The organism is Microcoleus sp. B4-D4, assembly GCF_036705185.1.
GTDB lineage: Bacteria > Cyanobacteriota > Cyanobacteriia > Cyanobacteriales > Microcoleaceae > Microcoleus.
Genome location: NZ_JAUBTX010000044.1, coordinates 1 through 53,439 on the forward strand (window position 1 = coordinate 1; position 53,439 = coordinate 53,439).

40 protein-coding genes are annotated in these 53,439 nt (G+C 46.2%); 16 read left to right on the forward strand and 24 right to left on the reverse strand.

From position 1 onward, the window contains the following. Positions 1-81 precede the first annotated feature (81 nt). Positions 82-510, reverse strand: a complete 429-nt coding sequence (locus tag QUB13_RS24220) for an NUDIX domain-containing protein (protein WP_194008549.1) — start codon at positions 508-510, stop codon at positions 82-84. Between the two features lie 157 nt (positions 511-667). Here QUB13_RS24220 and QUB13_RS24225 point away from each other — a divergent pair, with 157 nt between their 5' ends. Further along, on the forward strand, positions 668-1,588 hold the full coding sequence (locus QUB13_RS24225; protein ID WP_333385864.1) for an alpha/beta hydrolase: 921 nt from the start codon (positions 668-670) through the stop codon (positions 1,586-1,588). Positions 1,589-1,939: 351 nt separating this feature from the next. On the opposite strand, the gene prfC is transcribed toward QUB13_RS24225, so the two are convergent. Beyond that, on the reverse strand, positions 1,940-3,568 hold the full coding sequence (prfC, locus tag QUB13_RS24230; protein WP_333385867.1) for a peptide chain release factor 3: 1,629 nt from the start codon (positions 3,566-3,568) through the stop codon (positions 1,940-1,942). 103 nt (positions 3,569-3,671) lie between these two features. Between prfC and QUB13_RS24235 the strand changes: the two genes are divergently transcribed. Beyond that, entirely contained in the window at positions 3,672-4,004 is a 333-nt protein-coding gene (locus QUB13_RS24235) for a DUF4870 domain-containing protein (RefSeq protein WP_333087018.1), read from the forward strand. Between the two features lie 67 nt (positions 4,005-4,071). Continuing rightward, complete coding sequence (locus tag QUB13_RS24240) at positions 4,072-4,197, forward strand: hypothetical protein (protein ID WP_333385872.1); 126 nt, start codon at positions 4,072-4,074, stop codon at positions 4,195-4,197. Between the two features lie 311 nt (positions 4,198-4,508). On the opposite strand, the gene QUB13_RS24245 is transcribed toward QUB13_RS24240, so the two are convergent. The 4 genes from QUB13_RS24245 to infC all read right to left on the reverse strand — a co-directional run bounded on the left by QUB13_RS24245 (position 4,509) and on the right by infC (position 9,155). Continuing rightward, the gene (locus QUB13_RS24245) at positions 4,509-4,982 is read right to left on the reverse strand and encodes a Crp/Fnr family transcriptional regulator (RefSeq protein WP_333385876.1); all 474 of its coding nucleotides are present in this window, start codon (positions 4,980-4,982) and stop codon (positions 4,509-4,511) included. 181 nt (positions 4,983-5,163) lie between these two features. Continuing rightward, positions 5,164-8,217, reverse strand: a complete 3,054-nt coding sequence (locus QUB13_RS24250) for a HEAT repeat domain-containing protein (protein WP_333385880.1) — start codon at positions 8,215-8,217, stop codon at positions 5,164-5,166. Positions 8,218-8,339: 122 nt separating this feature from the next. Next, positions 8,340-8,471, reverse strand: coding sequence for a hypothetical protein (locus tag QUB13_RS24255; protein ID WP_333385883.1), 132 nt, complete (start codon positions 8,469-8,471; stop codon positions 8,340-8,342). Positions 8,472-8,618: 147 nt separating this feature from the next. Further along, positions 8,619-9,155, reverse strand: a complete 537-nt coding sequence (gene infC / locus QUB13_RS24260; protein ID WP_194008541.1) for a translation initiation factor IF-3 — start codon at positions 9,153-9,155, stop codon at positions 8,619-8,621. A gap of 418 nt (positions 9,156-9,573) precedes the next feature. On the opposite strand from infC, the gene QUB13_RS24265 reads away from it, so the two are divergent. The 6 genes from QUB13_RS24265 to QUB13_RS24290 all read left to right on the forward strand — a co-directional run bounded on the left by QUB13_RS24265 (position 9,574) and on the right by QUB13_RS24290 (position 15,988). Continuing rightward, complete coding sequence (locus QUB13_RS24265; RefSeq protein WP_333385886.1) at positions 9,574-10,596, forward strand: alpha/beta fold hydrolase; 1,023 nt, start codon at positions 9,574-9,576, stop codon at positions 10,594-10,596. 607 nt (positions 10,597-11,203) lie between these two features. Further along, positions 11,204-11,662: a hypothetical protein gene (locus QUB13_RS24270; RefSeq protein ID WP_333385889.1), complete on the forward strand. Its 459-nt coding sequence runs from the start codon at positions 11,204-11,206 to the stop codon at positions 11,660-11,662. 565 nt (positions 11,663-12,227) lie between these two features. After that, positions 12,228-14,015 (forward strand): N-acetylmuramoyl-L-alanine amidase, encoded by a 1,788-nt coding sequence (locus QUB13_RS24275; RefSeq protein ID WP_333385892.1) that lies wholly within the window; start codon positions 12,228-12,230, stop codon positions 14,013-14,015. A 171-nt stretch (positions 14,016-14,186) separates the two neighbouring features. Continuing rightward, on the forward strand, positions 14,187-14,348 hold the full coding sequence (locus QUB13_RS24280; protein ID WP_333385895.1) for a hypothetical protein: 162 nt from the start codon (positions 14,187-14,189) through the stop codon (positions 14,346-14,348). Positions 14,349-14,358: 10 nt separating this feature from the next. Beyond that, positions 14,359-15,222, forward strand: coding sequence for a glutamate racemase (murI, locus tag QUB13_RS24285; RefSeq protein ID WP_333385897.1), 864 nt, complete (start codon positions 14,359-14,361; stop codon positions 15,220-15,222). A 211-nt stretch (positions 15,223-15,433) separates the two neighbouring features. Next, on the forward strand, positions 15,434-15,988 hold the full coding sequence (locus tag QUB13_RS24290) for an NYN domain-containing protein (protein WP_194008536.1): 555 nt from the start codon (positions 15,434-15,436) through the stop codon (positions 15,986-15,988). A 786-nt stretch (positions 15,989-16,774) separates the two neighbouring features. Here the strand turns inward: QUB13_RS24290 and QUB13_RS24295 are convergent. The 3 genes from QUB13_RS24295 to QUB13_RS24305 all read right to left on the reverse strand — a co-directional run bounded on the left by QUB13_RS24295 (position 16,775) and on the right by QUB13_RS24305 (position 22,485). Then, positions 16,775-17,980, reverse strand: a complete 1,206-nt coding sequence (locus tag QUB13_RS24295) for a glycosyltransferase family 2 protein (RefSeq protein ID WP_333385900.1) — start codon at positions 17,978-17,980, stop codon at positions 16,775-16,777. A gap of 497 nt (positions 17,981-18,477) precedes the next feature. Further along, a complete protein-coding gene (locus QUB13_RS24300; protein WP_333385903.1) occupies positions 18,478-20,109 on the reverse strand; it encodes a polysaccharide biosynthesis protein in 1,632 nt (543 codons plus the stop codon). A 1,107-nt stretch (positions 20,110-21,216) separates the two neighbouring features. Continuing rightward, a complete protein-coding gene (locus QUB13_RS24305; protein ID WP_333385906.1) occupies positions 21,217-22,485 on the reverse strand; it encodes a type IV pilus twitching motility protein PilT in 1,269 nt (422 codons plus the stop codon). Positions 22,486-22,902: 417 nt separating this feature from the next. Here QUB13_RS24305 and QUB13_RS24310 point away from each other — a divergent pair, with 417 nt between their 5' ends. The 3 genes from QUB13_RS24310 to QUB13_RS24320 all read left to right on the forward strand — a co-directional run bounded on the left by QUB13_RS24310 (position 22,903) and on the right by QUB13_RS24320 (position 27,010). Continuing rightward, positions 22,903-24,057 (forward strand): DUF58 domain-containing protein, encoded by a 1,155-nt coding sequence (locus QUB13_RS24310; RefSeq protein WP_333385908.1) that lies wholly within the window; start codon positions 22,903-22,905, stop codon positions 24,055-24,057. 86 nt (positions 24,058-24,143) lie between these two features. After that, entirely contained in the window at positions 24,144-24,359 is a 216-nt protein-coding gene (locus QUB13_RS24315) for a hypothetical protein (protein WP_333385912.1), read from the forward strand. 38 nt (positions 24,360-24,397) lie between these two features. Beyond that, the gene (locus QUB13_RS24320; protein ID WP_333385916.1) at positions 24,398-27,010 is read left to right on the forward strand and encodes a chloride channel protein; all 2,613 of its coding nucleotides are present in this window, start codon (positions 24,398-24,400) and stop codon (positions 27,008-27,010) included. A gap of 328 nt (positions 27,011-27,338) precedes the next feature. Here the strand turns inward: QUB13_RS24320 and minE are convergent, their stop codons facing one another. The 7 genes from minE to QUB13_RS24355 form a co-directional block, all read right to left on the reverse strand. Further along, the gene (gene minE / locus QUB13_RS24325) at positions 27,339-27,710 is read right to left on the reverse strand and encodes a cell division topological specificity factor MinE (RefSeq protein ID WP_194008435.1); all 372 of its coding nucleotides are present in this window, start codon (positions 27,708-27,710) and stop codon (positions 27,339-27,341) included. Positions 27,711-27,957: 247 nt separating this feature from the next. Further along, a complete protein-coding gene (gene minD / locus QUB13_RS24330) occupies positions 27,958-28,764 on the reverse strand; it encodes a septum site-determining protein MinD (protein ID WP_194066505.1) in 807 nt (268 codons plus the stop codon). Positions 28,765-29,089: 325 nt separating this feature from the next. After that, positions 29,090-29,890, reverse strand: a complete 801-nt coding sequence (minC, locus tag QUB13_RS24335; RefSeq protein WP_333385920.1) for a septum site-determining protein MinC — start codon at positions 29,888-29,890, stop codon at positions 29,090-29,092. Positions 29,891-30,277: 387 nt separating this feature from the next. Next, complete coding sequence (locus QUB13_RS24340; RefSeq protein ID WP_333385923.1) at positions 30,278-30,958, reverse strand: response regulator transcription factor; 681 nt, start codon at positions 30,956-30,958, stop codon at positions 30,278-30,280. Next, complete coding sequence (locus QUB13_RS24345) at positions 30,955-32,409, reverse strand: sensor histidine kinase (protein ID WP_333385926.1); 1,455 nt, start codon at positions 32,407-32,409, stop codon at positions 30,955-30,957. The genes QUB13_RS24340 and QUB13_RS24345 overlap by 4 nt, the downstream gene beginning before the upstream one ends. A 67-nt stretch (positions 32,410-32,476) precedes the next feature. Continuing rightward, positions 32,477-33,091 (reverse strand): cupin, encoded by a 615-nt coding sequence (locus tag QUB13_RS24350; RefSeq protein ID WP_333385929.1) that lies wholly within the window; start codon positions 33,089-33,091, stop codon positions 32,477-32,479. A gap of 271 nt (positions 33,092-33,362) precedes the next feature. Beyond that, positions 33,363-33,494 carry a hypothetical protein gene (locus QUB13_RS24355; protein WP_333385932.1) on the reverse strand — a complete coding sequence of 44 codons (132 nt, stop codon included), beginning with the start codon at positions 33,492-33,494 and terminating at the stop codon, positions 33,363-33,365. 34 nt (positions 33,495-33,528) lie between these two features. Here QUB13_RS24355 and QUB13_RS24360 point away from each other — a divergent pair, with 34 nt between their 5' ends. The 3 genes from QUB13_RS24360 to QUB13_RS24370 all read left to right on the forward strand — a co-directional run bounded on the left by QUB13_RS24360 (position 33,529) and on the right by QUB13_RS24370 (position 37,361). Next, positions 33,529-34,197, forward strand: a complete 669-nt coding sequence (locus QUB13_RS24360) for a YHS domain-containing (seleno)protein (protein ID WP_333385936.1) — start codon at positions 33,529-33,531, stop codon at positions 34,195-34,197. 392 nt (positions 34,198-34,589) lie between these two features. Continuing rightward, positions 34,590-35,291: a DUF4079 domain-containing protein gene (locus QUB13_RS24365; RefSeq protein WP_333385939.1), complete on the forward strand. Its 702-nt coding sequence runs from the start codon at positions 34,590-34,592 to the stop codon at positions 35,289-35,291. A 339-nt stretch (positions 35,292-35,630) separates the two neighbouring features. Continuing rightward, a complete protein-coding gene (locus tag QUB13_RS24370; protein WP_333114381.1) occupies positions 35,631-37,361 on the forward strand; it encodes an NAD(P)H-quinone oxidoreductase subunit 4 in 1,731 nt (576 codons plus the stop codon). Between the two features lie 574 nt (positions 37,362-37,935). Here the strand turns inward: QUB13_RS24370 and QUB13_RS24375 are convergent. The 4 genes from QUB13_RS24375 to QUB13_RS24390 all read right to left on the reverse strand — a co-directional run bounded on the left by QUB13_RS24375 (position 37,936) and on the right by QUB13_RS24390 (position 47,674). Beyond that, complete coding sequence (locus QUB13_RS24375; protein WP_333385942.1) at positions 37,936-39,600, reverse strand: helix-turn-helix transcriptional regulator; 1,665 nt, start codon at positions 39,598-39,600, stop codon at positions 37,936-37,938. Positions 39,601-39,948: 348 nt separating this feature from the next. Beyond that, a complete protein-coding gene (locus QUB13_RS24380; protein ID WP_333385945.1) occupies positions 39,949-41,922 on the reverse strand; it encodes an ABC transporter ATP-binding protein/permease in 1,974 nt (657 codons plus the stop codon). A gap of 316 nt (positions 41,923-42,238) precedes the next feature. Next, on the reverse strand, positions 42,239-43,096 hold the full coding sequence (locus QUB13_RS24385; protein WP_333385948.1) for a DUF1361 domain-containing protein: 858 nt from the start codon (positions 43,094-43,096) through the stop codon (positions 42,239-42,241). Between the two features lie 306 nt (positions 43,097-43,402). Further along, positions 43,403-47,674, reverse strand: a complete 4,272-nt coding sequence (locus QUB13_RS24390; RefSeq protein ID WP_333385951.1) for a PAS domain S-box protein — start codon at positions 47,672-47,674, stop codon at positions 43,403-43,405. Between the two features lie 508 nt (positions 47,675-48,182). Between QUB13_RS24390 and QUB13_RS24395 the strand changes: the two genes are divergently transcribed. Next, positions 48,183-49,550 carry a TldD/PmbA family protein gene (locus QUB13_RS24395; protein WP_333385954.1) on the forward strand — a complete coding sequence of 456 codons (1,368 nt, stop codon included), beginning with the start codon at positions 48,183-48,185 and terminating at the stop codon, positions 49,548-49,550. Between the two features lie 256 nt (positions 49,551-49,806). Here QUB13_RS24395 and QUB13_RS24400 read toward each other — a convergent pair whose 3' ends face one another. The 4 genes from QUB13_RS24400 to QUB13_RS24415 form a co-directional block, all read right to left on the reverse strand. Continuing rightward, positions 49,807-51,171, reverse strand: a complete 1,365-nt coding sequence (locus QUB13_RS24400) for a hybrid sensor histidine kinase/response regulator (protein ID WP_333385966.1) — start codon at positions 51,169-51,171, stop codon at positions 49,807-49,809. A gap of 180 nt (positions 51,172-51,351) precedes the next feature. Next, positions 51,352-52,689: a hybrid sensor histidine kinase/response regulator gene (locus tag QUB13_RS24405; RefSeq protein ID WP_333385957.1), complete on the reverse strand. Its 1,338-nt coding sequence runs from the start codon at positions 52,687-52,689 to the stop codon at positions 51,352-51,354. Between the two features lie 86 nt (positions 52,690-52,775). Next, on the reverse strand, positions 52,776-53,147 hold the full coding sequence (locus tag QUB13_RS24410; RefSeq protein ID WP_333385960.1) for a response regulator: 372 nt from the start codon (positions 53,145-53,147) through the stop codon (positions 52,776-52,778). A 17-nt stretch (positions 53,148-53,164) separates the two neighbouring features. Further along, positions 53,165-53,439, reverse strand: a 275-nt coding sequence (locus tag QUB13_RS24415; protein ID WP_333385963.1) for a sensor histidine kinase, incomplete at its 5' end; no start/stop codon positions are given.

Below are 53,439 nucleotides of genomic sequence, written 5' to 3' on the forward strand. Positions count from 1 at the left end.
AATGACTAATGACTAATGACTAATGACTAATGACTAATGACTAATGACTAATGACTAATGACTAATGACTAATGACTTCTCCTACAAACGCGGCCGCAATCCGTAATGACGGTAACGCCAATAATCTTGTAAAATTATCTCGTGATCGAAACACAATTGTGCAGGAATCTGCCAAGATTCAAAAATTTGTAAATTTTTAGCATCGTCGGCAGCTTGAGGTTGGCCCGTTGCCACAGCCAAGAATACAATACTAATAGTATGCTGGCGCGCGTCGCGATTCGGGTCAGAATAAACGTAGAATTGCTCGATCAATTCTACATTCAAACTCGTTTCTTCTAAAGCTTCGCGTTTGGCGGCCGTTTCTACCGATTCCCCGTAATCGACAAAGCCGCCGGGAATTGCCCAGCCGTAGGGAATATGGAGACGTTCTATCAGGACTATTGGTCGGTGCGGGCGATCGGTCAATTCAATGATAATATCAACTGTAGGAGCGGGATTTCGGTAATTCATTTTGTTGGGAATTGGGAATGGGGCATCGGGAATCGGGAATCGGGCATTGGGCATTGGACATTTGGTATTAATGATTTTATATGTAACAAATAACAAATAACAAGTAACCGTCAACCGTCAACCGTCAACCGTCAATCGTTAATCGTCAACTAACATTATGCCTAAGTGGCTGGGAAAAGTTTTAGGTATCGGTACGGGTGCAATCCTCATACTAGGTGCGACTGGATACTGGTATGTTTTTATTGCCGGAGCACCTCAGTTAGACCCTCCGAAAGTAATAGTAGATGCCAACTTAGATTTTGAACTCAAAACATATAAAAGTGCAGCTATGAATTCAGAGCGCACCTACGGCTTAATTTTACCGCCTGGGTACGCAAAAAATTCCAAACAGCGCTATCCAGTGATTTTTTTGCTGCATGGCGGACACGGAGACGCGCGCGCTTATCAAGACAAAGCTGCTGTTACTTCTGTACTTCACGATTTATATAAAACCAAAAGATTGCCGCCGTCAATTATCATTACTCCTGACGGAAACGACAAGCGGGGTACGAGTCCTTTGTGGGACCCGCAGTATTTTGACGGGCCCAATGGTCGGGTTGGAACTGCGATCGGCTCCGAGTTGGTTCAAATCGTAAAATCGCGCTACAGAACGCAGCAAGACCCCAAATTCTGGGCAATGGGAGGACAATCTTCGGGGGGTTGGGGAGCTTTTAATATTGGTTTGCGTTACTTGAATAATTTTAATATTCTGTTCAGCCACAGCGGTTATTTTACCGACCAAAGTGGCCAGGCTAACAGTCCTAAATATTTAGTGGAAAAAATTTCTGTTAAAGATAAACAGCGGTTGCGGGCTTATTTGGATGCTGGGGAAGAAGACAAGGAATTTCTAATTTCTACGCAACAGTTTCACGAACAATTAAACCGTTTGGGTGTTGCTAACGAATTTAACAAATTTCCGGGCGGACACGGGATTGTTGGCCCTGATGTCGGTTGGAATTATTGGCACAAGCATTTAGCCGATTCATTGAGTTATGTGGGAAAACAGTTTAAGATATCACTGGCTGCACAGAAAAATTAGAAATGTGAATTGTTTCATTCAAAAAAGCTATAATTGGACTCTGGTTTGCATTGTTTTTAACTGGATTGGTAGGAGTGAACGTAGGGTGCGCCACCAAGAACAACTTTCGCCCCGCAACGCCAGATTCAAGGAGCGACGCACCCTACAACTTATAACTTAAGTAAACCGTATTCTAACTTAAGCTCCTCCTACAGTTTTCTCTCCTGTAAGTTGCGAGAGCGAAGGAGGCAGAGCCTCCGGATCTGCATTACCAGGCAGAGCCTGGTAACGAGTAATGTCTTAGCCCCCCCGAAGTCGCGGGGGGGTTGGGGGGATAAGATATAGCGCTATTTTATGAAATTGGTATAACGCTCACTCCGCGCTAACAGCCAAACCAGAAACCACAGGCGCGATCGCATTTAACTTCAAAACAGGATGCTCCCCTTCCACCTGCCGGCAATTCCAGTCATTTCTAAACAGCAAAACCGGCCTTCCCCAAGTATCTTTCACCGTCACCGTATTAAACAGCCGTCCAACCTTAGCCAGCGCATCCCAACCGCCATCAACCCAACGGGCTACACTGTAAGGCAACATCTCGATCGTCGTTTCCACATTGTATTCCGACTGCATTCTGAACTGCACCACCTCAAATTGCAACTGTCCTACTGCTGCCAAAATTGGTTCGCGTTTCGACTCGTCAGCCGAATACATAATTTGTACTGCGCCCTCTTCTTGCAACTCGGAAACGCCTTTGCGGAACTGCTTAAATTTAGAAGGATTGGGATTTCTCAAAACAGCAAAAAGTTCCGGTGAAAAACAGGGAATTCCTTCATATTCCAGTTTTTGCCCGGTGTAAATAGTATCGCCGATCGCAAAAACCCCCGGATTGTTCAAACCGATCACATCGCCCGGATACGCAACTTCGATCGACTCCCGATCCTGAGCAAATAACTTTTGAGGCCTTGACAAACGCACCGTTTTACCAGTGCGAGCGTGAGTCACGTTCATGTCCTTTTCAAACTTGCCCGTACAAACCCGAATAAACGCTACGCGATCGCGGTGTCTCGGATCCATATTTGCTTGCAATTTAAACACAAACCCGGTAAAATCTTCGTAAGTTGGCGGAAGTTCCCCGACGCTGCTGTTGCGGGCGATCGGCTTCATCGCGTAATCTAAAAACGCATCCAAAAACAGTTCTACCCCAAAATTGCTCATCGCGCTGCCAAAGAAAACCGGAGTCATTTTCCCAGCCCGAACCAAATCTAAATCCAGTTCAGTTCCCAACTCATCCAGCAGTTCCAACTCTTCTTTAAGCTGATAGTAAAGGTCTTGTTCTAACAAATCCTCAATGCGCGGATCGCCCAATTCAATGACGGTATCAACTGCCGCGCGAGAACCGTGTTTAGTCCGCTCGAACAAGTGAATTTTGCGCCCTCTGCGGTCAAAAACACCCTTAAAGCGATCGCCCGTACCGATCGGCCAATTTACCGGATAAGTCTGTAAGCCCAATTCCTTCTCAATTTCGTCCAACAAATCCAAAGGATCTCTGCTAGGGCGATCGAGCTTATTAAAGAAAGTAAAAATAGGCAGACGTCGCAACTTACAAACTTCAAATAACTTGCGAGTTTGCGGTTCCAAACCCTTAGCAGCATCCTCAAGCATCACCGCATTGTCAGCCGCCGCCAGAGTTCGATAAGTATCTTCGCTAAAATCTTGGTGTCCCGGAGTATCGAGCAGATTAATGTGATAATTTTTATACTCAAACTGCAAAACAGTAGAAGTAATCGAAATTCCCCGCTGCTGTTCCATCGCCATCCAGTCAGAAGTAGCGTGTCGCTGGGCCCGCCGCGCTTTCACAGAACCTGCTTCGTGAATTGCACCTCCGTAAAGCAGCAGCTTTTCTGTCAAAGTAGTTTTACCCGCATCAGGGTGCGAGATAATGGCAAAGTTGCGCCGGCGCTCTACAGCAGTTAGCAGTTCAGTTTCGAGTTCTGTTGTCATCACAAAGTAAGTAGGGGAATCATCACCCGATCGCCATTATAGCCTGTGCTAGAGTTGCTATAGAAGGTAAAATTATCAGTAAAGTCAAGGAAATACAAGTAATATGTACGACTCCGACAAGCGCAAGCTGCTATCACTCGTGTGTCACGGGGCAATTTTTTTCAGTACGTTAGTGTTCTCGATCGGAGCGCCGATCGCAGTATTGTTAGTATCAGATGACCCCGTTGTCAAAGAAAACGCCACAGAATCGATCAATTTTCACCTGAATGTATGGTTGTACGGTCTGATTCTGGTTCCACTATCTTTTGTGACACTTGGCTTAGCAGGCTTGATAGGTTTCGCAATTCACTGGGGACTAACAATCATGGCCATCCTCCACATTTTGCAAAATCCCAACCAACCTTACCGCTATCCTTTTATTTTCCGCATAGTTTAGACAGTAAATCGCGCTTCACCATCGATTTAAATAACCCGGTTTTTTCAGAAACCGGGTTTTTAATTGTTTGCTAAAAGAAGGAAGAAGGAAGAGGGGAAGTTCGGCAACGGATTATGTAACGGATGTAACGGATGTAACGGATGTAAAGGATGTAAGTTTGTCGGAAGAAGGAAGCAGAAATAAAGAAGAATGAATAAGGAATAAGGAAGAGGGAAGAAGGAAGCAGAAATAAGGAAGAATGAATAAGGAATGAGGAAGATTTGTACGGGCGGGTTTAGCCAACAACTTATGATACAAATCAGTATATAATCCAAACCAGCCCTCATCCTTTCATGGTGCTTTACAAAACATAAATTGTGCCCAATTTCCAATTTCCAATTCCCAATCCCCAATGAAAACTGACTACTAAGAGGGCGGGCACGCACCATCCACCGCCCCTACCAACTAACAACTGACAACTGACTACTAACAACTGACTACTAACTACTGACTGATTCCCAAACTTTATCGCATTTCAGCAACTCTAGCAGTCTCTGGTGTCACAATCACCTCTTTAGCATTCAACTTTAGATTCAATTCGCGAATCCGGCGCGACAGCAAGCGAATGATATTAACAGCAATTCCCGGCGTTTCATCGATCGCATCATAAAGCTGCATTTGAGTCAGCATCAAACACTCCGATTGTTCCAGAGTAGAAATAGAAGCCGATCGAGGTTCCGCATCAAACAGCGACATTTCCCCGAAACAAGCCCCCGCCTTCAACTGTGCCAAATCGCGATCGCCTATATGCACCCGCACCGTTCCCGATACCAAAATATAGAGCGATCGACCTTCCTGTCCTTCCGTAAAAATCCTATGCTTGGAAGGAAACGAAAGTTCATCCATTACCGATGCTAGACGCACAAGAAAATCATCTCGCAGTTCCTTAAAAATCGGAACTTCCCTGACAAACAATAGGCGTTCGACGCTAGTTAACATAATGAGATGCAGTGATTTAATTAAACTTAAAAAGGGGAAGGAGAAGGGGAATAAAAACTGTTGACTGTTGACTGTTGACTGTTGACTGTTGACTGTTGACTGTTGACTGTTGACTGTTGACTGTTGACTGTTGACTGACAATAACAACTGCCAACTGCCCACTGCCAACTAACAACTAATGTTACCTTTTTCCCCCAGCGCCCAACTCTGCCATCATCTCTTCAACTTGAGCGAATACCAAACGATCGGGGTCATTTTGCAGCCTCGGCAACAATTCGAGCAAAGCTCGCGGCGAAGCTATTTTCAAATAGGCTAACACTGCTTCGCGAACAAAACCCGTCGGGTGTTGCAGACATACGAGAGTTTGTTGAGCCGTAAGACTCCAGCGCGCCTCCTTCGCCAAATGAAAGCAGCAAGCCAAGGCCCAATCCGAAAGGAAGTGGCGCAATTCTAGCAAGCGGCGCAAACGATCGCTAGGAGTTAGAGGTTTGTAAACCATCAATTCAGAGAGATTGGTCAACTTTTCTCTTTCCGAGTGCTGATCCAACAAATTGATCAGCGATCGCTTCCTAACTATATCCACAGTATTGTCAAGAATTTCCAATCCCCTAGCCACCATAGAAGGTTGGCCCGAAGCGATGTTGAAAGCAGCAGCTTGTACCGTGTCCAGCGGATAAAGAAACTTCATCAACAAAAAACACCGATCCTTAGCATCAGACTCCAACCCCGCCAAAGCTCGCTGCAACAATTGAGCCGTATCATTCGGAGGTATCGCGGCGCTGTTAGGATCTCGATCGGAAAACTTGTCATAGGTCGTTACCCCAGACAAATCTACCAGACCCGCATAAATTTGACCGATAAACATCAACTCCTGTTCGATAAGAGTTTCCAAGCCGCTGCGGCCGATGCGGTCTAGAACCCCTTCTATCCCCGCTTCCGAAGGCATTTTCAACAGGATGCGGAGGATGTTGCGCCTCGTAGTTCCCCAACCAGTCATCAAATTGCTGACCAAAATGTCGATCGCCTCAACAGTCCCAATTTGACCCAGAGCCGTCCAAGCTTGCAACCTGACCAAATCCGGCTTGTGGATATCCTCAGCCAAATACACGAGCAAAGGAATCGCATCGTTGTGAAGTTTGACTATAGCCTGCAAAGCCGCTTCCCTAGTCGATTTGTAACCTAGTCCTCGCAGCAGCGAAGGATAATATTCTTCCGAATGAGTAGACGAAATCACGTCTAACAGAGCGCAGCGAACTCGCAGAGATTCATCTTGCAACAGATTCGGGATGTACAGCCGCAGTCCTTGCAAATAATCAGCCTCTCCCAGAGCGCGCGTCCCCATCACCCGTTCTCGCTCCAGCTTGTTCGTCAGCATTTGGCGCAGCGTGTTAGTAGCCTCTGCTTTTTGCTGGCGATCGCCCCTTCTCATAATTAAAGCAGCCGCCGTACCCCGCACCACCGGATCGACATTCTGCTGCAAATAAGGCCGCAAACTGTCAATATTCGGTTCAGCCTCCGTCAGCCAGATGTAGCGCAAAGCCAAAGCCAGCACCTCCGGCGGCAATGGTTGTTGCGAGAGTGCGCGGACAAATTCTAAATATGCGGGGTTCGGGTGTTGCAGCATAGTTTCCAAGCTCTGGCGCTGCAAAAGTGGCGAAAGCGAATCCAGAATAGGTGCGAGAACTTCTCCGACATTTTTGGGGTCAATTTGCGTCAGCAGTTCTATACAAGAGCGCTTTTCATCTTCGCCCCCCGGCTGTTCTAGAGTTTCCACCACTGCGCGCTTGAGAGCTTTGAGGTCAACATCTGTCACGCCCAAGCGCCCGCGTTCGGCACTTTTGACCAACAGCCCTACGTATTGAGAGCGGATCAGCCACACCACAAATACCCACACCAGCGCCAAAACTACGATCGTACCGATGAATACCAAGCTTTGCAGGTCGTGAAATGCGCTTTCGGTTTCGTGGGGGAGTATCTTGTCTGTCACCCACAGCATCACCAGGATAACTACGCCTGTAGCTCCGCAGGACAAAGGTTCGCCCACACCGTTGACCAGAGTTTGAATGCCCGATCGAATATTGTCGGGAATCGGTTGAAATAACACCGGGCTAACAGTTTCCAAAAGCGTGTAGTGCAGCAGTTCGTCTAAAAATCTCAGCAATATTAGCCCGATAAACACAGATACTAGCTGACCGAGGGATGCTCCTAAAGTCAGCACCCCCAGAATAGCAATGCCCGCCGGCAAAATCATCGCCGTCACGAATACACCGATTCGTTCTACCAAGCGGCTGGAAGCAAACCACTGAGTCGCCACTTGAAACAGACCTTGTATACCTTCGTAAATGCCCAGGAAGCTAGCAATCCAACTAGCTCCGCTCGCTCCGTCCCCCGGGTTTTGGTATTCTAACTGGCTATAGAATTGAAAATCTACCAGCACGTAGACGACTTCTGCCAGCACGAAGAAACTGACTAGAGGTATCGCGTATTTTTGCAGAGGCCCAGTAACTTTGCGGGCGGTAAATTCTTGTTGGTCGTCTTCGTCGTCGTCATCTGTCCACCGAGCAGTTTCCGGGAATGCTTGGCTATATTTTTCCGTGAGGTAGTACAGCAGCAACGAGCCTGCCGCCACCATCAACCCGGATATTAGGGTAACGTTTTTGAGTTTGACTACGTAGAGCAAGACTGGCAGAGAAAATCCGCTGACTACTCCAGCTACTAGATAGCCGCTGCTGACTAACGGATAGGTGCGCTTGATTTCTCGAATGTTAAAAAGTTGATTGGAAGTTATAGAAGTATTGAGGTCGTTGAGGACATAGCAAGCTTCTACCCACAGCCACATCAAAAAAATAGTAATAAAAGCGATGCTGATGCCAGCTATTTTAGTATTTTCGTAGCCGATGCCGAATCGAAACAAAAATAGCGGTACCGACATCATTGCCATCACAACTACGACGGTGCGCCTCAGCGGCAGGATTTTTTGCATCCACGAGTAGACAAATCCCAAACCAGAACCGATAAAGGCGCTGGCTATATAGATATAGGGCATTTTGTCTGCACCGAATTCGTCTAAAAACAAACCTACCGTGCTCAATTCCAGCCAGATCAGCCCGACGGAGGTTAGAGTGTAGACGAGGAACATCAGTAAGGTTCGCTCTAATTCTTCCGATCGCAAGTTGAGCGATCGCAGCACTCCCTGTCTTGCTCTGGCGATCGCGCCCATTTGAAAATTTTCCATTTCTGGTGCGTTAATATTTCGATTTTAGATTTTAGATTTACTTGCGGCTCGGTGAATGTGAGAGCGAGTACAGGAGTCTAAAATTTTTGTTTTGGCGCGTCCGCGACTCCTGTGGCAAACTTCTATCCGTTTTGGGGCGGGGCGATTAATCCACCGTCACCAATCTTTGACTCTTGACTGATGACTGGACTTTTGCTCTCAGATCCTGTCCGATCGATTTGCGTCACAAAAACGGTTCGTAGTGCGTCAGTCATTGTCCGCTATTGGGTTGCGTCCTGGTGTCCGCACTACGAACCAATCTTATGTTTGTAAATCGACCGGACACGATAGCCAAGCTTGTAAAGAGCAGGCTCGATGCCTGCTGAACAATGGCATAGGTCTACTGATGACCGATCGCCCTATTACTGTTTTTTGGGAGACAGCAGCATCATCATACTGCGCCCTTCCTTTTTCGGGGCTTGCTGCACTTCGGCGATTTCCTGCAAATCTGTGGCCATGCGCTTTAGCAAGTCCTCTGCTAGGTTGCTGTGTTGGATTTCCCGACCTCTGAACATGATCGTGGCTTTTACTTTATCTCCAGATTTGATAAAGCGGTCTGCTAGCTTGAGGCGCACTTGGTAGTCGTGTTCTTCAATTTTGTAGCGCATCTTCACTTCCTTGACATCGGCAGTGTGCTGCTTCCGCTTGGCTTCTCGCGCTTTCTTTTCCTGCTCGAACTTGTACTTCCCGTAGTCCATTACCCGGCATACGGGCGGGTCAGCTTTGTCGCTGACAAGTACCAGGTCGAGTTCTTTTTCTTCTGCCAGACGGAGCGCTTCTGCGGGTGTCAATATCCCTAGTTGGCCGCCGTCGGTATCGATCACCCGGATTGTGGGGTATCGAATGTTTTCGTTGATCTGGGGTAGGTTGCGATTTTGTCTTCTTTCAATCACAGGCATGAATGTTTTTACAAGCAGTAGTTTAATAGCGAAGTTTCTTGATAGTTACAGGCTTGATCGGTCAATATTTCACTTTTTCCGATCGAGCTATTTGGCAAGCTGTTACCCTTACCGGACGTACTACCGCGCCCTGTATGCCTTCAGCTTCATCGTTAGGGCATACTTGAACCGAATCGTAAATGAATTCTTACAATACTTGCTATTCTACTCACTCTCGCTGAGTTTCGGCGTAGTTTTATTTTAACTTCATACTATATCGTCCGTTCCCATACCAGACTGAGCGCCAAACCGTAAAAAATGCCCGGTAAATCCTTAAGGATGAGGTAAAACGGCTTTTTTGACCCCGCGGCAACGGGTGTTACCAGTCCCCAATTCCCCTGATTTGCCTTGTACAATAGGTATAACCAAGTGTAAATTTATGTTGCGAGCTGAGGCAAAATTGACAAATTCTCTACACTGGCACCAACGGGTGGGCACTCAACGAGACTGGGTGTGGCGGGGTTGGCAAACTCGATACACTTATTTGCGGCCGGCTTTGGGGCGAAATCCAGGGGCGATCGAATTTCAAGACTCTGCAGCCGAACCCATCGCCTCCACCACATCGAGAACACCGATTATTTTACTGCACGGGTTTGGAGCTTCGATCGGCCACTGGCGGCAAAATCTCGCTCCACTAGCCCAAAATCACACGGTTTACGCCTTAGATTTGTTGGGTTTTGGCGCTTCCCAAAAAGCTCCCATCGACTACGACGTGTCTTTGTGGGTCGATCAAGTTTACGATTTTTGGCTGACTTTTATCAGAGAGCCGGTCATATTGGCAGGAAATTCGATCGGCTCGCTGATTTGTCTGGCCGCGGCGGCCGCTCACCCGGACATGGTGGCCGGCACGGTGGCGATCAGCCTCCCAGACCCATCTGTGCGAGCCGAGGCGGTGCCCGGATGGCTGTTACCGGCGATCGAATCTATAGAAAATTTATTTGTTTCTCCGATCGTACTCAGGCCTTTGTTTTCTTTAGCCCGCAAGCCTGCCATCGTCCGTCGCTGGGTTGCCTTTGCCTACGCCAACCCCGGAGCTGTTAGCGACGAATTAGTTGAAATTCTAGCAGGGCCTGCGGGCGATCGGGGAGCCGCCCGCGCCTTCTGTGCTTTATTTAAAGCTGTAGGTAGTGCAAAATGCGGCCCTGGTGTCAAGACTGTGTTGCGAAATTTAACAATCCCGATGCTGTTAATTTGGGGAAAACAAGACCGGATGATTCCGCCTCGCTTCGCCAAACCCCACCAATTTGTCGAATGCAATCCGAGTTGTGTAGAGCTAGTTGAATTAGATAATGCCGGCCATTGTCCCCAGGATGAATGCCCGGAACAAGTAAATCAAGCAATTTTGGACTGGATGGGCCGGAACTTTGCCGCCCGTGGCGATCGATCTTTGCAACACAGTTAATTTAGATAGGGGGCGGTGCGTTGCTAATTAACCCACATTATTTGCAGGTATCGATATCCTGGATCGAGAATAAGGTTGTCACAAGTCGATCGCACCCGGTGAAATGACTTTACACAACTCTGGAACTAACCTCAACAACTTTTTAGGCAAGGGGCGACTCTTACCGGAAAGCAAGTCTCGGTCTTTCTGCGATCTTGCGTCCGATCGATTAACATAGCAAAAATGGTTAGCGATCGCGCGATCCCTTGGTAGTACCGTTAATTGATCGCACGCGATAGGAGTTCATCAAAAAACCCGGTTTCTCACCACTCATGGTATTTTTACGAACATACCTCCGCTGTAGTCCCTAGAGCCTGTAAAAAGTTAAGCACTTACGCATCAACACCACAGAAACCGGGTTTTTATCGGGATTAAAGGTCTAGATGCAGTATTTTTGCCTGTCAAACCAGGTTTCTCATCACTGCTGCGTCTAGGGCTAAAACTAAGGTTTGAAGGTACTGATGCGTCCCAGACTGTTTTGTTGACGATCGCCTTTTGGGAAACTCAGGCATTGACACAATCGTCGCGATCGTGTATCTTCTCTAACTGGTAGTATTATATACAAGTTATGCAGTTAGTCGAAAGGCAGGTCATCAAACCAAATCACAGGTTTTATCCAGAAGCCGACCGACAGTTTTTCCAGTCCAAAAATCACAACTGCGATAACTATATCTACCGTCAAAACTTTTTCCCCCGTCAACCAATCAATGCTCTGACGGTCGATCGTCCGCGATCGAAGAGTATCGGTGACAAAGCATTGCCCGCCCTGGTGACACAAAACACTCTCCAGTTACTGCAAAAAGCATGGATTAGCTATCATAATGTCACCGGGTATGGCGCGGGCGATCGCCAAACTAAATTTCCAGAAGCACCCAAAATCCCTTACTATAAAAAATCAAGAAAAACCAGATATCGGTGCCGCCATGTAGTTGTATTTAACTGTCAAACAGTCAGGGGAAAAACTTTCGCAAAAGGATATGCTCCTTTGCATGAAACTAACATCTTCATGTATTCAAAAGTAACTTAAATCTGGGAAATCCTGATTGTTCCCGAGGTAGGTTGTTAATTAGTCAGAGTGCTTGATTAAAAGTTAGAACAAAACGCAACTATCAAAGGGATTACTACCCTGGATTTAACGAACTGTGCCCCTATGAAAGACCGAAGAAATCGCTCCTAAGAAAAACCGTAAAAATCTCCATTCTAACTTGTGATAAGTTCAGGAAAAACCTGGTTGATTGTTGATAAAAATATAGCAACAGCGCCAGACGGTTAGGACGTTTGAAATTACTGAAAGCCTGGGTTTTCTTAATTATTCCTTGGGTCTTGTTAATTATTCCTTCTTCTATAAATACCTTCCCTTGTGCCAACAATTTCTCAGTCAGCTTATAACCGATCGCCCCCAAGTCTGCTGGAAAGTAAAAAAATGCCAGAATTTGGCATTGGGCTGCCTATTAACGGCTAAAAAAGTCAATTTGGCCAACAACTGACGGCCCGGACATCCCTGGTCGGCTGGCGGCTAACTGCTGAAAGCCGATCGGGCAAACAGCACCCTTCCAGCTTTTAGTAGTAACGCAAACGAGGAAAAAACTGTCGTGAAATTCCACTGGCTACTACCGAGTTTCTTAAGTGTATTTTTGCTCGCCGGAGCCGCCGAAGCAGCCCGACTGCAATCTTGGCGGTTTGATGCTTCAGAGAACCGGCTCTACATTAGAACAGAGGGGGGAGTGCAACCCAAGGCTCAACTGATTTTCAACCCGACGCGCTTGGTAATCGATTTGCCGGGAACGAGTCTAGGCCGTCCCTCAGTCAACAAACAGCTCTCAGGGGCGATCGAATCGGTGCGGGCAGGACAGTTTGACAACGATACAACCAGAATTGTAGTCGAACTCAAAGACGGGTTTACTTTAGACCCCCAACAAGTAAAATTCCGGGGGATTTCTGCCAGCGAGTGGACAGTAGATTTACCCGCACCGACGCGCGGCCAAAGTCAAAATCCCATTTCCGAACCCGGGGGAGAAAGGTTATCGGTTGAACCTTCAGCAGGCGAGCCCCAGTCTGCAGAAGAAACCGTAGTTCAGAACGTTCAACTGACAGCAGACGGTTTTTTAGTCCGCACTGCTGGCGGCCGCCCCCAAATTAATTTTGAACAAAGTCGCGCCGGAGACATCGCTACCCTGGATATTGAAGGAGCTACTTTAGCTCCGGGCGCGGGCGGCCAACAGCCTCAAACTAACGGCCAGCTCGGTGTCGAGAGGGTTGAAGTCCGGCAACTGCCAACAGACCCGCCCGTTACCCGCGTGACTTTGCGGCTGAAGGCTTCTAATACTCAGTGGCGCGCGTCTGTGAACAATTCCGGCTCGGTTGTGCTGTCGCCGGGGGGTACGATTGCGCCAATCCTCAGCCGCTCCCAGCCCGTAGCTGTTGGAAGACCAGAGCGAGCGGCTTTAGCAAGAGTTCTGTCGATCGACTTAGCCGATAATGACACGCAACTGGTGGTGAGAACTGACCGCCAAATCTCTTATACCAGCGGGTGGGACCAGTCGTCGAGAGCTTACTGGCTGAGAATTTCTTCTAGTTTCCTGGCGGGGCAAATTCCTCAGCTTGGTGCCAACAGCCCTGTATCGTTTACTGCCAGTCAGGAAGACGCGGAGACTGTGCTGATTTGGGTGCAGCCCCGATCGGGGGTAGAGGTAGGCAGGGTGACGAGACCGGGCCAGCAGTTGCTGTCTTTGCAGTTGCGATCGTCCAATGCTAGCGCCCCGCCGCCTTTGACTCGCGATCCAAATCCGCAGCCATTACCGAGAAGGACGATCGGATCGGGGGATTTGCCCCAATCCAACCGCCGCGTCGTGGTGGCGATCGATGCGGGGCACGGCGGCCGCGATCCAGGTGCAGTCGGGATTGGTGGCATTCAGGAGAAGGAGATTGTTTTAGATATCTCGTATCAGGTGGCGAGGCTGCTGGAACAGCAGGGCGTGCAGGCGGTGATGACTCGGACTGACGACAGCGAAATCGACCTGGAACCGAGAGTTTCTTTGGCGGAACGGGTGAATGCTACTTTGTTTGTCAGCATTCACGCTAATGCGATTAATATGAGCCGGCCGGATGTTAGCGGGATTGAGACTTATTATTTTGATAGCGGGAAAGATTTAGCCCGGGTGATTCACGCCAGTATTTTGGACGGGACGGGGGCGACTGACCGCCGGGTGCGACAGGCAAGATTTTATGTTTTGAGGAAGAGTTCTATGCCTTCTGTTTTGCTGGAAGTCGGTTTTGTCACGGGTGCTGAGGATGCTGCTAAACTTTCCGATCCGGCTTACCGCAGTCAAATGGCGGCTTCGATCGCTCGCGGCATTTTAGTTTATCTTCAACAAAGATAATGGTTAGTAGTCAGTGGTCAGTGGTCAGTAGTCAGTAGTCAGTGGTCAGTAGTCATTAGTCAGTGGTCATTAGTCATTAGTCAGTGGTCAGTAGTCAGTAGTCAGTAGTCATTAGTCATTAGGGAATTGTTAGCTGTTGACTGTTAACTGTTGACTGTTAACTGTTAACTGTTGACTGCCAACTACCAACTGCCAACTACCAACTGCCAACTACCAACTGACTACTGCCAACTACCAACTGCCAACTACCAACTGCCAACTGCCAACTACCAACTGCCAACTACCAACTGCCAACTGCCAACTGACTACTACCAACTGCCAACAGACAACTAACTATTAACAAATGACAACAGACAACTCTGGACAAAAAAGAATCGGTATTTTTGACAGCGGTGTGGGCGGTTTGACTGTTTTGACGCAGTTATACGAACAATTGCCGAACGAATCTATACTTTATTTTGGAGATACGGCGAGGCTTCCTTACGGGACTCGCGCAGCTTCGGAAATTGTGCATTTTGTCCGGGAAATTATGGCCTGGCTGGTGGAGCAGGAGGTGAAAATGGTGATTATGGCCTGCAACACCAGTTCTGCTTTGGCGATGGAAATGGTGCAGGCTGAGTTTGATATTCCGGTGCTGGGAGTAATTCTGCCGGGGGCGCAGGCTGCGGTGCAGCAAGGCAAGCGGATCGGGGTGATCTCAACTCCGGCTACGGCTGCTAGCAATGCTTATCGAAATGCGATTTTGGAAATGGATGCGGATTGTCGGGTATGGCAGGTTAGCTGTCCGGCTTTTGTGCCGCTGGTGGAGCAAAACCGGATTCACGATCCTTATACTTATGAGGTGGCTCGGGAATATTTGGCTCCTTTGATTCAGCAGCGCATCGATACGCTGATTTACGGCTGCACTCATTATCCGCTGTTGGCTCCTGTGGTGCGATCGCTTTTGCCTGTTGGGGTGAATTTAATCGATCCGGCGGTGCGGGTTGTGGCTGCTGCTGCTAGAGAGTTGGAGGTTTTGGGGCTGCGGAATTCTGGTACTGCGCTGCCGACTCGTTTTTGCGTGAGCGGGCTTCCTGAGCAGTTTGCGGATTTGTCGGTGCAGTGGCTCGGCTGTACTCCTGCGGTTGAAAAGATATCTCTGCCGACTGTTGTTCGTAGCGAAGCGGGGCGTAAGCCATCGCCCGTATCTATGGAATCTGTCGAATAAGCTGGAAAATTGCTCGATCGCGCGACACAATCGCCGAAATCTTCAATCTAAAATCTTACCCTCCAAAACCCTAGGGATTTGGGGGGTTGAGTTTTTGCTGGGAACATTGCAGCTAGCGATCGAACATCGATGTGTAATAAGATTTAACAAAAGCTTTGATGAACAATGCAAATAATGTCCTCTATCTGCTGGAGATCTTCAGCCTTGAACCATGTCACCGTATATATCGCAAGCAGTGTTACTTGTAGATGGCTATAACATAATTGGACTTTGGCCTCGACTCCGAGAGAAGCGCGATCGCGACGAACTCGAAACAGCCCGCCGCGAGTTGATTGAGGCTTTGGTTAACTACAGCGCCGTACAAGATTTTGAAGCTAGACTCGTGTTTGACGCTCAGTATCGAAACACTCCCAGCGTTAAAGAAATTATTACTAAAAATTTATCTGTGCACTACACTGACTTCGGTCAGACAGCAGATACTTATATTGAAAAGTCTTGTGCTAATTTGCGCTACGAGTTGCGATCAGTCAAAGGCAAAAGCCGAATGATTGTCGCCACCTCCGACAGAGCCCAGCAATTAACCGTAGTCGGCTACGGTGCCGAATGGATGTCCGCCCAACAACTAGCGGCTGACGTAGAATCCACCGCCCGCCGCAGCGAGCGCCAGCACAAATCTCGCAAACACAATTCCAGTCGCTTTCTGGCCAATTCCCTCGATCCAGAATCGCAGCAGCGCCTCGCCAGAATGAGAATGGGGCTGCATTAGCGTCCCAAACCCGCTTGCTGCATGAGAAAAAAAAACTTTGCAAAAGGCCTTGCCAAATCGAATAGGTTCAGCTACTATTAGTAATTGTGGATGACAAAAACCACGCAATCCTCGGTAGCTCAGTGGCAGAGCGATCGGCTGTAATGAATGCAAGCCTTTGGCATCAACCAAAAGCCCTAGTGACATAGCAGCTTTATCCGGTAACGGGTACTGAAAAATCGGGTGAATTCAAGGAAACCGCAGCACTTCGGGTGGCGGCAATCTTGAGCCAAGTCTGGCGAAAGGCAGCGGTTTCGATCGCAAGTAGCCGGAAAGGTGCAGAGACTAGAGATGAGGAGCCTAACCAATAAATCTCACAGCGCCCGACATCCCGCGACAGATGATAAGTCTGCGTTTTAGGGATGATGAAATAGTCCGCGCCCTTCGGAAACGTTGGGATAAGTGTAACCGATTGGTCGTAGGTTCAAATCCTACCCGGGGAGTTAGTAAAAGTCTGAAGTTGGAAATTTCCAGCTTCAGATTTTTTTTGTTTTTATTTTCTACCAGATTCATACAGCGTATTCCACCTACAGGGAATACGCTGTATGTCAACCGCTTCTTACTCCCCATCGAAATATTTGGTTTTCTCGATCGAGTTTTTGGGCAGCCGTTTATTTAAGGTAAATCCGTCATCAAGAAAATTTGTAAAAGTATAGTTTTTCCCGATCGGTTTATTCATCGTAGGGTGTCCCCGAAAAAAGCTGTTTGAGTTAGATCGAGTAGGTGGGTGACGCACCCTACGGAATACTAAACATCGCGTTCTGTTCGCACCCAATTAGTTTGCCGCTTCAGGAGAAAACCCAGATACAAAGGAATTTTCCACAGGATATAAAACGGTACGGATAATAGAGTTGCGCCGGAAATGTCGGCACGGCCAAATTTTCCCCAAGCACCGACAATGGAAACTAAAATTAGCAATCCTTGTACTGCTAACAAGATAGCAGGAATCGCGGATGCTCCGATAATTGCTGCTACTATGGAGGCGGCAAAAGCGGCTAGCCAAATGGCAACTAAAAGCGATAGGGGAGGGACGGATAAGTCAAGAGCGATCGCCATTAAGTCAAAACGCTGTTGCTCGATCGAAGCTGTCGCCAGCCTGGGAGTCTGAGTTAGCAGCGTCTGGATGTGTCCGTGCTCCCATCTGGTTCTTTGACCTTTAGCTGCTTCCTGCTGCTGCGGTAAACACCCTGTGACTCTGGCTTCGGGGCAGAATACGGTTGGATGTCCGGCGATCGCCAGATCCAAACTCATTTGCATATCTTCCACGATATTGCCGCTAGCTAAAGGAACATCTCGAATGATTAGCCAGGGAAAAGCCATGCCCGTACCTGTTAGCAATGACGGGAATCCTAACTGTTTTAATCCGCTGGGGCGGACTAGGTTTTTCACGAGAAATGCTAAGGCTGAAATCGAATCTTTGGGGGTAGGATCTGGCGGCTGTTCCATTAAATATGTGGCCTGCACCGGTCTTTGTTTGGCCATTGAAACGCGGGCTAATGTTTCTATGGAATCTGACTCGCAGATGCAGTCTGCATCAACCATAATGACTACTTCTGGAGGGTCTGAGGCGATCGACTGCAAGCCAAAATCCAGCGCGTATCCCTTCCCCTTGCGTTCTGTGTCGTGGCGCTCGATCGCCGTTGCACCGAAGTTGCGGGCGATTTCTGCCGTAGCATCCGTGCAGTTGTCAGCAATGACTAACAGGCGGTCTTGAGGTGTTAGCTGCGGCAGAATGGTGGAGATAGTGGCGGCAATTCCTGCTGCTTCGTTGTAGGCGGGAATTAAAACTGCTATTTTGGGACGGGGTTCTTTGGTTTCGTCTGTGGGGGCGAGGTTAGACAGGAAAGCTGCACTGCATTCTAGAAATAGAACTGCAACGGGAATTAGCAGGATTAGGGCGATCGTCAAAAGTACAACATTAACAAATAGCAACGGTAGCTGATTTATTTCCACAATTCTAGCACCTTAATTTAATTTAATTTGCAGCGGTCATTGAATTGACTTAATCAAATTTAACCTCAGTCAACTCAGCGATCGACACTATAGCTTTTCAAGCGAAAGATGAGGTACTATGCGACATAGGGCATAGGGCATAGGGCATAGGGCATAGGGCATAGGGCATAGGGCATAGGGCATACCTCACTTTTTTGATAACCGCTATATCTAACTTATAAGATACGAAAACATCACCCTTATTAGGTTTGTAGCAAGGAATGCGAATCCGTTCCAAGAGAGGACTTTAGTCCTTACTACGAACTAATTTGATTGCAATTGTTCGTTCCAACATGATATCATATCATGTCGATTCTTACCATTTTAAGTAAATCACTTAATTAAACCTCAAACAGACCCAAAATTGAAAAACCCGGTATTTCAAAGAAACCGGGTTTCGGGTTGTTTAGCTTTTAATCAACTAAAAATGACAAAGCAATCTCTCAACTGTTTTTCAATTACGCCGCTTCCCGCACAGGAAGAGGTTCAGATTTTTTTTGAGTGAACTGTGCCGGGAGTGCAGATTGTCTGATACATTTGGAGACCGATCGCAAATATCCCACTTCTGCTTCAAGAGAATCCACCGCAGAAAGACTTTCCACTAATTGATCAAATTCATCAGCATTAACTCCAGCACAATTCAAAACTTCTTGGTTGAGCCTCCCGTACATTCCTTGCAGGAGGAGTTGGATAATTTCGCTGTAGTCAGCGACTTCTGTTCCGTAACCTTGCAATTTTTTCGGATTGACTCCCCACTGCAAAATTTTCAGCAATTCTGCGGCGGAACTCCACGCAAAAGAAGAAGCAATTACCTCTTTTTCCGCTGCGACAAGAGCCGGCTTAATTTCCACTTCCTGGAAATTCTGATCGCTAATTAATTTTTCCAGGTTAGACACTTGTTTATCTAACACGCACAAAGAAAAAGGAGCTAGTTCTACAATCACCATGTCGCCAGCCTGGTCAACTCTTCTGAAAGGATCTTCCAGAACATTAATTAGGAGATGAATGTCTGTAGGTTTGTTCCAGTCAAATTGTCCGAGAAAAAATGGTTCTTCGTATCCCGGTAAAAGTCCTTGAAAATAAATCGGCAAATTTTTGCCGGATTCAAGAATTTTATACAAAGCAACTTCTAAGGTTTCTGTCGGCCATCCGAGATTGCTGACGGCGACAATTTTCAGTTTTCCCGGAACGGAAACCACGAGCGAATTCAGTAACAAATGTACGGCTTCGACTAGATTTTGAGCGGTTACGTAGCGGTGGGGGGCGTGAACGTTGACTGTTTTACTTTGCTGTACTTTCTTGGACATTTGCTCGCAGAACAAGCTATTTTCTAGCATATGAGTAAAGCGAACCATCCCGTAAGTGACGTTTCCTTCTTGAGCTGCTTTGGCAAATTGCCATTCTGCAAATTTTTTGGAGGCGGCGTAAATTTCGGTTGTAAAATATCGAGATGTTTTACCTGTGGAAGAGAAGATGCAGTCTTCTACGCCGTATTCTTCAGAAAGTTGGATGACGTGTTTGCATCCCAACAGGCTGGTTGTAACTGTTTCTCGAATTTGGATTTCAGCTAATCCGGGCTGGCGCTGGGCTGCTAGGTGAAAAACAATGTGCGGTTTTTCTACTTCAAATATGTGTTTGAGCGCCTGCAAGTTGCGAATGTCGGCGGCGTAGAAAGTTACTGCGCCTTCTTTGTTAAAGTGCGGGAGATTTTCGTCGGGGTTTTGACATCGGGCTTTGTCTGCGGAAATGATGTTAGTTGCGCCTAGAGAGAGGAGTTTTTCGATTAGAAAACTCCCGACGCATCCTTCTCCGCCGGTGATGAGGATAGTTTTTCCTTTGATTTTGTTGCTGCAGGCGAGGCTGTACAGGTTAATGGTACGATCGCGCACATCGCTAAAAGGTTCGCTTTCTAGTTGTCCGTCGGCTTGATAGGCCCAGATTAGCTGTGCGGTGAGAGTTTGTAGCGTTGCTAGGATTTGCGGATTTTGCGGTTCGGGGGAACCTGGGGGAACTAGCTGCTGGATGCGATCGATTATTGCCGCTTTGCTGACATCTTCAAACACTTCTGAGGGGTTAAATGTGTTATTCACTTTCTGGGCTCCTTTAAATTATAGAAATACGGTTGCTGATGCTGATTCAGAGTTGTTAAACTGATTTTTGAGGGACAGAATCTTTAAAATTCGGCTGATTTGGGTTGTTTTTACAGAGAAAGCTACTTAATCGGAAAGATACGCGATCTGCTTTCCTACTAAATAATTATTTTCAGTCTACTTGTGGTTTTATTAAGGATTTTTTAATCTGCTTGCTTTGGCTAGCTGCTAAGTCGGAACTTTCTCTGTCAAAAATTAGTCACTACAACTATAAACGTAAGTTGCTGGCCGTTGGCAATAGTCACAACATATCTTTACTATTTCTTTGTAATTACCTCAGAATATTCACGCAATTTTAAAGTTAATATAAAGTAGTGCAGGCGTTAAAGAAACTTAATAATCCTTGCCACTATCAATAAAATGTCTTTTTTATTACTAATTGTATTAAAAGTTTAAGTAAAGATACGGAAAACATTGTCAAATATTGCGGTGTGCCTAAAATATTGCTATTTATAGCCTTTCTGTGCTCTCATATGAGGTACTATATGGGATACGGTATAGTGCATAGGGCATAGGGCATAGGGCATAGGGCATAAGACATACCTCACTTTTTTTAGAACCGCTATATATAGCAATCCTAAATGAGTCGTAAACTTTTTACCCCACCCCAACCCTCCCCGAAGCCGCGGGGAGGGAGTAAGAAATTCACAAATGATTGAGGATTGCTATACGAGGTTATAGCTTTTATCAAAAAGGTGAGAACTGAGTCGATTTTAGATACTTCGGCTGCGCTCAGTACGAGTTTTAGATTGTAGATTTTAGATGGGGGAATTTAGGCTTCTATCGATTTTAGATTTTAGATTGGGGAATTGAGCGATTGATATCATCTCCGATCGATTAGCACGCGCGAACCGTTTTTGTGATGGTAATTGACCGGATATGATATGAGGTATTGAGCGATCGCTCAATACCTCATTTTTCCCTCGAACTGCTACAGATCCGTACACAATAAGTCATTCCCAATTTTTTAATTTCAACTCTTAAATCTCAAATCTCAAATAGTATGAATTGGTGGGGTAGCCAGAACAAGACTACCCCTGCGTGCTGCTACCGGTCGCGAATGCTGCGTTCTTTTTTGCTGCCTTCAAAGCCGCGAGCGTCCCCAACATCGTAGCCTCCAGTCCGTAAGCGACGGTCTAAATCGCTGGCTTCGGGAGAACTTTTTGCTGCTTCTTCGATCGTCACTCTGCCTTCGAGTACCAGTTTATAAAGACCCTGGTTGATAATCTGCATTCCTTCGTAGGTGTCATGTTCCATCAACCGGAAAGCTTCGTCATCAGCACCTTTCATTAAGTAATCGTGCATGGCGGGCGTATTCACCAAAATGTCGTGAACTGCGACGCGGCGGTTGTCAACTGTTGGCAGCAAAAGTTGGGCAATTACTGCTACCAAAGAGTCGCAGATTTGAATCCGCATCGTTTGCTGTTCTTCGGGCGGATACATATTCAACAAGCGGTTGATGGCGTTTATGGCGCTGCGAGTGTGGAGAGTTCCAATTACTAAGTGACCTGTTTGAGCTGCTTGCAGGGCTGTATTGATGGTAACGCGATCGCGCATTTCCCCGATCAGAATCACATCTGGATCTTCCCGCAAAACTGCCCGCAAAGCCTGCTGAAATTCGTGGGTGTGCAAGCCGACTTCCCGCTGGCTGACCAAGCATTTTTTAGAAGGGTGAATGAATTCGATCGGATCTTCTATTGTAACTACGTGCTTCTGTTCCATCTGGTTGAGATGGTCGATCATGGCAGCTACTGTTGTTGATTTTCCCGAACCGGTAGGCCCCGTAACCAGTATTAACCCCTGCGATCGTAGAATAATACTTTTGAGAACTTCTGGCAACCTCAAGGAATCGATAGTCGGTATTTCTAAACTGATCAATCGCAATACTATGGCACCACCGCTGAGGGAATCAAAACAGTTTAGCCGACACCGCACGAAGCCTGGATAAAAAATTGCTGCGTCTAATTCTTTGGTAGTTACGAACTGTTTTCGCTGCTCGGGGGTGAGAATTTCGGCTAAATAATGTTCAAAAATTTCTGGCGTTACTTTGGGGTGGGTGGTTGCTATTTGCATCACGCCCCGAATCCGAAATCGAGGTACTTGGCCGACTCTAATGTGAATGTCGGAAGCCGAGGCGCTGTGGGCATCTCTGACCATTTGTTCGATCGTACTGGTGGGTGTCTCCACAGCCCGTGGCGGGGCGGCGGGGGGCGGACTCGGCGCGGGAGTTGCGATTGCTAAGGGCGGGGGCGGCGGAGGCGTGCGGCGGGCTTGAGGCTCTGGTCGAACGGGTGTACGATTGTTTGATGGGTTCATTTTTTAGTCTCCAATCAGTCGATTTTAGGTGTAAAATTTGAGATTTTGGATTGACTCGCAGCGCCGTGAATCTGGCAGTTTCAATGAGCGTCTACAATTTGCGAATTGACGGTGATTGAGTATCGGGAGGTTGTATCCGTTATTGGGCGGGGTCAGTGTATTATAGCTTTTATCAAAAAGGTGAGAAGTGAGTCGATTTTAGATTTTAGATTTTAGATTTTAGATTGGGGGATTTAGGGATTGGAGGATTGAGGGATCGATCGCTCAATACCCTATCTTTGGCTCGAACTGCTATAACTGCGAAAAAACACCCAATTTATAATCTAATCGCTCGCTGGCTCATTCGGTGCTAGATGCTGAAAATATTTTACAATTGGGCTTGATGGGACGATCGACTAATTAACAATTTTAACTTGTATGAATATCAGTCAAAAAATTGTCGGCTGGCTCGAAAATCGTGCTGTAACCCCCGCCTACGCGGGTTGGCTGCTATCGGGAATGACGGTTTTCTTTTTTGGGTCTGCTACTAATACAATGGCTGGTTGGTTGTACGCACTAAGCGGTGGGAGTTTGGCGCTGTTGGTCGTAGCGGCGGTTTTGCCGGTCAAATCGCTTCGTTCTTTGGAAGTGCGCCGTCGCCCCATCGAACCGGTGAGTGCGGGCGATCAAATTACAATCGAACTAGAAATCACAAATCGCGATCGCCAACCTAAAACTTTGTTGCAAGTGGTAGACATCTTGCCGTTTGTATTGGGAAAAGAGGTCATCCGCCCGATCGAAGTCATAGAGCCTAACAGTACATACAGGGATACATACTATATAGAAGTCCCGCAGCGCGGTATCTATCGCTGGCAAGAGGTGCACTTGAGAACGGCTGCGCCTTTAGGGTTGTTTTGGTGCCGCCGCAGCCGTCCGGCGAAAGCGGTGGCGGTTGTCTACCCGCAGGTTTTGCCGTTGAGCGCTTGCCCTTTGATCGATCGCATCGGTCAAGAAGACAGCCCGCAATTGTACAATCGCAGTCGATCGCAAACTGCTACCGAAGGCCTCACCCGCAACCTCAGACCTTACCGCCACGGAGACCCCACCCGCCTGATTCACTGGCGCACCAGCGCCCGCTACGGAGAACTGCGCGTGAGAGAGTTAGAAGTTGCCGCCGGCGGTCAAGACATTATTATTGCTCTCGACAGCGGCGCTTTGTGGGAAGCAAAGGAATTTGAACGAGCCGTGACAGTAGCAGCTTCTCTTTACTTCTATGCTAGCAAGCGCCTGTTAAACGTCAAACTTTGGACGGCCGGAACCGGACTCGTATCGGGGAACCGGGTAGTTTTGGAAACTTTAGCCGCGGTTAATGCTGGGGAAGAGGCGATCGATAGTCGATCGAAATTGTCGATAATTTGGCTGACTCAAAACGCTGCGAGTTTAAGCACTCTTTCCCAAGGTAGCCGCTGGGTACTCTGGCCAAGCGCCACTGCTGAAACAGACGGAAAAATATTAGTAAAACATGATTTACCAGGGTTAGAAATTCGCTCCGACCGACCGTTAGAACTTCAGTTACAAGCAAGCATCTCCTAGACTTTTAGACCCTAGGATCGCCCTGAAGGAAGATCGCAGCCACTTCAGTCAGAATGGGAGTGTTCTTATCGTTTAGCTAAAGAAATATGAAAGATGAACTGGATGACAAAGAGAGAAAATTTTCTCCCGGCGATCGCTCAAACCCTATTTTTGGGCGAACAGAACTATATTTATTGCTGCTGTTGTTCGCCGGTGGCATTACGATAGACTACTGGTTTAGGCATCACCCACAACAGCTTTGGCGATCGCCCACCGAGCAGCCGGCGGGTCTCAATCCACCATCCCCCAAACCGCTGCTTTAAGCGGGATCGTCAACGTCTGCACTTTTCCCAAACCCAAAATGATACGCATCGGAAAACTTATCTGGAGTCGCTTTTCCCATCTACTGTTGCGTCCCAAGCGATTGGCGATTTTTGAAGCCTGCCTGATTGGGCTAGTGTCAGGACTGGCTGCGCTGTTGTTGGCACAAGGAGTAGGTTGGCTCGGCGGCTGGCGGCAGCAGGCAACGCATTTAATCCCGGCCTATATTGCGCTGCCCTCGATCGGGGCCCTAGGCGGATTCTTGTCTGGATTGATAGTCGATCGCCTGGCTCCGGCCGCCAGCGGGAGCGGCATGAGCGAAGTCAAGGCGGTACTCGCCAACGTTCCGATGCCTTTGAATTTACGAATTGCCCTAGTGAAGTTGGTCAGCGCCACCCTCATACTCGCTGCCGGCATACCCCTCGGACGAGAAGGCCCCACGGTACAGATTGGGGCAGCGTTAGCGAGTCAACTGAGTCGATGGTTCCCAACTTCACCCGATCATCGCCGTCAGATCCTCGCAGCCGGAGCCGGAGCGGGACTTGCAGCCGCGTTTAACGCGCCGATCGCAGGTGTTTTATTTGTGGTCGAAGAACTGTTGCAAGACGTGTCAGGAATCACCTTGGGAACCGCGATCCTAGCTTCGTTCATCGGGTCAGTTGTCGCTCGGATCAGTGGTTCGCACAATCTCGATTTAGACCTGCATCTTGTTGTCTTTAATACCAGCTTTTCTGCTTCTGAGATTCCTTTTTACCTGCTGCTGGGAATCCTAGCAGGCGGACTTGGCGTGCTGTTCAATCGCTCAATCCTGACAAGTTTGACGTTGTACCGCCGCTTTTTCCGTGTCGGCTTACCCTGGCGAATCGGATTTGCTGGGCTGATTACGGGAATTGCATTCGCTGCTTTACCAGATATATTTCGAGACAATGCCGGACTCAAAGAACTGCTATTAACCGGAGATGCAGACTGGCAACTCGTGGCGATCGTCTTTTGCATCCAGTTTTTTCTGATCGTCGTCACCTACGGTTCTGGCGCACCGGGCGGGTTGCTGATTCCCAGCATGGTACTGGGTGCAGCGTTAGGATACCTCGTAGGAGTCGGAGAACACCAAGTTTTGGGTTTAAGTCTGGCAACCACCTATGCACGGGTGGGGATGGCGGCATTTTTCTGTGCGGTTGCTCGCACTCCGATTACTGCGGTAATCCTAGTGTTTGAGATGACGACTGACTTTAATTTAGTGTTGCCGCTGATGATCGTATCTGTGACTTCTTACCTGATTGCAGAATTGCTGGATGAAGGTTCGCTTTACGATCGCTTGCTCGCCTTTAAAGGCATTCACCTGACGAAAGAAACGAGCGCTCAAGATCCTTGGACAGATCTAACTGCATTGGATGTGATGCAGCCGAAAGTAGAAACGCTTTCTAGTGGGATTCGTCTGGAAGAAGCGTTACAGGCGTTTTCCCTGTCTTCCCACCGCACGTTTCCGGTGGTAGAAAGCGGCAAGCTTGTCGGCATTGTAACTCAAAAGGATATTACCAACTTTTCTGCACGAGGATTGAATGGTGAGAATCTTGTCAGCGAGCTGATGACACCAGAGCCCGTTCGCATTAACCCAGAAGATACGCTTGCCTATGTGCTGCATTTGCTCGATCGACACAATCTCCATAGCTTACCAGTCGTAGAAGGACGGCGATTGGTCGGTATTATTACCCGCAGCGATATTATTCGCGTTGAAGCAGCTTATCTCAACAACGAAAGTCTCGCTCAACCCAAGCTAGAACGATCTCGGATCGTTCACCAAACCAAATCGCCAGAAACTGGACAAGGGCGCATCCTCGTGCCGTTGAGCAATCCAAAAACCTCCCTGACGCTGTTAGAAATGGCAGTGGCAATTGCCCGCGATCGCAACTATGAAATTGAATGTTTGCAGGTGATTGTTGTGCCGAGACATCAGGTGCTTGCAGAAACTCCAGTAAAAACGGCGGAGGGTCAAAAGCTACTAAAGCAGGCAATCCGTCTGTGTCAAGCGTGGCGAGTTCCGATCCATACCCAGATTCTAGTGGCGCATGATTTGTCAAGTGCCATTCTCGAAACGATCGAAGAGCGACATATCGATCTCGTCTTCATGGGGTGGAAAGGCAGCACTAAAACACCGGGGCAGGTTTTTAGTCGAGTTGTCGATACTATGATTCGACTGGCTGTTTGTGAAGTGGTGTTGGTGAAGTTAACCGATCGAGCAATTTTTGAGCGGTGGTTAGTACCAATGGCAGGCGGCCCCAATGCCCATCAAGCAGTTCGGTTGCTACCTGGATTGATTTCTCTGACCAAAACCGCACAAGTCAGATTATTTCATGTGTACGATGCTTCTGAGGAGCGCCAAGCCGATCGCGCTGATTTTGAACCAACCGAAGAAATCTTGAAAGCTGCCGCTGAGTTTCTCAAGCCCCAAGTGAATGCCTCTATCTTAACGACTTCTGTATGTGCTGATTCTGTGTCGGCTGCAGTATTGAGTTATGCCAAGCAGGATGGGAGCGATGTGATTATTTTGGGTGCGAGTCGAGAGGGATTGTTGCAACAGATGAAACAGGGAAATATTCCAGCCCTGATTTCTCGTCAAAGCAACTGCAATGTAATTTTGGTGAGAGCGTCTTGAAGCAAGAAAATGAACCACAAGAGATATAGTTTCCGGTCGATTAGCCACAGTAAATAAGGTTCGTGCGGACGACTGTCCGTTCTTATTACGGACGGTCGTCCGCACTGCGAAACGTTTTTGTTATAGTAATCTAGCGAACAGAATAGAAATCGTAGAGCGATCGCTAATCCGGTGATTTGTTTTGATATTGAAAAAATTTTAATAGAAACGATCGCATTTTTTGAGAGAGCATCTGAGTTTTGTTTTTGTAGCGCTGTCGCGCGATCGCCTAGTAAAGGCTCGCATTCCCACAAAAAAATATTTTTACAAAGCCGCAGATGCTCCCCGGTTAATCTGTCGTTTCCGGGAGAATGTCCACGACATACTCCGGTACATACTCGGGAATATCTTGGGGCAAATTCTGGGGCAAATTCTGGGGCAAATTCTCCCGTGGCTGTTCGAGGCGGACTCGCCGGATCGGGAGATTTGCAATCAATGCTGTCGCCCGCTGATCGCTAGCAAGCGCAAACTCCGACTCAGTAGTATCGATTTCCACATAGCGAGACACCACCTCTAGAATTTCTCGGCGCATCGATTCAACCATTTCGGGGCTGAGCTCTGAGCGATCGTGGGCTAAAACCAGTTTCAGGCGACGTTTTACATCGTCGCGGCTGTTGTCAGGGGTGCGCGGGAAAAGTCGTTCGAGAAGTGTGTATAGCATGGGTATAGCGGATTTGTCAAGGGTTGGGCATAGAACAAGTCAGTCGATTTTAGATTTTAGATACTTCGGCTTCGCTCAATACAAGTTTGAGATTTTAAGATTGGGGAATGACTTATTCCCGTCTGGGTTGGAGTAGGGGGCAGCAGTTTGATGCTTTTGGGGAACCGGTATCACTTGGGAAAACTTTCAAGTAATTTTTGTGGTGCGGTGGTTGCTGTTTGAGGTCGATCGCCAATATGGCAGCACATCACATAATTTTAGTATTGAAGAACTTGCGGAGGCGAGTAAAAAAGTTTTCGGGACGGGAATTGAGATCGAGAAAGTCAACTTTTTCGCCTTCTAAGCGGCGGGCAATATTGTCGAAGGCCGTTCCAGCTAAAGAGGCCGTTTCCGACAATACTAATGGTTCGCCTCGGTTCGTAGAAACAATGACGCGCTCGTCGTCGGGAACAACGCCTAACAGCGGAATGGCGAGGATTTCCCGCACGTCTTGCACCGACATCATATCATTTGCCAGCACCATTGCAGGCCTGATCCGGTTAACGATCAGCCTAATTTTTTTGACATTGTTGGCTTCTAGCAGACCGATGACTCGATCGGCATCCCGGACAGCAGCGATTTCTGGAGTGGTGACAATGATGCCTTCTTGCGCCGGGGCGATCGCATTTTGAAAGCCCTGTTCAATACCAGCCGGAGAGTCAATCAAAATATAGTCGTATTTTGCTCCCAACATCCCCACAAGCTGCTTCATTTGCTCAGCGCTGATGGCATCCTTCATCCGAGTTTGGGCAGCCGGCAACAGCACCAAACGCGGCTGCCGCTTGTCTTTCACCAAAGCTTGCTCTAACCGGCACTCTCCGGCGAGAACTTCTAAGGCCGTGTAAACAATGCGGTTTTCTAAGCCCAGCAGCAAGTCTAAATTTCTGAGACCGAAATCGGCATCAATTACGGCAACGTTGCGTCCCCGCTTAGCTAAAGCCATGCCGAGATTGGCTGTGGAGGTGGTTTTTCCTACCCCGCCTTTCCCTGATGTAACAACAATAATGCGAGCCATAAGCGATTTTAGATTTATTGGAAATTTGTGATTTGTGATTGGTAATTAGTAATTGGTAATTGGCAATGGGTAATTTGTCTTATTATCGGTTGATAATTAGCAACGATTATTTGGTAATTTGGCAGCAATCTGTTATTCAGTAAATTAACTCAAAACTCAAAAGTCTCCTTGTTATACTAATTCTCTATAAAGTTGCACTTAAATTTTAAATCCTCTTTTAGTGACTAATTTAGCCAAGGGAAAAATTATCAAGTGCAGGCTTAAAGATCAATAGTATTACCCATTACCAATTACCAATTCCCCATTACCCATTACCCATTATCGATTACTCATTACCCCCGACTAACTGCGATTTGTCAAAATCCGAGGCTCTACCGATCCGAATTCCTTGAGGTGTCACATAGGCGACTTCCGGGAAAAACTGAGCGGGTGAGGTTTCAGGGCCTCTGGCAACATACTTAGCAATCCTAATCACCATCGGTTCCATCTGCAAGGTCATAATCACGCTTTTGGTATTGCCACCGGCACCGGCGTGCACTACGCCCCGCAAACGCCCCCAAACTAGGATATCTCCTCCGGCGATGACTGAGCCACCGGGATTTACATCTCCCAAAAGTACGATCGTCCCTGGATGGCGAATTTCTACGCCCGATCGCACTGTCATCTGCAAATATAAAGGTTCCGCCAGCGATTGCGGTTTTTCGGCCACCGTTTGACTCAGAGAAGAAACCGGAGGCTGCTGTTCTACACAATAGCCTGCAGTAGCGGCAGCAACGGCGGTTTGGCGGCGGCTGGTGTAGACTCGTTTGAGTTGCAGTTCCACTTCCGATAGGGCATCGGCGATTTCTTGCAGTTGGCGGATATCTAAAAGTCGATCGCTCCCCATCAATTTTACTTCTGCATTTGGCTGCCAAAAGCGTTCTCCTGCATTCAGCCTAACTTTTAGCTGCTGGCAAAGTTCAGTCCAAGTCGAAGCCGCACCAGTTGCGGCCTCGGTGTTGGTTTCTGGGGGAAGCAGCAACAATAGTTGTCCGTCTTCAGTCTTGAGTCGGACTTGCAAATCTAAGCTGATTTCGGGTGTTGATTGAGCAGCAGCAGCGGCTCCGGCAGAGGCATCGGGTATCATGAAACAGTTCGATCTCGGGTAGGGACAGGTTAACATCAATATTAGCTTGAGTCGTCTTTTGCCTCAGCCTTTGGGGGGAAAAGTCTGGTTTTTTTATTTTTAACGGCAGCTATGGCAATTATATTTTGTTTGCGAACAATTTTTTTTGATCGATCGCAGAGAGTACAGGCATAGATAGGACTTACGCACCAGTGGTGAGAAACCGGGTTTTTTTGCAAAAATACTGCATCTAGACCTTTAATAGCAATTCCGGTTGCACTCCTCATGATTTTAACTGTCAACAGTCAACAGTGAATTTACTATTCCGATGAAGAGAGGATTTGATATAATTTAGATAAAAAACCGGTTAGGATTGTGTACTTCATAAACCTAGAATAGGTTGTAATATTACTTTTGCTCTCGCAACACATAGCCAACTCCCCGAACAGTATGCAGCAAGCGTTTTGAGTTACTTGCTTCTAACTTAATCCGTAACGCCCGAATATACACTTCAATAATATTTGACTCGCCCATAAAATCGTAACCCCAGACTTTTTCTAAAATCCGATCGCGCGTAATGACTTGACGGGGATTTCGCAGCAAAAATTCTAACAAATCAAACTCTTTAGCCGTGAGTTCAATTAGTTTATTTTCTCGATAAACTTCGCGGGTTAAACAATTTAAGATTAGGTCTTCAAATTCTAAGCTATCTGGGTCATTTGGTTGGAGGCGACGGAGACGTGCTTTTACCCTCGCTAGAAGTTCTTCGATACTGAAAGGTTTAGTCACATAATCATCAGCGCCAGCATTTAATCCCGTTACGCGATCGGGGACTTCATCTTTTGCTGTTAACATAATTATTGGTACTTGCACGCCAGTCGATCGCAACCTCAAACAAATATCCAATCCAGAGATACCCGGAAGCATCCAATCTAAAATCAATAAATCCGGTTGGGCCGTGCGGGCGATCGTCAATCCATCCAATCCATTGGGGGCGACGGTGACGTGATAGCCTTCTAGAGTAAGTTCAGATTCGATGAACTTTGCCAGTTTAGGGTCATCTTCAACAAGGAGAATGCGATCGCTCATAGTTGCGGATTCCAGACAGGTAAGGTGATAGTAAAAATACTACCTTCTCCCGGTTTCGATCGCAGCGTGATACGTCCTTCCATACCTTCGATCAGGCTTTTGGCGATCGCCAATCCCAAACCTGTACCGTCTCTAGAGCGAGTCATTGACTCATCCACCCGGTAAAACCGCTCAAAAATCCGGTTTTGATGCGGGAGAGAAATACCAATTCCGCGATCGCCCACATGAATCATCACCTGCTCTTCCCTCTTTTCTAAGACTAACTCCACAGGTTGTTCCGAATCAGAATACTTAATTGCATTATCAAGCAAATTAATTAAAACTTGTTGTAAACGAGCTTGATCCGCACAGGCTACAACATCTTCATCATTAGAAATCAAAATGATTTTGCGATTGCTAACTTTTTGACTCATTTCAACCACCTCAGCCACCAGAGTATTCAGGATCACCGGATGCAAGCGAAAGTGCAAATTGCCACTATCAGCCCGTGCCAAATCGAGCAAATCTTCTAACATCCGAATCGTGCGTTCAGTTTCACCAACCGCTGTTTCCAGTGCTTGCTGCTGATAGTCACTTAAATTAGTGCTGCGTCGGAGCAAACTTTGTAAATAACCGAGAACAACCGTCAGGGGAGTGCGTAATTCGTGAGAAACATTGCCGACAAATTGGCGTTGTTGCTCCCAGGAACCCGACAATCTAAACAACATCTCATTAAAAGTTTGTGCAAGTCCTAAAATCTCATCAGGAGCCTCATCCAGTTGGAGTTTTGCCGCCTGCAAATTATCAGCAGACAAAGTGCTAGCCACTTGACTCATGTGTTCCAAGGGGCCCAGAGCATGGCGGATCCGACTGGCGATCGCCAACATTAACACCAAAATTACCACAATACTGACAATAATTAAACTCCGAATCCCATCATTTAATTGACGTTGCTCGTCAGTGATATCTTGAGAAAAATATACCGTACCCAGCAACTGATTTTTGATTCTCAGAGTCGTGCTACAGATTACCATGTAGCGATCTTCCACCCGCACAAAAGTCGGCTCAGCAGGAACTTGCGTCAACGAAAGCATCTTCCTAATCTTAGAAGATTGCAGATCCATATCAGGTGAATTTACCAACAGCATCCCGTCATTTCGCTTCACCCACACCATAATTCCTCCTGTAGAAGCTTTATGAACGCTGCGGGTTAAACCAATTTCTAGGGAACCCATTTCACTATAAAGTTCAACCTGTTCGGGAAAACGCATTCCAATATATTCCAGCGTTTGTTTGTGGGCACCGACTAGATTTTGTGACCTTTGCCAGCCAGACCAAAATGCCACGCTGCCAAGTCCTAAAATCGAGAGTAACAGCAATTCCAGCGTCAGGCGAAACTGAAGCGAAGAAGTAGAAATTCGCTTACCAGTAAAATGATTAATAGCAGCTCTAAATTTGGTTATATGCTTCATTCAATTTACCAATTCCCAATTCCTAATTCCCAATTCCCAATTCCCAATTTCTAATTATAAGGCTCCTTTAAAAATTTTCTGCCGTGCCTTGAATCTGGTTAAACTCAAAACGTCGATCGTAATCTGTTTCACCATAAATATTAAAACTAATTGTTGGTTCATCCCCGATCGCCTCCACATGATGAATTGCATCGGGCATAAAGCACAAAATGTCACCAGATGCAAGCACAATATCGCCCGCTGTTTTGATTTTATTGGGAAATTTAGCATTTGGCGATCGCTGCCAAAAAGTATTTTTTTCCTGTCCGCTAAGTAGCGCTACCAGCCCCCAACTAGCATGATTGTGAATCGGAGAAACAGCCCCCGGAGCCCAAGCCACCAACTGCACCGTTAGAGGAAAAAATGGTTCATCATAAAGTGTTTGTACCGCCCATCCTGTCTCAGAGTCAGGCTCTAAAAGAGCAATTTGAAGCCAAGAAGAACCATCTAACAACCTGCGAACAAGAGGACAAATTGCCTGGAGTCGTAAATAATCATCACTAATTTGTTCTAATACATCTTCCAAGTCAGTTAAAAAGCGGTAAAGTCGGTAGGGATGGGTCAAATTGTGTGTTTGACTGATAGCCTCACCAACACGGTACTGTCCATCATCCGTTACTAACCAGTCTTTTCCTGCGATCATTTCTCAACTCACGATTAAATTACTGAACTACTCAAAGATAGTCAGGGTTAATCTCCAGTCTATAAGATATTCCTGGCAACTAGATGATGCCTTCCTAATTCTTAGATGAATTTTTGCTGAAGAAACCGAGAGATAAAACATTCAGAGTTTTATCTCCCATCCATCTCTTCCTCATCTACCACTCATTTTCTTGAGTGTTAATGTAAATAACCTCAAGTCTTGAGGACAACACCATTAGGACTGACGCACGGGTGGCCATAAACCGGGTTTTTTACCAAGAATCCTTCACTGTCACCCACAAATCAAGTAAAAACCCGGTTTCTTTGGTCAAAAGTGCGTCGAGGACAACAAAAAGCCAGCCGATTTGCCACAGAGTAAGAATTCTCAAGCTAATCTCTGGCATGGAACTGCTAACAATTTATCGGAAAATTAAACACATGAAAGTAAAATACTTTACCACGATCGCGATCGCCACTATTCTAGGTTTGGCAACAGCTAATGTTAGCTACGCCAACTTCAAAGCGGTCACAAACTCAAATTCTACAACCGTTTCATTTAAGATTGGAGAATCCAATCCTTGTGCGGGGAAAGCCAATCCTTGCGCTGGTAAAGCCAATCCTTGTGCGGGGAAAGCCAATCCTTGCGCTGGTAAAGCCAATCCTTGTGCTGGTAAAGCCAATCCTTGCGCTGGTAAAAACAGCACAACAACCGTTCATCCTAAGTATTACACCGAAAATGGTATGGCTCTTGACGGTCAGGATGTCGTAGCCTATTTTACCCAAAGCAAATTAGTGATGGGAGTTAGCCAATTCAAACATAATTGGGGTGGCACAACTTGGATGTTTGCTAGTGCAGCAAACCGCGATATGTTTGCTAAAAATCCTGAAAAATATGCTCCTGAATACGGTGGATATTGCGCTCAGGCTGCCAGTGAAGGAAATCTTGTTGCTACCCAACCTGATGCCTGGAAAATTGTTAATGGGAAGCTTTATCTCAACTACGACAAGAAAGTACAAGCACAGTGGATGGGTGATATCCCCGGTCATATTGCTTTAGCAAACAAAAATTGGCCTACTATTCTGAATAACAAAGAATTGTTACGTTAAGCTTAATTAAAGCTGATGCCGGATACTCAGAAATCTTTTTGTAGCTATCATACTTGATTCAAACTCACATTTTGTACCATAATATTTCTGGCATTCGTTTGTACATGGAAACGCCCTGGCGCTCCGGCGAGTTATTGTCTCTTTTGCTACTATCTGGGATTTTGTTGAAGCCTTGTGTGTTGTTCGATCGCGCGATCGATTTCGTGAAGGTATCAAAAGTTTAGTTAAACTGAGATATTGCAACACGAGTGTCCTGTAGGGGTTCACTTCGCCAACAGTCACAGAAAGTTACAGAGAGGTTGAATAAACCCGCTCTTCCCTATGAAAAAGCCTGATTTGAGATGGGCGCAAGATGTGAGGTTCAATCGAATTGAAAAACGAAAGGGTATTGTATGGAACTTAAAGATTTTCTGGCTTTGCTGCATCCGATTTTAGCTGTAGCGATCGTTTTTCCGATGCTTGGTGTGGTGCTGAATATGGCTTGGCAAACGATGCAGCGCCGCAAGCAAGTTGCATCCGGGGAAAAGAGCAAAATTCCTCCAGTAGTCGGTTCAGAACACCTGAAAGCAGGTAGAATTCTGTCTGGTTCGGTGGTAGGAGTGACGTTGTTGGGTTTAGGCTACGCGATTTTTGAGCATATTTTGACCGAACAAATTTGGAGCAAAAACTCGTTTCAAGTCGTTTTCATTGTGCTGATGTTTGTGGCGACTATTGCTTCTTTGGTGATGCTCTATCGATCGACACCGGCGTTATGGCGTGGCATATTTGCGACATTGACTGGTGCTGGCTTGGTGATTCTTGGCACTCAAGATGGCGTTTATCGGCTAACCAAGGAATGGTATTGGTCTCACTATTACATTGGCATCACCGCTGCGCTGCTGATGGTGTTTTCGCTGGCGATTGTTCAAGACATTTACAAAGATCGATCGAATCGGTGGCGCACTGTCCATGTCATCTTGAATTCGATCGCTGTGCTGCTGTTTCTGGGACAGGGAATGACCGGAACCAGGGATTTATTACAAATTCCTCTGAACTGGCAGAAACCCTATATTTATAGCTGTGATTTCCCCAATAAGACTTGCCCGAAACCGTGAGGGGGAGCATTGGGAGCATTTCCGGCTTTGTAATACCATTTTTCCAAAATCGTGCAAAGCTGTAATTTTTGGGTGTGTCGCAAGCGCCAGCCCTCGCATTTAATTGACTTGATCTCCGGCGACGCACCTTACACATTCGGCGCAAAAAACAAACTGAAAAATTATATTGTAGCAATGATTTTTCTGGCTGACTTGCTAAAGCTCTTGACATTTTTCACTATCTATGATTTAACTCACAACCCTGGGCTTGAGGAAAAATATATTTACAAATGTTAAGTTTTACTTAAATTTAGTATTATAATTGTCGTAACTTCCAACTAAGTATTTATTCTCACTATCATGATAGCGGATCAATTTCCTTGGCTGACCGCAATTGTCATCCTACCCCTCATCGCTGCCGCTGCCATCCCTTTTTTACCGGATACAGACGGCAAAACAGTCCGCTGGTATGCTCTGAGCGTTGGTATTGCAGACTTTGTATTGATGTGCTGGGTGTTTTGGACTCACTACGATCCGAGCATCTCTACTTTCCAAATCGTCGAGAAATATTCCTGGATACCTTCTTTAGGGCTCAACTGGTCTGTTTCGGTTGACGGGCTGTCGGTTCCGCTGGTGTTGTTGGCGGGATTGGTGACGACGCTATCTATTTTTGCTGCATGGGAGGTCGATCGCAAGCCGCGATTGTTCTACTTCCTAATGTTGGTGATGTATTCGGCACAAATCGGAGTATTTGTCGCCCAAGACATCATGCTGCTGTTCATTGTCTGGGAATTAGAACTAATTCCGGTGTACCTGCTAATCTCGATTTGGGGCGGACAAAACCGCCGCTACGCAGCTACCAAATTCTTGATTTACACCGCAGGCGCTTCCATCTTTATTTTGATAGCTGCCTTAGCAATGGGATTTTACGGCGGAGGAAACGTTACCTTCGACATGGTAGAACTCGGCTTGAAGGACTACCCGCTGGGTTTAGAAATCCTGCTTTATGGCGGATTGTTCATTGCCTTCGGCGTAAAACTGGCGATTTTCCCATTTCACACATGGCTGCCTGATGCCCACGGCGAAGCATCTTCTCCCGTGTCGATGATTCTGGCCGGCGTGTTGCTGAAAATGGGCGGCTACGGACTGATCCGCCTGAATTTGGAACTTCTTCCGAAAGCACACATTTACTTTGCACCGATTATGGCGGTGCTGGGTGTTGTTAACATTATCTACGGCGCGCTGAATTCCTTCGGCCAAACGAACATGAAGCGCCGCCTTGCGAATTCGTCGATTTCTCACATGGGATTCGTGTTGTTGGGTATTGCTTCCTTCACGGATTTGGGAATCAACGGGGCGCTGCTGCAAATGATTTCCCACGGTTTGATCGCCTCAGTATTGTTTTTCCTAGCTGGCGTTACCTACGATCGCACCCATACAATGGTGATGGACGAGATGGGCGAGATTGGGAAAGTGATGCCGAAAGTTTTTGCCTTGTTTACCGCAGGCGCAATGGCTTCTTTGGCACTCCCCGGTATGAGCGGTTTTGCTAGCGAATTGTCAGTCTTTGTAGGCGTTGCAACGAGCGATGTTTACGGCTCTTCTTTCCGCGCGGCGATCGTGTTTTTGGCGGCGGTGGGAGTGATTTTGACTCCGATTTATTTGCTCTCGATGCTGCGACAGTTATTTTACAACTGTGGGACACTGGCGGCTTGTGACCTTGAGGATCTAGATTTGCGGAATCAGCGAGAGAATCTGGATGAAGCGGTTTGTTTCGGTAATAGTTGTATTTTGCCTGGTGATGCACAGTTTATTGATGCTAAACCTCGGGAAGTGGCGATCGCATTTTGCTTTTTGATACCGATTGTGGGAATTGGTTTTTATCCCAACATGGCGATGCAAGTTTACGATGCGACGACTGTGGCGGTAAACGCCGAAGTCCGCCAATCTTACAGCCTAATTGTTCAAGAAAATCCTCAGATTTATGCGAAGGGATTTTTGACACCCAAAATTGCACAGACTCCAACAGCCCCTGCTTTGGGCCAAATTACTGGATCTGAATCTGCATCGGCTTTCGGTATTGTCAAATAATTTTATCGAATTCTGTTTTTGTTGAAAATTGGGCGATCGCTTTTTTTGAAAGGGCGATCGTTTTTTTTGTCAAAGAAGTTGTTAGTTATTGGTTATTGGTTGTTAGTTATTGGTTATTGGTTATTGGTTATTGGTTATTTGTTATTAGTTATTTGTTATTAGTTATTTTAGCCGCTCGCGAAGTCGAAGGCTAGTTATTAGTTATTTTAGCCGCTCGCGAACGTCCAACGTCATCACGAAGAAGGCTATAACGGCTTCGCTCAGGGTGAAAAGAAGAAAGAAGAAAGCGTAGGGTGCGTCTTCCTCGAAAATTTATAACAAAAAATCGACAATTTCATAGATCCGCTACGTCAGATTGTCGATCGAGTGCAAGGAATTTTTGATGTATCCGCACCCCACAAATACTCGATTAAACGCACAGTTCGGATCGCGCGTGCGGACACTGACTGACGCACGCGCGAACCATTTTTGTGATGGTAATCTACGGGACATGATACGATCGCTCGGAAAATAGCAGATTGACGGCGCTCAACGCAGATTTCAAGTCTTGAGAGGACATGGATGCAATTCAAGTCTACTGAAATTCCCAAATAATCTGCGCTAGATTCTCCTTCGCATATCCCACCTCAAGCGTCGATTTATCCTCCAAACCGGAGACAACTTTCGTCAGGATATTTAGCGGTTCATCAAAGCCTGTAGTTTTCAGAAACAACACTTGCAGCCGATTTTTAACTAATGCTAAAATTGAGCGACTGCGAGATTCTTCACCTGCTTTTTCTTGAGCAATACTCTGGCTAAAATTGTGAGTTTTTAACAGCCGCATTCTTTCTGTTCCTTGCGTTTTAACTGTTTCCAAAACCTCCACCCGAATCTGCTCAACCAATCTTTCGCTCACGTATTTCACAATTAAAGGCTGAAGCCTAAACACAGTTTCTCCGCCCTCACTGATTTTTTCAATTAGCAAGCGACGGCTGAGAGAATCGAGATTTTTTAGCAAATCGGAAAGCGAGGAATTGACTAACATTTTTTCTCGCAAAGTCGTCAGGGAAATCGGACTTTGTGCAATAGCCAGCCAGCAGACAATCTCTTGTTCTGAATTCGACATTCGATCGAATTGCTGCGCGAGCAAATTGCTGATGTGTTCTTCAATAAATAACGCCGTCGCTTCTAAAAATTTGACAACATTACCATCAAAAAAATCTTTGATTGTGGTTGCCACAATTTTTAATGCTAACAAATTTCCTCCGTAGCGAGCTAACAAAATTTCCCACTCTCGATCGCGAGCTGACAAGCCTTTTTCTTGGAAAATTTCTCGCGCTATTTCTGAAGAAATAGCGGGCTTGAAAGACCGCACTTTTTCTCCCGCCAGCAAAGCTAGTTCTGTAGGTTCTTCGGCACTAACTAGCACTAAACAGCTATGATGATTGACTTGACCGAGGCGTATAATTAAATCTCGATAGCCTTCGCAGCCTTCGCGGTAGTGTCCTGCTAGTTCTTCGGGTCGGAGGACTGCTTCAAAATCGTCTACAATTAGCAGACAGCGCTGTTTTCGCAAATGCTCGATTAAACGCGAAATTTTGTCGTTGAGATCGCTCTTTTTCGATGGAGCCACTAACGGCACATCGGGCTTTTTTGGGTTATAAAAAAGTTGAATTAAGCTGTCTAGAAATTCGGATGGTGTTGGTGTCGATCGCAGCGATCGCCAAATCACAAAATCAAACTCATGCTGTATCTGTTTCGCCAACTGTACCGACAGAGTTGTTTTCCCGCTACCGGCCAAACCCAGCAGCGCTACCAAGCGACAATTATCCGATACGATCGACTGTTTTAGCGCAGTTAATTCTTCACTGCGTCCGTAAAAAACCGCAACATCCGGCGCTTGGCCCCAATCTTCTTGTCTGCGCCCGTTAGCGGAGCGCTCGGAGAGGATCGGCATTTTGAAAAAAGATCCTTTACCTCCGGGACTAAAATCGCTTGCTCCCTGCTCTGCGTGGTATGAAAACAGCAACTGATGTCTCAATTCTGACAATTTTCCCGGGCCGTTCCCCCCAATCTGAAACTTTTTGTAAACTTCGCCTAGTCTTTTGCGAACGGCGATGTCGCTAATGCCGAGCTTTTTGGCGATCGTAGCGGTAGATTGACCGTCAAGAGCCATAAACACGGTTTTTAACTCGGCATCTGTCACACCGAGCTGTTTGGCGATATTTTGCACAAAGTTTTGAGGAATCGGAGTAGTCAAGGTAGGAATCTCGCCTCTACTAAAAATCTATCTTCTATTATATTCTGTGAGTTCTCGCGGGCGAACAATTGCATCGGTTAAAGTTCAGTTTGCTTTTGTGTTTTTCGGGAAACTTGAGATATTTCTGCCCAAATTCTAGGTTTTGATACCAGTTTTAAAAACAATACAACTGTAGGCAACCTCCCAACCCTGATGCAATCAGTAATATTATGTCCGATAGAACAACAGCTATAAAACAGGTTGGTAGTGAGGAATTCAGCTTTTAAATTGGATGAGGACTTCAGTCCTCACTACCAACCCGAACCTTATTTTTTTACCGGACATAATATCATCTTTAGCAGCCCTCTATCAATCAAACGCGCTCGCACTATCGCGGTATTCCTCAGCAGAAACCACCCGCCAACTTTCATCGCCCAAAAGTTCCAAAACCTGCTGGTGATATTTCAACAAACTCAAGCGGTGGCCGACACTCACAAACGTAGTTTTAGTTGCTTGCAACTGCTCGTATAAATGTTGCTCGTTCTTCAAATCCAAAGCACTTGTCGCCTCATCCAAAATAGCGTAGCGCGGTTCTGTCAGCAACAATCGGGCAAAAGCTAAACGCTGCTGTTCTCCCAGCGACAAAATCTCCGTCCAATCTAAATCCGCCTCAAAACCGCCCAATCTGTCCGGTAAATCTGCTAAGTTTACTGATGCCAAAACGCGGCGAAATTTTTCCTCATCAACCTCGCTGCTGGTGTTGGGATACAGAAGTTGCGATCGCAAACTCCCCAAAATCATATAAGGACGCTGCGGCAAAAACAACATTTCCCCAAGTTCCGGCCGCACCAAACGGCCCGTTCCCGAGTCCCACAAACCCGCAATAGCCCGCACCAAAGAACTCTTTCCTGCGCCGCTTTGACCGACAATTAACAGTCCTTCTCCCGGCGACACCGCTACCGACAAATCCCTAATCAAAGTTTTTTGATGTTTGGGAGTATCTAAAGTAACGTGTTCCAGCGTCAACTGAGAATCAACTACTAAATCTATAGTTGTTTCTCCGGCACGAGATACCGCTTTTTCTGCTTCCAAAGTATCTGTAAATACAGTCAAACGATTGATACTAGCTGCAAAAGAACTCAGCGGTTCAATCTGAGTTACAACCACCGAAAAAGCGCCTAAAACCTGACTGAAAGCAAAACCTGCTTGCGTGATATCTCCAAACTGGATTGTATCGGTTTTGTCAGCAAAGTAAGCAGGAGCTAAAAACAAAGCCGGAATAATCACAACAGCATATCCGTATCCTGTTGTGAAATAATCCAGATTTCGCTGCCAGCCAATTAGTAAATTAAAATTGCGGAATACTTCCACGAACCGCTGTTTTATTTGTGTCGATTCCTGTTCTTCTCCCCGGTAAAAAGCAATAGATTCAGCATTGTCGCGAATGTGAACCAGTCCGTAGCGGAAGTTAGCTTCTTTTTTAAGTTGGTTAAAATTAAGAGGTACTAATTTTTGCCCAAAAATCAGAGTGGCGACCGTCCCCAAGATAGCATAAACTATCAGGAATATCGAAAGTTGTTTGGAGATAGACCACAGGATACCTGTGAAAGATATAATGTCAACTATTGAACCCAAGATTATCAGCAAAAATGACAAACTTGTCCTGGTAAATGATTTGACATCTTCGGAAATTCGCTGGTCTGGATTGTCGATTTCTTTGTGAGAATTTATTTCGTAATAAGCCCGATTGTGAAAATATTTATCGAGGAACTTATTTGTCATCCACTCTCGCCAGTAGAGACTTAATTTATCTTGGATGTAGCGGTAAATTACGACAATAGGAGTGCCGAGTGCAAAAACGCCTGCATAGACAAACAGATACTTCCAGTAATTGAGCTCGTCTTTTTTAGCTAGTGCTGTGTTAAAAAAGTTACCGACATAACTAATGATGACATTCAGGCCGCTAACTGACAGGGACAAAAATAGCAGCAAAGTCAATAAAGCCCAGGGCTGCCAGTGCGCTGTCAATCTGTTTTTGAAGCAGATAAAAGCAATGAAAGGAATAATTAGCATGAAAGCTACGATCGCAATTGCCGGCGAATTAATAATTCCTTGCAACAAAGTAACTAAGCCCGCCGCAATACTATTGACAAAATCTGGAAAAAGAGCAGCACCTCCGAGACATAAAGCGCTCACAGCCACAAACATCGCAGCAAAGAGAAATATCAACAGCAGTGCGACTAATCCTAAAAATCTTCTGCCGCCCCCAGGCTCTAAAGGATAAAAGTAAGGCTGAGCGATCGCCATAAATCGCTCCCACAACTGACGGTCAAATCGATTCATCTTTGCTTGTTACAAAACTACTTCGGCTGTTATAACATATCAAGTTTTATTACCGATGGCTGCAGTAATTTATTTGGGAGCCGATCGCAGAAATTAATCTTACCTACAGACGGATACTGGCTTGCAGGCTTAAATACTTGATATAAAAAAATTGGATTTCATAGGATTTTCATTTTTTGTTTTGCGTTTTTTGATTGAGAATGACTTATAAAATAGCGGTTTAGCAGCTATCCTAGAGTTGCATTGGTTTTTTGAACTGCGATTAGTTCAAGCTGGCAGATTCACGGAGCTACAAGTCAATTCTCAATGGGCATCTCTAGAATCTCAAATCGATGGAATCAGAAGAAGTCGCGGTTTGGTCGATCGACTCCGACTCGGATTGAGTGCTGTAAAATCGCTGGCTAATCCCCAAAATCACTTGCTTCATCACCCAATATAAAACAGCAATTACTACAAAAGTTGCAGCCATTACTACAAACGGACGCTTGCCAATCAAATCGTTCATTACGGTGTTAACCAGCGCATCGGGGTTAGTCAGAATGTCCCAACTGTTGAAGCGGATAAATCGCCCCAAATAAATGCCGATCGCCGAAAGTGCGTGAATAATCATCTCGGTGGCGAGGATAAATCTACCCCAACCCTGTTGCTTGAGATAGTAACCCAAATTCATCACCGACAGCACGTAAGCTCCAAACCCGGCGAGCATAAACGCCAGATACTGCGGAATTAAAGCCAGAGTCACAGTCCACACCGAGCGATCCTCTTTAATCTGCTCAATCAGGTGAATGATATCAGTTAAAACGTAGGGTGCGTTGGGCAAAAATGCGATAAACCAGAAAAAACCGCCCCACCAGCGGAGAGAGCGAACTCCGCGCTGTCGCAATACCCAGATGTCTATAGCCATCAGCACGATCGTAATGGCGATCGCCCCCAAAACGTAAGTTTTGCCCACATCTTGCACAATGTGCCTCAGATAGGCTAAAACATGGCGCGTGCTCGGCACAAATGTAGCGCCCAGAAGAACCCACGTACCCCAAAGCAGCCAGCGCGATCGGGGTTTGCGGAACAGCCAAAAACTCAGCGCCAGCGGTAGTAAACCTAAAAACAAATTCCAAGACATCCAGCGGACATTGTGTCCCATTGCTTCGAGCGCTTCCAGGATTAATCCCATCATGTCAGTTTTTATCCATTTAAAGGTTGATGCAGCACCGCTTCTCTAGCAGCTTGGATCTATCTTAGTCGCTGTAGCAGAGGGAAGAGGGAAGAAGTCATTAGTCCAACGTCATGTTTTGCTGTCCCCCCGAGCTTTCCGTCCAACGTCATCAGGAAGAAGGAAGAGGGGGAGCATTCGTGCACGAGTCGCTAATTCTTAGGGTGCGTCAGCTCGCGGCTCATCGCTCACAGCCTGAAAATTCAGCTATGATCTGACGCACCCTACCAATCTAAAATCTAAAATCTAAAATCTAAAATCTAAAATCGACTAGGTTTTGGCGATCGGAATTTGTATCTTAAAAGTCGTTCCCCGTCCCATTTGGGAAATACACTCAATCTTACCCTTGTGCTTTTCTACCACAATCGAGTGCGCGATCGACATCCCCAGCCCCGTACCTTTCCCAACAGCCTTGGTCGTAAAAAACGGGTTACAAATGCGATCGACTATCTCCTCGGGAATGCCCGTACCGTTATCCGAAATTTCCACCATCACAGTGTTTTGAGGCGTTACACCAGTCCAAATAGCAATCCGGCCGGGATTTTTCTCTGCTTCAGAAACCGACAACTTGTGACAGCGTTCCTCAATCGCATCAATGCCATTAACAATAATATTCATAAACACTTGATTCAGTTGGCTAGCATAGCACTCCACCAGTGGCAGTTTGTCGAACTCCTTAATTACTTCAATGGCCGGACGGCTGTCGTGACTTTTCAAGCGGTGCTGCAAAATCAACAAAGTGCTATCAATTCCTGCATGAATATCCACAGGCTTCATTGCCGATTCGTCCAGCCGCGAGAAATTCCTGAGCGACAAAACAATTTGCCGGATGCGCTCGGTTCCTACCTGCATCGAACCCACAATTTTTGTTAAATCCTCAGCCATGAAACCTAAATCAATCTCTTGAATGCGATCGACAATTTTTGAATTAGGTTCTGGATACTCCTGTTCGTAAAGATTCACCAGATCGAGCAACTGTGTTGTATACAGGTTTAGATAATCAATGTTAGCGTAAATAAAATTAACGGGATTATTAATTTCGTGAGCGATGCCGGCAACTAATTGCCCCAAAGAAGACATTTTTTCAGTTTGAATGAGCTGAGTTTGAGTAGATTGCAATTCTAGCAGCGCTGACTCTAACTCTCCAGCTCTTTCTCTTTCTCGCGCCTCGCTTTGTCGCAGTGCTTCCTCTGCTTGTTTGCGAGTCGTAATATCCAGGCAAAATCCAATTATTACCTTACCCTGACCATCAGCATTCCTGCTAAAAATAGTATCCCGACTGTGCAGCCACAAAAATTGACCGTCTGTTGCCCGCATCCGGTACTCAATTTCCCTAATTTCGCCATCTTCAACTTCTACAAGGCTCGCGTGATATTTAACGATTGTCAACAAATCTTCGGGGTGTATTAACTGAGGCATCATTGACGACTCCATCGCTGTAATTTCGTCGTTGGTATAGCCCAAAAGCGTGAATAGTGAATTATTAGTGTAGATATTTCGCTGTTCTTCCAAGTCGTAGAGATACAAAATACCGGGAGTAGCATTGGCTACTTTTTGAATGAACTGCTGGCTTTCTTGCAAAGCTAACTCAGCTTGCTTGCGATCCGTCACATCAATAGTGATGCCGTCCCAAAGAATATCGCCGTTTTCTTTAGCTTCAGGACGCGAATTTGTCTGAAACCAGCGAACCTTACCCGAAGGCAGCACCAGCCGTCCTTCCCACTGCCAAGGTTGCAAAGTTTGCGCTGAAATACCAATAGATTCGTAATAATTTTGGCTGTCTTCAGGATGAACCAAATCTGTTAGTAAAGCCGAATTTTGCACAACAGCTTCGGCTTCTAACTCAAACATTTCTCGGGAAGCAAGACTCATGTAAGGGAAACTGACAGAGCCATCTGGACGCAGCAAACATTGATAAATCATTCCCGGCAAATTAGCTGACAGCTTTTGGAATTTTGCTTCGCTCAAACGCAGTGCTTCCTCTGCTTGTTTGGGCTCGGTAATGTCAGTAATTGAACCAACAATGCGGACTGCTTTTCCAGATTCGTCCCACAAAGCTTGTCCCCGACAGAGTATCCATTTGTAGGCGCTGTTATAGCACCACCAGCGGTATTCGACGATGTAATGTGGCGTTTTCCTATCTAAATGGTCTTGGAAAGCTTGCATTACTAAGGCTAAATCGTCGGGATGCGTGTCCCTGTTCCATTCGTCAAAGTAATCGAGATTTGGTCTGTGTTGGTATCCGGTGATTTCCTTAAAGCGATTGGACAGGAATATTTCTCCTGTTTGCAAGTTCCAATCCCAAATGCCGTCATTGTTGCCTTTGAGCGCTAACTGCCAGCGTTCTTCACTTTGCATCAATTGAGCTGTTCTTTGTTTGACTATATTTTCTAGTTCTTGATTGAGCTGTTTGAGACTTTCTTCTGCTTGTTTGCGCTCGATCGCAATTCCTGCTAAATGCCTGACAGTTTCGATCGATTGCAGATCGAAATTTTGGGGAACGCGCGGTTGGGCGCAATACATGGCGAAAGTGCCTAAAACTTGACCTGTAGACGAAAAAATCGGACTAGACCAACAAGCTTTCAGTCCAAAAGTCAAGGCTAAATCTCGATAATTGTCCCACAAAGGATCGGTAGCAATATCTGTAACGATCACTTGTTCGCGGCGGTAGACAGCAGTGCCGCAGGAACCGACATTCGGGCCGATGGCTGCACCATGAACAGCAGCGTTGTAACTTTCCGGCAAACTCGGCGCGGCTCCGTGCAGAAAATGTTGACCGTCTTCATCTAACAGTAAAACCGAACCCATGACATCTCTCGATTGCTGTTCGAGAATTTCAATTAAAGTATTTAAAGTATCGCTCAAAGAAGCGCCCTGAGTAATCATTTCTAAAATTTGTTTTTGACCGTTCAACCAATTTTCCGACTGCTTGCGCTGCGTAATGTCACGGGCTACTAAGAGCACCGTATTTTCTGTCATGGGCGAAATATTAGCGAAAAACCACCTTTGTTCGCTGCCAATTTGCAGGTTATATTCTAAACTACTGACTTGATTAGTAGCGAGGGCGAGGCGAATTGACTCCAGAAACATTTCTGCTATTTCTGGCTCAAATATATCGCGGGTTTTTTGTCCGACAAGTTCGGCCCGTGGCTTATACAAAAGTTGGGGATTGGTGGGGGCAATTTTCAGGAAGCGTCCTTCAACATCGAGTACAAAAATTACGTCGTTCATGGCAGCAAACAAAGCTAGCAATTCTGATTCAGAAGCTTGCAGGGCGATTTCAGCTTTTTTGCGATCGCTAATATCCGTCCCGATACCAAGCAGTCCTGCCAAATTTCCCTTCGCATCTAGTAAAGGTTTATTTGTCCACGCTATCCACACCCTTTCTCCATTGCGGCGGATGTTTTCATTTTCGTTGTGGAAGTATTTTTCTGGCTGTGCTAAACAGTCTCGAATCATTGCCACGAGGTCACTTTCGGAGAAAGCAGTTTTCGGTATAATTGTGCCGATCGCACTTTTGCCGATGATTTCTGCTTCTGAATACCCGAAAAAAGTTTCAGCAAACTCGTTAAAAAAAGTAATCTTGCCTTCACTGTCTAACTGCACAATCATGCTGTTAGCATTCTCAACGAGTTGCCGGTACTTAGCTTCGCTGGAACGCAGTTTCGCACGGCCGTACACCCAGCTAAAAACCACCACCCCGCTCACAAGTGCCAGCAAGTCGCCTCCAAAGAGCAGCCACCCCCGAAACGGCGAATTTGCAGGCCATCCTCCCACCGGAATTGCTGCCAACTGCCAGGAACCGTTGGGCAAAGTGACTTCCTGCAGCACGGGATTGTCCTGAAAAATTGACCCGTCACCGAAAAACACTGCGCCGGATGCTCCCCTCCCGTCTTGGCCCCGCAGAGCGTATTGCAGCTTCGCTGAGGAATCGTTGAGTCCTGCTTCCTCAATTAGGGAATTTTTGTCCACGATCAGGCCTGTCAAGCCCCAGTAAACTCCTGTTTCGGGTTCGGCGCCGGAGGGTGTGAGAAAAATCGGCGATCGGCTGACGAAGGCCAGGCCTCCCTCCAATAATTTCACGGGCCCGGCAACCAAAGTTTTTCTGGTTTCGATCGCATTTTGAACCATTTGCCGCTGTTCGGGTAGCGCCGTCAAGTCAACCCCGATCGCCTTTTGATTTCCCTCCCGCGGATAAATGTAAGCGACCGTCGTGCCTTTAACTAAACTTATGCTGCGAATACCGGTTTGCTGTGCCAGCAGAATTCTCGCCGTCGCTGCAAATTCGGCTTCGGTGATATTTGGGTTGTTGGAAATGTCAGCCACCAAACCCCGCATCAAAAACAGCCGGGAATTCAATGAGCTTTCGAGCTTAGAACGGATTGTGCTGAGGCGATCGAGCGTGCTAGCGCGCTTGTACTGCAAAAATCGCTGTTGTTCCGATCGATCTAAAATGCCAACTCCGACCAAAATTGCTACTGATGTGGCAATTGCTGCTAAATAAGGTGAAATTTGAAATTTTTTAATCTTAAAGTATTGCATTTGCCGGCACTTAAGCTATATTTCTAAGTCTTTAGATAGATTTATTTTAATTCTATTTTTCTAGGCACACGCGAAATTTCCGGCATACCGGGCTTGGGGCAAGCCTGCGCGAGTTTGTTTTGTGTGATGGGGCGATCGCGGGCGATCGCGCACTCCTGAGTACGATCGGGGCCGGACACCCATCCGAAAGACGGGATTTATTGGTTAAAATAAGGTTAGCAATAATTTTTTTGAGCGCTGGGCGTAATATCGTTTCCGGTTGTATCGGTATTGTTCAAACAGTCAACAGTCATTCCGGTTACACCAATTTAATGGGTCGTTGCACATATCTCGATCCCCCTAAATCCCCCTTAAGAAGGGGAGTAGGGGTTGACTTTGATCGGACTCTTGTCCCCCCCTTATTAAGGGGGAGTAGGGGGCAAGCTAAGGGGGGATCGGATTCTATGCAGCCTCACAAAAAATTGGTATTACACCGGAATTGATCTAAATCATTCATAGGGACAATTTAATGCAGGAACAGTTGATGGAAGCGATCGCACCTTATCGCGATCGAGTAGATTATCTAGAAGTTCGCCTCGAACAAAGCGAGTCAACTGCGATTAGTTTTCGCGGCCCTGGGTTAGATGCAGTCAACCGCAGTTTCAGTCTCGCCGGCGGCATCCGCGCCTGTCACAAAGGCGGCTGGAGTTTTGTAACTTTTAACGGTTTAGCTGAGTTAAAAGCTCGGATTGAAGAAGCTGTCGTTCAGTCTCGTTTGGTTGGGAGCGAAAAAACTCTACTAGCAGATGTCGCTCCGATTCAAGATTATGTAGCGGTGGAATTTGGCCGCGATCCGCGCTCTATTACTTTAGCAGAAAAGCGGAAATTGCTCGAATCTTACAACCAGTTGCTGTTAGATTACGACCCGCGAATTCAGACGACAATGGCCGGTTACAGCGACAGATTCGGGATTACTTATTTTGTGAATTCTCAAGGCACTTGCATCGCTCAAGAGCGCTTGGACGTGACGGGGCGTTTCGGGGCGATCGCCCGGGGCGAGGGCGGTGTCGTCCGCCAAGGGTTTGAGTCGATTCACTCGCGATCGGACTACGGTGTCTTGACAAATATTGAAGATCGTGTTAAAAGTGCGGCCGTTCGAGCTGTCGGCCAACTAGAAGCAAAATCGGTAAAAGGTGGCCAGTATCCGGTGATTTTAGACCCTTATTTGTCGGGGGTGTTTATTCACGAAGCTTTTGGGCATTTGTCGGAAGCTGACGGCATTTACGAAAATCCGAAAATGCAGGAATTGTTGACTTTGGGCAAGCCTGTGGCGATCGAACAATTGAATGTAATTGACGACGCAACTTTGCCGGGACTGCCGGGAACTTTGAAATACGACGACGAAGGTGTGCCGGCTCAGTGCAAGCATTTAATTAAAAATGGAGTTTTAGCAGCTCGGATGCACAATCGCGAGACTGCGGGCAAAATGGGCGAAGCTCCGACGGGAAATGCCAGGGCTCTGAGCGCTACTTTTATGCCGTTGGTGCGGATGACTAATACGGCGATCGAATCTGGCGCACATTCTTTTGACGAAATGGTGGGCGACATTGAGGAAGGAGTGTATGCAGTGCGGATGTTGGGAGGACAAACCAACGGCGAAATGTTTACCTTTGCGGCGGCTGAAGGCTTCATGATTCGCGACGGCAAATTGGCCGAACCGGTGAGTGATGTCACTTTAAGCGGCAATGTATTTCAGACTTTAAAGGATATTGAGTCGATAGGAAACGACTCGGTTTATGCCTACGGCGGCTGCGGTAAAGGCGGCCAAAGCGGTTTACCCGTCAGTGTCGGCGGCCCCCACCTGCGAATTAAAAATGTTGTAGTCGGAGGAAGATAGGCAATAGTCATTAGTCATTAGTCATTAGTCATTAGTTCAAAACTTATGCAACTGGCACATGGTGAAGGCGCGATCGCCCCCTCACGCCTCACCTTAACCAGTCCGGGACACTGACACGTTGACCAATGACTCAAAATCTACTATCGAGGGCTTCAGCTAGGTAGTTCGGTGTTTGGGAGACTTCAGAAATTACAGAGAAATTGGGGAAGTGCGATCGCAATTATAGACTTGACCCTGATTTGTTGTTTAATTCCCCTTAAGTTTCCTTCATCTCTGCCCGATTATTCTGCCTAATAGGAATCTCAATCACAAATTCTGCACCCCGCTCTGTTGGCTGTGATAAACACTTCAAATCTCCGCCGTGCTTATCCACCACAATCTGATAGCTAATAGATAATCCCAAACCAGTACCTTGACCCACAGGTTTAGTTGTAAAGAAAGGACTAAATAGATGGGTTCTTACCTCACTTGTTATCCCCATCCCATTGTCTTTCACACTGATTATTACCCAATCCTGATTCAGCATAGCAGTACGAATCGTAATCGTACTAGGCTCGTTTTTAATTTGCTCCGGGCTGCGTTTTTTGTCATAGGAATTCAAGGCATCAATCGCATTGCTCAGCAAATTCATAAATACCTGATTCAACTGACCCACATAACATTCTATTTTAGGCAAATCTCCATATTCTTGAATAATTTGAATAGGTGGACAATCCGGCTTAGGCTTGAGCCGACTCTGCAAAATGACTATACTGCTGTCGATGCCCTCGTGAATATTAACCAGTTTCATCTCAGCTTCGTCAAGGCGGGAGAAGTTCCGCAACGTCAGCACAATCTGACGGATACGTTCAGCCCCTACTTTCATCGAAGATAGCATTTTAGGTAAATCTTCTCTGATAAATTCTAGCTCTATGTTGTCAATTAAAGCTGCGATTTCAGGGTGATTATGGGCATCATTCTGTTCGTAAAGGTTGATTAAATCCAATAGCTTCTGACTATACTCATTGACATAAGTTAAATTGCCATAAATAAAATTAACCGGATTATTAATTTCGTGGGCAACACCAGCAACTAACTGTCCTAAGCTAGACATTTTCTCAGTCTGAATAAGCTGAGATTGGGTGCGCTGTAACTTTTGCATTGCGACTTCTAGTTGGATAGCTTTTTCTCGCTCTCGCACTTCCGATTGCCGCAACTTCTCCTCTCTTTCTTGGCGGGAGCGCTCGTTTTCCTTTAGCTGTTGTACGTGGGACAATGTTTTGTTAATTGTAATTTCTAAATCATTAAAATCTATAGGCTTAGTCAAAAAATCAAAGGCTCCGGCGTTCATCGCCTTTCTAATATTTCCCAAGTCGCCATAAGCCGATATAACTATTGTTTTGACTAGGGAAGCTATCTGATTAAGTTTCCCTAACAAAGCGATGCCATCCATAACTGGCATATTAATGTCAGTCAGCACAATGTCTATATCCGGTTGTTCTTGTAACTTTGCCAGCGCTTCTACGCCATTATACGCAAAAAAAACTTGGTATTCTTCCGCACGGATCTTTTTTCTAAATTTCTGGGAAATTAGAGATTCTAAATCTGGCTCGTCATCCACAAATAATATTTTAGCTGGCATATTGCGATATTTTTCGGTCTGATCCGACATTTTTTCCCCTTGCATTGATTAACTTATTTCAGTAATATTTATATACTTTAAGTTTATTATATATTATTGCAAGAGTCATGAAAAGGCTGATTTCTACAATGGCCAACCTAACGGCTGTAATAGGCTCTGAGTTTGGTAGAGGGCGATTGATTAGCTCAAGTCGAGTTCAGCCTTAGTTTGTGTGATTGGAATTTCAATCCAGAACTCCGCTCCTTCCCCCACCTCTGAAACACACTTCAATGTGCCCCCATGCTTTTCCACTATAATTTGGTAGCTGATATAGAGACCCAAACCAGTACCCTGACCTACAGGCTTAGTAGTAAAAAAAGGTTCATAAATACGGTCTTTCACGTCTGCGGTCATTCCCAGCCCATTGTCCAGAATTTGAATGACGACACGGGAATTTTCCTCTAGCAGAACAGTGCGAATAGTAATGGTGCTCTGGAGAGCCGAGATGTCATCTAGTGACCGTTGTTTATTGTACTCATTCAAAGCATCAATCGCATTAGAAAGAATGTTAATAAACACCTGATTTAGTTCTCCAGCATAGCATTCCACTAAAGGCAGATGGGTGTACTCCTCGATCACTTGAATCTGTGGACGCGCTATCGTTGTTTGAAGTCGATTATCCAAAATCAGCAGGCTACTTTTGATCCCTTCGTGAATATCAACAGACTTTATGTTAGCTTCATCCAGCCTTGAGAAGTTACGCAAAGACAAAACAATCTTGTGAATGCGGTTAACACCACATTTCATCGAAGCCAGAATTTGGAATAAATCTGCTATCATAAATTCTAAATCTATGGCTTTGATTTCAGCTTCAATCTCAGTAGTGGGTGGGTGGTACTGCTGCTGATAGAGATTTAGCAGGTGGGTTAGGTTGTTGATATAATCACTGACGTGGCTGATATTGCCATAGATAAAGCTAGCAGGGTTGTTAATTTCATGAGCAATTCCCGCAACCAGTTGACCCAAAGAAGACATTTTTGCGGTCTGAATTAGTTGAGCTTGGGTCTTTTTTAGCTCTTGCAGACCTTGTTGTAAATCCTGAGCTTGTTCTCTAGCGCGAGCTTCTGATTCCCGCAAGCGCTGGTTTTCTTTTAAGTGTTGCACGTCACGCAGCGTTTTGTTGATGGTAATCTTTAAATCTTCCAAATCTATCGGCTTGGTTAGAAAGTCAAAGGCACCTAAGTTCATGGCATTTCTGATATTTTCCATGTCGCCATAGGCTGATATAACTATTGTTTTCAGGGGTAGGTCTATTTGATTAAGTCTAGATAGTAAAGTCAGGCCATCCATTTCAGGCATATTAAGGTCGGTCAATACTATATCGAGATCCGGGTGTTCTTTCAATTTTTCCAGCGCTTCTACACCATTACGAGCAAAAAAAATCTGCCATCCTTCCGTGCGGATATTTTTTCTAAATACCTGGGAAATTACATATTCTAAAGTTTCTTCGTCATCTACAAACAGTATTTTTGCTGACATATTAGTCTCTCTGTTGCTAGTAGAACCCTGAAGGCAGAAGGAGAGGATGGGAAAGTACAAATTACCAATTATGTTTCATTGTGAATTTACTCCAAATTGATTATTTTATTTTTCAGGCTCTCAAAATTCACAGGCTTAGTAATATAGTCATCAGCCCCATAAGCCATTGCAGTTTGGTGATTGTTCTCATCTCCATAAGCGGTAATCATAAAAACTTTTAGATCGGGAAACTTTTCTTTGATAATTCTGAGCAGTTCTATCCCATTCATCCCTGGCATATTAATATCGGACAAAATCAAAACAATTGACGCTTCTTTATGATTTTCTAAGTAGTCCAATGCGGCCTCTGCTGACAGGGCAAAATAAAATTGAATTTGCCCTGCTTTGATTTCTTTTCTAAATTTTTGAGTAAACAAAGACTGAATATCTTCCTCGTCGTCTACAACCATTACTTTCATTTTATTAACTCCTTAACTTAGGCTATTTTTTTCGGCAATGTGATGATAAACTCTGTGTAATTTCCTACTTCTGTTTCGACTTTTAGTTCTCCGCGATGTTGCTGGACGACAACATCGTGACTGATAGAAAGACCTAAACCAGTACCTTCTGCTGGTGGCTTTGTAGTAAAAAAGGGATTGAAAATTTTATCGAGTACCTCTGGCTTGATACCTGCGCCATTATCGCGAATGCGGATTTCAATCCGACCGTCCAGATTTCGAGTTTTCACGTCAAGTACAGGTGAAAATCCTG

Bases quoted from the DNA above. Each gene is read 5' to 3' on its own strand.
- QUB13_RS24220 (WP_194008549.1), bottom strand. From the start codon at position 510: ATGAATTACCGAAATCCCGCTCCTACAGTTGATATTATCATTGAATTG.
- QUB13_RS24225 (WP_333385864.1), top strand. From the start codon at position 668: ATGCCTAAGTGGCTGGGAAAAGTTTTAGGTATCGGTACGGGTGCAATC.
- prfC (WP_333385867.1), bottom strand. From the start codon at position 3,568: ATGACAACAGAACTCGAAACTGAACTGCTAACTGCTGTAGAGCGCCGG.
- QUB13_RS24235 (WP_333087018.1), top strand. From the start codon at position 3,672: ATGTACGACTCCGACAAGCGCAAGCTGCTATCACTCGTGTGTCACGGG.
- QUB13_RS24245 (WP_333385876.1), bottom strand. From the start codon at position 4,982: ATGTTAACTAGCGTCGAACGCCTATTGTTTGTCAGGGAAGTTCCGATT.
- QUB13_RS24250 (WP_333385880.1), bottom strand. From the start codon at position 8,217: ATGGAAAATTTTCAAATGGGCGCGATCGCCAGAGCAAGACAGGGAGTG.
- QUB13_RS24255 (WP_333385883.1), bottom strand. From the start codon at position 8,471: ATGACTGACGCACTACGAACCGTTTTTGTGACGCAAATCGATCGGACA.
- infC (WP_194008541.1), bottom strand. From the start codon at position 9,155: ATGCCTGTGATTGAAAGAAGACAAAATCGCAACCTACCCCAGATCAAC.
- QUB13_RS24265 (WP_333385886.1), top strand. From the start codon at position 9,574: ATGTTGCGAGCTGAGGCAAAATTGACAAATTCTCTACACTGGCACCAA.
- QUB13_RS24270 (WP_333385889.1), top strand. From the start codon at position 11,204: ATGCAGTTAGTCGAAAGGCAGGTCATCAAACCAAATCACAGGTTTTAT.
- murI (WP_333385897.1), top strand. From the start codon at position 14,359: ATGACAACAGACAACTCTGGACAAAAAAGAATCGGTATTTTTGACAGC.
- QUB13_RS24290 (WP_194008536.1), top strand. From the start codon at position 15,434: ATGTCACCGTATATATCGCAAGCAGTGTTACTTGTAGATGGCTATAAC.
- QUB13_RS24305 (WP_333385906.1), bottom strand. From the start codon at position 22,485: ATGAACCCATCAAACAATCGTACACCCGTTCGACCAGAGCCTCAAGCC.
- QUB13_RS24310 (WP_333385908.1), top strand. From the start codon at position 22,903: ATGAATATCAGTCAAAAAATTGTCGGCTGGCTCGAAAATCGTGCTGTA.
- QUB13_RS24315 (WP_333385912.1), top strand. From the start codon at position 24,144: ATGAAAGATGAACTGGATGACAAAGAGAGAAAATTTTCTCCCGGCGAT.
- QUB13_RS24320 (WP_333385916.1), top strand. From the start codon at position 24,398: ATGATACGCATCGGAAAACTTATCTGGAGTCGCTTTTCCCATCTACTG.
- minE (WP_194008435.1), bottom strand. From the start codon at position 27,710: ATGCTATACACACTTCTCGAACGACTTTTCCCGCGCACCCCTGACAAC.
- minD (WP_194066505.1), bottom strand. From the start codon at position 28,764: ATGGCTCGCATTATTGTTGTTACATCAGGGAAAGGCGGGGTAGGAAAA.
- minC (WP_333385920.1), bottom strand. From the start codon at position 29,890: ATGATACCCGATGCCTCTGCCGGAGCCGCTGCTGCTGCTCAATCAACA.
- QUB13_RS24340 (WP_333385923.1), bottom strand. From the start codon at position 30,958: ATGAGCGATCGCATTCTCCTTGTTGAAGATGACCCTAAACTGGCAAAG.
- QUB13_RS24345 (WP_333385926.1), bottom strand. From the start codon at position 32,409: ATGAAGCATATAACCAAATTTAGAGCTGCTATTAATCATTTTACTGGT.
- QUB13_RS24350 (WP_333385929.1), bottom strand. From the start codon at position 33,091: ATGATCGCAGGAAAAGACTGGTTAGTAACGGATGATGGACAGTACCGT.
- QUB13_RS24355 (WP_333385932.1), bottom strand. From the start codon at position 33,494: ATGCCAGAGATTAGCTTGAGAATTCTTACTCTGTGGCAAATCGGCTGG.
- QUB13_RS24360 (WP_333385936.1), top strand. From the start codon at position 33,529: ATGAAAGTAAAATACTTTACCACGATCGCGATCGCCACTATTCTAGGT.
- QUB13_RS24365 (WP_333385939.1), top strand. From the start codon at position 34,590: ATGGAACTTAAAGATTTTCTGGCTTTGCTGCATCCGATTTTAGCTGTA.
- QUB13_RS24370 (WP_333114381.1), top strand. From the start codon at position 35,631: ATGATAGCGGATCAATTTCCTTGGCTGACCGCAATTGTCATCCTACCC.
- QUB13_RS24380 (WP_333385945.1), bottom strand. From the start codon at position 41,922: ATGAATCGATTTGACCGTCAGTTGTGGGAGCGATTTATGGCGATCGCT.
- QUB13_RS24385 (WP_333385948.1), bottom strand. From the start codon at position 43,096: ATGATGGGATTAATCCTGGAAGCGCTCGAAGCAATGGGACACAATGTC.
- QUB13_RS24390 (WP_333385951.1), bottom strand. From the start codon at position 47,674: ATGCAATACTTTAAGATTAAAAAATTTCAAATTTCACCTTATTTAGCA.
- QUB13_RS24395 (WP_333385954.1), top strand. From the start codon at position 48,183: ATGCAGGAACAGTTGATGGAAGCGATCGCACCTTATCGCGATCGAGTA.
- QUB13_RS24400 (WP_333385966.1), bottom strand. From the start codon at position 51,171: ATGCCAGCTAAAATATTATTTGTGGATGACGAGCCAGATTTAGAATCT.
- QUB13_RS24405 (WP_333385957.1), bottom strand. From the start codon at position 52,689: ATGTCAGCAAAAATACTGTTTGTAGATGACGAAGAAACTTTAGAATAT.
- QUB13_RS24410 (WP_333385960.1), bottom strand. From the start codon at position 53,147: ATGAAAGTAATGGTTGTAGACGACGAGGAAGATATTCAGTCTTTGTTT.